This window comes from Amycolatopsis sp. A1MSW2902 (assembly GCF_017312175.1).
In the GTDB taxonomy this organism is placed as follows: domain Bacteria; phylum Actinomycetota; class Actinomycetes; order Mycobacteriales; family Pseudonocardiaceae; genus Amycolatopsis; species Amycolatopsis nivea.
This window is the reverse complement of sequence record NZ_QJPO01000001.1, coordinates 8,986,051-9,041,442: the sequence shown is the minus strand read 5'-3', so window position 1 is coordinate 9,041,442 and position 55,392 is coordinate 8,986,051. Positions and strand designations below refer to the sequence as shown.

Sequence of the window (55,392 nt, the reverse complement as noted above, 5' to 3'; positions counted from 1 at the left end):
GAACGGTCGTGGCGCTCCGGGCGCTCCTGCGCGGCGGGCTTGCCGTCCTGCGCGGTCTCCGCCTTCGGGGCCTCGGCCTTGGGAGCCTCCGCCTGGACCGGCTCCGCCTTGGGCGCCTCGGTCTTGGCAGCCGCGTCCGCCTTCGGCGCGTCGGCCTTGGCCCGGCGGGCGGGCTTCTCGGCCTTCTCCGCCTTGGCAGGCTCGCCGACGCCTTCGAGCGGCAGCGTGTCGGCCGCGGCGGTGCGCTTCTTGCTCTTGCCCTGGCGCTCGCGGATCGCGGCGATCAGGTCCCCCTTGCGCATGCCGGTGGTCTCGCCCACACCCAGTTCGCCCGCCAGCTGGCGGAGCTCGGCGATGACCATTCCGGACAGGCCCCCGGTGCGGCGCTTCGGAGCGGCCGCGGCCCCATTGGTCTCAGCGGCCGCGGCGGGGGTCTCCACGTCGCCGCTCAACAGATCGGTGTTGCTCACACATGTCCTTCCTGACCGATCCACGTTCCAGGTGGATCAGCGGACTGCCGCCGGTAGCGAGACGGCTTCTGCCTCCGATGCGGACGGCTCGCGCCCAGCCGTGCGAGACACAGCGAAGCGCCGCCAGCACAGGGTGTTTGCCCCCTCCGGACGGAGAAAGCGGAATTCGGCACCGCCGGAACCGGAAACCCGCCTGCGTCCCTCCGCCTCCCGCGTGCCGGGCGGTGCGGAATCGGCGGATCGACGAAGGATGCGGACCGGAGCCGCCGCTAGGGGCGAACAGGCCCGGCATCGGGTGCGGAAACGCACGGTGATCGAACGCCCCTGAGGGTAGACCGCGCCCTGTCCGGGTGCAACAACCACCCCCCGCGTGGCGCACGCTGCCGTCCAGCCTGTGACCAGGTCGTCACCTGGCCACAACCTGCACGCCATCGCGGTCCACGGGCAATTCGGCGACGTCGAAGCCTGTAACGTCCACGCCCGCCGGGAGTATTCCCGTCAGCGTGAGAGCGAGCACAGTGGGGCCGGCGCCGGAAATGGTCGCGGGAACGCCTTGCGCACGCAGCGTGCGCACCAATTCCGTGCTCGCCGGGTACGCCTCGGCGCGGTAATCCTGGTGCAGCCGGTCCTCGGTGGCGGCCAGCAGCAGTTCGGGCCGTTCGGTGACGGCCAGCACCGCGAGCGCCGCCCGTCCCGCGCTGTGCGCCGCGTCGGCGTGCGGCACCTGCGCCGGCAGCAGCCCGCGCGTCGTGTTGGTGGACGACTTCTCCCCCGGCACCGCGACTACCGGCCGGATCGCCGCGTTCGGCTCCACGCGTTCGGCACGGAACCGGCCGTCCTCCGCCCACGCCACCACGAGCCCGCCGAACAGGCTCGCCGCCGCGTTGTCCGCGTGGCCCTCGAACTCGGCCGCGAGCTGGAGCGCGTCGGCGTCGAGCGGACGCTCCGCCAGCGCGTAGCCCAGCGCCACGCCGGTCACCACCGCGGCGGCCGACGACCCGAGGCCGCGCGCGTGCGGAATGCTGTTGTGGCAACGGAGATGCAGGCCGGGCGGCCGCACGTCGAGGTGTTCGCAGGCTCGCCGCAGCGCGCGGACCACCAGATGGGATTCGTCGGTCGGCACGTCCTCGACGCCGCCCGCTCCCGCGTCGAGCACCTCGATCTTCAAGCCGCCCTCGGTGACCTGCAGGTCGACCACGTCGTAACGGGCGAGCGCGAGGCCGAGCGCGTCGAATCCCGGGCCGAGGTTCGCCGTCGACGCCGGGACCGTCGCGCGGAACGCGGGCAGCGCCGTCATCGCAGGTCCAGCGCCGCCGCGACGGCCGTCGGGTCGACCGCGAGCGGTTCCACCTCGACGTTGCCCTCCAACGCCGTCGCCGGGTCCTTCAGGCCGTGCCCGGTGACGGTGCAGACCACCTTCGAGCCCTTCGGCAGCCGTCCGTCCGCCGCGGTGGCCAGCAGGCCCGCCACGCTCGTCGCGGACGCCGGCTCCACGAAAACGCCCTCGCGACGGGCCAGCAGCCGGTACGCCTCAAGGATCTTCTCGTCGGTGATCGCGTCGAACAGCCCGTTCGATTCGGCGCGCGCGTGCACCGCGCCGTCCCACGAAGCCGGGCTGCCGATGCGGATCGCGGTCGCGATGGTGTCCGGGTCGGCGACCGGTTCGCCGTGTACCAGCGGCGCGGCGCCTGCGGCCTGGAAACCGAACATCCGCGGGGTGTTCTTGACCACACCGTCCGCCGCGTACTCCGAATAGCCCTTCCAGTACGCGGTGATGTTGCCCGCGTTGCCGACCGGGAGGCAGTGCACGTCCGGGGCCTCGCCGAGCACGTCGCAGATCTCGAACGCGGCGGTCTTCTGCCCCGCGATGCGCACCGGGTTGACCGAGTTGACCAGCGTGACCGGGTAGTCCGCCGCGGTCTTGCGGGCGAGTTCGAGGCAGTCGTCGAAGTTGCCGTCGACCTGGAGGATCCGCGCGCCGTGCAGCACCGCCTGGGCGAGCTTGCCCATCGCGATCTTGCCCTGGGGCACCAGCACCGCACAGGTGAGCCCGGCCCGCGCGGCGTACGCGGCGGCCGACGCGGAGGTGTTGCCGGTGGACGCGCAGATCACCGCTTTCAGGCCGCTCGCCAGCGCGTGCGTGATCGCCACGGTCATCCCGCGGTCCTTGAACGAGCCGGTCGGGTTCGCGCCCTCGACCTTCATGTACACCTCGGCGCCGGTCAGCTCCGACAGGTGCGCGGCGGGCAGCAGCGGCGTGTTTCCTTCGCCGAGCGTGACCACCCGCGCTCCGTCCGGGACCGGAATCCGGTCGCGATACGCCTCAATGATTCCCGGCCAACCACTCATGCTGCCGCCTCGATTCGGAGTTTCACCATGCTCATCGGGGAGGCGGAAGCATGAATATCCATGATTCGCTTGCAAGCTGCGCTCATGCGTCTTCGCCTTCCACCCGCATCACGCTGACAACCTCGTGCACCACATCGAGTTTCGCGATTTCGTCCACAGTGGACTGCAAAGCCGCGTCGGGTGCGAGATGAGTGACCACGACGAGGCTCGCCGTGTCGTTCGCGTCGCGCTGGCGCACCGCGGCGATGCTCACGCCGTGCGCGGCGAACGCTTGCGCCACCTGGGCGAGCACGCCCGCGCGGTCCGCGACGTCGAGGCTCACGTGGTAGCGCGTCGGCGTCTGGCCCATCGGCCGCACCGGCAGCGCGGCGTGCGCCGATTCGCGCGGGCCGCGGCCGCCGTGCACCTGATTGCGCGCCACCGCGACGAGGTCGCCGAGCACCGCGCTGGCGGTCGGCGCCCCGCCGGCGCCCTGGCCGTAGAACATCAACTCGCCGGCCGCGTCCGCCTCGACGTAGACCGCGTTGAACGCGCCGCCGACGCCGGCCAGCTGGTGGCTGCGCGGAATCATCACCGGATGCACGCGGGCGGACACCGATTCCGTGCCGTCGTCCGCGGTCACGCGTTCGCAGATCGCCAGCAGCTTCACCGTGCGGCCGAGCGTGCGCGCGGCGGCCAGATCGGAGGCCGTGACGTCCGCGATGCCTTCGCGGTGCACGTCTTTCGCGGTGACCCGCGAGTGGAACGCCAGCGAGGCAAGGATCGCGGCCTTCGACGCGGCGTCGTAGCCGTCGACGTCCGCCGTCGGGTCCGCTTCCGCGTACCCGAGCCGGCTCGCCTCGTCGAGCGTTTCGGCGTAGCCCGCGCCGGTGGCGTCCATCGCGGAGAGGATGTAGTTGGTGGTGCCGTTGACGATCCCCATCACGCGGGTGATCCGGTCGCCTGCCAGCGATTCGCGCAGCGGGCGCAGCAGCGGGATGGCCCCGGCGACGGCGGCCTCGAAGTAGAGGTCCGCACCGCTGGCGTCGGCCGCCTCGAACAGCTCGGCCGAACACTCGGCGAGCAGCGCCTTGTTGGCGGTGACCACGGACTTGCCCGCGTTCAGCGCGGTGAGCAGCCAGCTGCGCACCGGGTCGATCCCGCCGACCAGCTCGACCACGACGTCGACGTCGTCGCGGGCCACGAGCGCCGCAGCGTCGTCAGTCAGCAGTTCGGCGGGCAGTTCCGGGTGCTTGTCCGGACGCCGCACCGCGATGCCGACCAGTTCCACCGGCGCGCCCGCGCGGGCCGCCAGCTCGCCGGCCTGTTCGGTGAGCAGCCGCGCGACCTCGCTGCCGACCGTGCCGCAGCCGAGCATCGCTACCCGGATGGGTGACCGATCCGTGGGAGACAGGCCTTTCGGAGACACAGTGGACACTTCTCAAACCTCCAGGCGCAGCATGTCGTCCGTCGTCTCCCTGCGCAGCAGCAGCCGGGCGGCGCCGTTGCGCACGGCGACCACCGCGGGCCGCGGCAGCCGGTTGTAACCACTGGCCATCGCGTAGCAGTAGGCGCCGGTCGCCGCGACGGCCAGCAGGTCGCCGGGAGCCAGCGTGTCTGGCAGCCAGCAGTCTCGGACGACGATGTCGCCGGACTCACAGTGTTTTCCCACCACGCGAGACAACGCCGGGGTCACCGGCTCGTTTCCGTCGGAGGCGGAGCGCGAAACCACCCGGCAGTCGTACACCGCGTCGTAGAGCGCCGTGCGGATGTTGTCGCTCATCCCGCCGTCGACGCTGACGTACCGGCGGGCGGTCTCGTCGCCGAGCGCGACGTCCTTGATCGTGCCCACCTCGTACAGGGTGAACGTGCCCGGACCGGCGATCGCGCGGCCGGGTTCGCCCGCGATGCGCGGCACCGGAAGCTCCGCGTACGCGCATTCCTTGCGGACGATCTCGCGGATCTGCGTGATCATCTGCGAGGGCGGCGGCGGGTTGTCCTTTTCGGTGTAGGCGATGCCGAAACCGCCGCCGAGGTCGACGACGTTCATCTGCTCGAGCAGATCCCGGCCGTGCTCCTTGGCCAGGTCCGCGAGCAGCCCGACGACGCGGCGCGCGGCGACCTCGAAACCGTCGGCGTCGAAGATCTGCGAACCGATGTGGCTGTGCAGGCCGACCAGCTTGAGCGACGGCGCGTTCAGCACCCGGCGGACCGCCTCGGCGGCATCGCCGGAAGCCAGCGAGAAGCCGAATTTCTGGTCCTCGTGCGCGGTCGCGATGAATTCGTGCGTGTGCGCCTCGACGCCGACCGTCACCCGGACGAGCACCTTCTGCTCGATCCCGTGCGCGGCGGCGATTTCGGCGAGCCGGGCGATCTCGTAGTACGAGTCGACCACGACGGTGCCGACGCCTGCCTCGACCGCCGCGTCCAGTTCGGCGACCGATTTGTTGTTGCCGTGGAACGTGATCCGCTCCACCGGGAAGTTCGCGCGCTGCGCGACGGCCAGTTCGCCGCCGCTGCAGACGTCGAGGCTCAGTCCCTGTTCGGCCACCCACCGGGCGACCTCGACGGACAGGAACGCCTTCGACGCGTAGTGCACGAGCGCCGGGTCGTCGAACGCCTCGGCGTAGTCGGCGCAGCGGGACTTGAAGTCCGCCTCGTCGACCACGAACAGCGGCGTGCCGTAGGTCTGCGCGAGGTCGCGCACGTCGACGCCGGCGATCCGGACGACGCCGTCCGCGGCGCGGTAAACGTTGCGCGGCCACACTTTCGCGGGCAGCTGGTCGAGTTCGCCCGCACTCGCGGGCGGGAACCCGGAGGCGTCGGCATGGGGGTAGACGTCGGCGTGGCGGGGGCCCGCGGGGTGCGCCATGGTTTACATCCGTTCCGGAGCGGAGACACCGAGCAGCGACAAGCCGTTCGCCAGGACCTGGCGCGCGGCTTCGCACAGAGCGAGCCGGGCGTACGTGAGGGGAGTGGCCTCCTCGTCGCCCTGCGGGAGGACCCGGCCCACGGTGTAGAACTTGTGGTACGCGCCGGCCAGTTCCTCGAGGTAGCGGGCCACGCGATGCGGTTCGCGCATCTCCGCCGCCCGGCGCACCACGGCGGGGAATTCGCCGATGGTGCGGATCAGGTCGCCTTCAGCAGGCAGGGTGAGCAGTCCGAAATCGACGTCCTCGCCGGACTCGCCGACCTTCAGGCCGAGGTCCGCCGCGCCGCGCCGCAGCGACGACAGCCGGGCGTGCGCGTACTGCACGTAGTAGACCGGGTTGTCGTTGGAATGCTTGCGCAGCAAGTCCAAATCGATGTCCAAGGAGGAATCGACGGAGTAGCGGATCAGCTCGTAGCGGGCCGGGTCGACGCCGACCGCCTCCACGAGGTCCTCGAGCGTGATCACGGTGCCCGCGCGCTTGGACATCCGCACCGGCTTGCCGTCGCTGACCAGGTTCACCATCTGGCCGATCAGCACCTCGACCGTCGCCGGGTCGTCGCCGAACGCCGCCGCGGCGGCCTTGAGCCGGGCGATGTAGCCGTGGTGGTCCGCGCCGAGCATGTAGATGCACAGGTCGGCGCCGCGGTTGCGCTTGTCCTTGAAGTAGGCCAGGTCGCCCGCGATGTAGGCCGGGTTGCCGTCCTTCTTGAGGACGACCCGGTCCTTGTCGTCGCCGTACTCGCTGGAGCGGAGCCACCAGGCGCCGTCGGCGAGGTAGAGGTTGCCGGAGTCCTTGAGCTCCTGCACGGCCGCGCCGACCGCGCCGGACTCGTGCAGCGAGTTCTCGTGGAAGTAGACGTCGAAATCGGTGCCGAACTCGTGCAGGCTCTGCTTGATCTGGCTGAACATCAGGTCGATGCCGATGCGCCGGAACGTCTCGTTCCGCTCGTCCTCGGGCAGGCTCAGCGCGCTCGGCTCGGCCTTGAGCACCTCGGCCGCGATGTCGCTGATGTAGCCGCCCGCGTAGCCGTCCTCCGGCGCGGGCTCGCCCTTCGCGGCGGCGATCAGCGAACGCACGAAACGGTCGATCTGCGCGCCGGCGTCGTTGAAGTAGTACTCGCGGATCACGTCCGCGCCCTGCGCGTCCAGCACCCGGCCCAGCGCGTCGCCGACCGCGGCCCAGCGCGTCCCGCCGAGGTGAATCGGGCCGGTCGGGTTCGCGGAGACGAATTCCAGGTTGATCCGGCGCCCGGCCAGCGCGTCGCCGCGGCCGTACCCCGCGCCCGCGGCCAGCACCTGGCGCACGACCTCGCCCTGCGCGTCCGCGGCGAGCCGGAAGTTCAGGAAGCCCGGTCCGGCGACCTCGGCCGCGGCCACGCCGTCCGCCCCCGCGACGACCTCCGCGAGCGCGTCGGCGAACTCGCGCGGCTTCAGTCCCGCCTTCTTGGCCACCTGCAGCGCGAGGTTGGTCGCGTAGTCTCCGTGGTCCGGGTTGCGCGGGCGTTCGATGGTCACGGTCTCCGGCAGCACGGCGGCGTCGACGCCGCGTGCGGCGAGGACCTGCTCGGCGGAGCTGCGGACCAGATCGGCGAGAGCGGCGGGAGTCACTCGCCGAATTCTAGGTGCGCTCGCGCCGCGCGCCTCCGGCGGTACAGGCTGGCGAGACGGCGGGCACACCGGAGGCGGATGTTCCGCTCGCCGGGGCGCCTCGCGGGCGTTCACGGTGATCGAACGCCCGGTCTCTACACTGGGCTACCGGCAGGGTTCCGTCCGGCTCCCTCCCCCGCTCTCACGAGGAGATCTCGGCAATCATGGCCAACGGGACCACCAAGAAGAAGGGCTCCGGCGCGTCCGCGGTGAAGGCGGCGAAGAACCGCTCGGTCGTCGCGGGCAAGCGCACGCCCTGGGGCACCATCATCGGCGTCGTCGTGGTGGTCGCCCTGCTGGCCGGCGTCATCGTCTACTACCTGCAGGCCTCCGCGCCCAAGCGCGACCAGGCCGCCCGGGACGAGGCGGCCGCCTCCTTCGCGCCGACCGCGAGCAATCCGGACCCGTCGAAGAAGATCCCCGGCGTCGTCATCAAGCAATACACCGGATCGGTGCACATCCTGCCCACCGAACGGGTGGCCTACGACCAGAGCCCGCCGTTCGGCGGCCCGCACGACGGCTACTGGGCCACCTGCACCGGCGTCGTGTACCCGGAAGCGGTGCGCAACGAGAACATGGTGCACTCGCTCGAGCACGGCACGGTGTGGATCGCCTACAACCCGGACAAGGTGAAGGGCGACCAGATCCCGCTGCTCGAGGCGCGGGTCAAGGGCAAGCCGTACATGATGATGTCGCCGTACCCGGGCCTGGACAAGCCGATCTCGCTGCAGTCGTGGGGCCACCAGCTGAAGCTGGACAGCGCCGACGACCCGCGCATCGACCAGTTCATCGCCGCGCTGCGGACCAACCCGAACGGCGTGTACCCGGAGATCGGCGCCTCGTGCGACGCGCTCGGCAAGGGCATGTTCGACCCGAGCAACCCGCCGAAGTTCGACCCGAGCAAGCCGGGCAAGGACGCGAAGCCGATGGACTACAAGGGCAGCACCGGGGCCCAGACCGAGCAGCAGCCGGGCATGCCGGGGACGCCGCCGGCCGGGCAGTGACCGTGGGCTCCGAAAACCACGCTGACCAGGCCGAGACGGGCGGCGTCGAAACCGCCCGCTCCGCCTCCCCCTCCGCCGACTTCGCCGAGGAGTCCGCTCCGGCGGAACGGACGGGCTGGTCGCGGTGGGTGGTCATCGGCGGGACGCTGATCGCGGTGCTGCTGGTCGGGGCCGCGATCGGGGTCTTCGCGACGCGGCTCACCGACGGCAGCGACGCGGTGCCCGCGACGCCGGGCGCGGGTTCGGTCGAGGTCGGGTTCGCCCAGGACATGTCGGTGCACCACCTGCAGGCGGTCACCATGGCCGGCTGGGCGCGCGACCACTCGACCGACCCGGAGATCCGCCAGCTCGCGTTCGACATCGAGCGCACGCAGACCGAGCAGGTCGGGCGGATGAAGGGCTGGCTCATGCTGTGGGACCAGCCCGAGCAGGCGACCGGCGCGTACATGACGTGGATGACCGAGCCGATGGGCCACGCGGGCATGCAGATGCCGACCAGCAGCCCGGCCGGCGGCGCGCCGATGCCGGGCATGGCCACCGACGCGGACCTCGCGAAACTGCGCTCGCTGTCCGGCCGCGCGCTGGACGTCGAGTTCCTGCAGCTGATGCTGCGGCATCACCAGGGCGGCGTCGCGATGGCCGAGTACGCGCAGGACCACACGTCCAACGACGCGGTGAAGGCGTTGTGCCGCAGCATGCTGGTGTCGCAGGGCGCGGAAATGGACCAGATGAAGCTCATGCTGAAGGGGCGGGGCGCGCAGCCGCTGCCCTTCTCCTGACCTCCGCTCGTGAGCGCCTGTCGCGGTTCTGACCGGGACGGGCGCTCACGAGTTTTTGTAGGTGGGCCGCGCCAGTTCCTTGATGTCGCCCAGCGTTCCCCACTCGTCGCGCCCCAGCCGGGACAGCGGCCGCAGGCGCTCGATCAGCGGGTGGTCGCCGTCGAGGACGTCCTCGTTGACCGCGAGGTGCACGACCCGGCCGAACACCACCGTCGAGCGGCCGAAACCGACCGTGCTGTGCAGTTCGCATTCGAACGCCACCGGTGATTCCGCGACCCGCGGCGGGCGGACCTTGAGGCTCGGCTCGCGGGTCAGCCCGGCCTCGTCGAATTCGCTCAGCTCGGGCGGGAAATCCGCGCCGGTGGCGTTGATCTGCTCGAACAGCGGCTCGGGCGCGAGGTTGACCACGAACTGGCGGGTCGCCTCGACGTTGCGCAGGGTGTCTTTCCGGCCGACCGAGGTGAACTGCAGGACCGCGGGCGCGGCCGAGGCGACGGTGAAGAACGAATGCGGCGCGAGGTTGTCCACTCCGTCGCGGGAAACGCTCGAGACCCAGGCGATGGGCCGCGGCACGACGGTCGCGGTCATCAGGTGGTAGAACGCGTTCGGGGCCAGCTGTGCGGGGTCGAAGTCCTTGCGCATAGCCCCCGGTCTACCAGGACAGCTCCGTGCACCGGCGGGCGCATTGCGGTCCCTCGACTTGCAGCGTCGCGTGTTTGATCTCGTAGCGGACCGAGAGCAGGTCCTGCGCCTTGGTGAGCACAGTGGACTGTTCGGCGTCGGCCTTCACCGTCAGGTGCGCCGACGCGACCTCCATGCCCGAGGTCAGCGTCCACACGTGCAGGTCGTGCACGTCCGCGACACCCGGCAGCGCGGCGAGTTCGGTGCTGATCTCGCCGACGTCCACGCCGGCCGGCGCGTGCTGGAACAGGATCCGCAGCGCGCGGCGGGCAAGCGTCCAGGTGCGCGGCAGCACGAACAGGCCGATCGCGACACCGATGATCGGGTCGGCGTAACGCCAGCCGGTGGTGAGCGTGATCGCGCCGCTGAGCAGCACGCCGACCGAGCCGATGAGGTCAGCCAGCACCTCGAGGTACGCGCCGCGGACGTTCAGGCTCTCCTTCGCGCCCGAGCGCAGCACCAGGAACGACACGATGTTGGCGACCAGACCCGCGGCCGCGGCGAGCAGCACCGGCAGGCCAGGCACCTCCGGCGGGTCGGTGATCCGGCCGATCGCCTCGACCGCCACATACCCGGCGACACCGAACAACAGGACCGCATTCGCCAGGGCGGCAAGGACTTCCGCCCGGTACATGCCGAACGTGCGGCTGGGCGTCGGCCCGCTGCGCCGGGCGAGCACGATCGCGGCGAGCGCCATTCCGACGCCGAGAACGTCGGTGAACATGTGCGCGGCGTCGGAGATCAGCGCGAGGGAACCGGTGGCGAAGCCGACCGCGAACTCCAGCACCATGAACCCGGCACCGACCGCGAGAGCGATCAGCAGCGCGCGGACGTAGCGGCCGGACGCGCTCGCCGGAGCGGCGGTGTGCCCGTGGCCGTGCCCGTGTCCGTGTCCCATCGCTCGCCTCCCAAGATTCGGTGTCGAGAGGAATATATAGTGACATGCGCATATGTGCAATACAGGGTAGCCTAACTTCACTCTAACGCCTGGTGACGCGTTTCCCCCAGCCCTGTTCCGCGAGGTGGGAAAGATCAGCGCACGAGCCGGAAGAACCCGCGAATCTGCTCGACGAGCGACGCCGGTTGTTCCATGGCGGCGAAGTGCCCACCGCGCGGCAGTCGCTCGAACCAGCGCAAATCGGTGTACTTGAGCGCCGCCTGCCGCCGCGACGGGCGGATGATGTCGCGCGGGTAGACGGAGATGCCGGACGGCGCCGTGACGAGATCGCCGAAGCTGCGGTAGCTCTCCCAGTACAGCCGGGCGGACGACGTCGCCGACGCGGTGAACCAGTACGCCGAGATCGCGTCGAGAAGCTGCTGCCGGGTCACCGCGTCCTCCGGGTGGCCGTCGTTGTCGGTCCAGGCCCAGAACTTCTCGGCGATCCAGGCCGCCTGTCCGGCCGGCGAGTCGGTCAGTCCGTAGCCCAGCGTCTGCGGCCGCGTGCCCTGCTGCCCCGAATACCCCTGGCCGGTGCGCCGGAACTCCGCCGCGGCCTGCGCCCCTTCGCGTTCCTCGTCGGTCTCGTCCTCGAACTCGCCCCGGGGAGCCGCCGCCATGTTGACGTGCACCCCCACGACCCGCTCCCGCGCCACCTCGCCGAGCGCCCCCGAGACCGCCGAACCCCAGTCGCCGCCCTGCGCGCCATAACGGTCGTAGCCGAGCGAGACCATCAGCTGATCCCAAGCGGTCGCGATTTTCCGCACGCCCCAACCGGTTTCGCTCGGCTTGTCGCTCCAGCCGTACCCCGGCAACGAAGGCGCGACGACATGAAACGCGTCCGCCGGATCGCCACCGTGCGCCCGCGGGTCGGTCAGCGGCCCGAGGATGTCGAGGAATTCGAGCACCGACCCCGGCCAGCCGTGCGTGATCACCAGCGGAAACCCGTCCGGCTCCGGCGAACGGAGGTGCACGAAGTGAATCCCGAGGCCGTCGACCTCCTGACGGAACTGCGGGAAGACGTTGAGCCGGTCGGCGAACCCGAAGTCGTAATCCTCGGCCCAGCTGCGGCAGAGCTCCTTGGCGTAGCCGAGCGGCACTCCCTGCGCCCAGTCGCCGACGGTCTCCGCCTCCGGCCACCTCGTGCGCCGCAACCGCGCCCGCACGTCCTCGATGTCCTGCTCAGCCACCCTGACCTGGAACGGCTCGGCGCCCACCGCCGCCTCCCTCCGCGTCGATGATCCGACGCTACCGCGTTAAGCCCCTCCTGTGCACAGCCGGAAAGGGGCATGCGCTAGGCTCTGTCCAGTCGCGCAAGCGAGCCCTCGTAGCTCAGGGGATAGAGCACTGCCCTCCGGAGGCAGGTGTCGCAGGTTCGAATCCTGCCGAGGGCACATCTTCTTCACTTCTTTTCCGGTTTCTGACGCCAGGCCTCTCTCGGCCGATGTCAGGCGGCACCTGAACCGCAGGGACTCCCCTCACCATGGTGTCCGGCCGCTATTTCGCTAGCTCGGCCGTCCAGGTTTCCCGCTTTCGGCGACCCGCAGCAGCGCCTTCCCGATCACCGCGGCTTCCTCATCGCTGAGGTGCGCCGAGAAATGCCGCTCGATGCTCTGCAGGTAGACCGGCGCGGTCTTGCGCAGCGCGCGGACGCCTTCGTCGGTGATCACCGCCCAGCTGACCCGGCGGTCGTCCGGTTCCGGGCGCTTCGTCACCAACTCGGCGCGGACCATCTCGTCGACCAGCCTGCTCACCCGCGTCCGGCTCAGCACCACGCGTTCGGCGACCTCCGCCATCCGCAGCCCCTTCTTTCCCGCCGCGTTCAGTTCCAGCAGGACGTCGTACCAGGCCAGGGGCACGGTCCCGCCCCGTTGCACGTCGGTTTCGATGGCTCGCACCGCGGCGCTGTGCGCGAGCAGCATCGCCCGCCACGCGTCCAGGCCGATCTTCGGGTCGCTCACGCCTCCCAGTGTAGGTCATTGCGTGCGGGCGCACTTAATGAGTAAGGTGCGTGCGTACGCACTTAAATCCTGAGGAGGCACCGATGGTCGAACCCATCACGCGCGACGAGGTCAAGAAGCACATCGACGCCGGATCGGCGATCGTCGTCGAGGCGCTGCCCGCCGACTACTACGCGAAGGCGCATCTGCCCGGCGCGCTCAACCTGCCGGTCGACGACGTCGAGCAACTCGCGCCGACCTTGTTGCCGCACAAGGACTCCGCGGTGATCGTCTACTGCGCCGACTCCCCTTGCCAGAACTCCGCCACCGTCGCGAAGCACTTGGCGGAACTCGGATACACCCAGGTCTTCGACTACGACGAGGGCAAAGCCGACTGGATCGCGGCCGGGCTGCCGACCGAATCCGGCCGTTGAGAGCAAAGGACGGAACGACATGACAGACGCAACCCGTGTGGTCGCCGGAACGGAACTTCCCGCCGCGGGGGCCTGGAAGGTCGACCCCGGGCACGCCGAGGTCGGTTTCGTGGGCAGACATTTCCTGCTGACCAAGGTCCGCGGCCGGTTCACCGGGGTGGACGCCACGGTGGAAATCGGCGAGAAGATCGAGGACACCACGGTGCGCGCGGTCATCGAAATGGCCACTGTGGACAGTGGAGATCAGACCCGGGACGACCATCTGCGTTCCGGCGATTTCTTTGACGTGGAACAGTATCCGCGGGCCACGTTCGCATCGACCTCGGTCACCGTGACCGGCGCCGAGGCGACCATGGTCGGGGACCTGACCATCAAGGGCGTCTCGCGTCCGGTCACCCTCGCCGTCGAGTATCTCGGCCACGCGCGCGATCCGTGGGGGAACGATCGCGCGGTGTTCTCCGCTCGCGGCAAAATCAACCGCGAGGATTGGGGGCTGGTCTGGAACATGGTGCTGGAATCGGGAGGCCTGCTGGTCTCGAAGGAAATCGAACTCGTCCTTGAGATCGAGGCGATTCGCGCTTCCTGAGTGGACAGTGGACCGGCCGGGTTGGCCGCCGCGCCAACCCGGCCGCTCAGTTCGCCTCAGTGAGGACCGCGGCGCGAGCAAACTGCTCCCGCGCCGCCTCGTCCTCGCCCCTCGCCTGGTGACAAGCCCCCAGCCGGTTTCGGACCTCGATCTCTGCCCACGGGGACATCTGGTCGGTCAACGCGCTCAGTGCCCGCAGATGATACGAGAGTGCGAGATCCAGGCTCCCCCATTCCTGTTCCGCAGAACCGAGCCGCGAAAGCGAACTCACCAGCAACAACCGGTCGTCGAGCCGCTCAGCCAATTCGACTGCCTCGCGCAAGGGTTCCGCCGCGTCCGGGCGGCCCATATGCAGGCGGACGCTGCCGATGTGGCTGGACGCCCGGCCCAGCATCGCCGGATTTCCCGTTGCGACCGCGACTTCTCGCGATTCGGCGAAACGGACGAGCGAGCGTTCGTATTCGCCATGCTTGAAATGCACGTACCCTAGGCCCGAGACCGCTCGTTCGACTAACCAGCTGTCCGCCACTTCTTCGGCCAGCCTCCGGGCGTCGGTCAGCACTTGTTCCGCTTCGTCCAGCGGTCCGGCGAACATCGTGACCATTCCCAGTCCGCACAAGCCCCGTGCGGTTTCTCGCCGGTCGCCGTTTTCCCGGCTGATCCGCAGGCCTTCCTCGCACCATTGCCTCGCCTGGACGGGATCGCCCAGCCCGAGGTATGCCCAGCCGAGTCCGAATCGCAGTGCTGTCCTCATCCGCTGGTCCGCCACGTTGTCTACTTCGGACAGAGCAACTTCCAGCAGGGCAACACATTCCCGGTACCGGATGCGGCGCACGAGGTAGTCGACGGCTCCCTCGGCAATCCAGCACGCGTAGTCCGGATGGCCCGCGGCGACTGCGGACGAGACGACTTCCACCAGGTCGCCTGCTTGGTCCAGCCACGCCGACGCGTCGACGAGTCCTGCGAAAGGCGGGTCAGTGGGTGCCGGGCCGCTGGGGAAACCAGGTTCGCCCCATTCGCTCGCGGCGCGGCAGGCGTGCAGGTAGACACCTAGTCCGCTCGCGACGTCGGGTTCGTCCGCGGCGAGGCGGCGCGCGTAGACGGCGACCAGGTCGTGCATCCGGTACCGGCCCGCGGCGGGCGCTTGCACCAGGTTCGCGTCGACCAAGTCTTCGAGCACGCTTTCCGCCTCGCGCCGGGGACAGCCGAGCATCGCGGCGAGGACGAGTTCGTCGAATTCAGGTGCGGGCGCGCGGCCCAGAGTGCGGAAGGCACGTTGAGTTTTAGGCGGAAGCTGGTCATAGGAAAGCCGGAACGCGGCCTCGACGCTGCGTTCTTCAGCGGTCAGTTCGCCGAGCCGGTCAGTGTCGTCGGCAAGCCGGTCCGCCAGGTCGCGGAAGGTCCACATCGGACGGTTTTGCAGCCGGGCGCCAGCGATGCGCAGGGCGAGCGGAAGGCGTCCGCACAGGCTGGCCAGTTCGCGCACGGCCGCGCGTTCCTGGCTCGCCCGCGCCGGGCCGACGATCCGGCCTAGCAAGCCCGCGGCGGCGTCGGAAGTCAAGGGGCCCAGGGAAATCCGGCGTTCAACGTCCAAACCGGGCAGTCGGCGACGGCTGGTGATCAGCACCCGGTTTCCGGTTCCGCCGGGCAGCAGCGGGCGAACCTGCTCGGCGCTGATCGCGTCGTCCAGCACCAGAACCAGGCGCAGCGGAGCGGTGGCGGCTCGCCAGTTCGCGGACAATTCGTCCAGGTCGTCCGGAATGTTCTGCTCGTTGACACCCGCCGAACGCAGCAATCGGCGCACCACCCGCACCGGCGTGAGCGGAGCGCGGCTGGTGCTGTGCCCGTGCAGTGCGACGAACAGGCAGCCGTCGGGATGTTCCTCGCGCAGCAGTTGGGCCGCGCGCACCGCCAGCGCCGTTTTCCCAGACCCGGGCACTCCGTCCACTGCGGACACTGCGCTTCCGGGCGCGACGAGCCGGGCGAGTTCGTCGTCGCGGCCGGACAGTTCCCCGACGTCGTGCGGAAGCTCGTCCCGGATCCTGGGCGCCGTGGCTGGCCGCGCCGCGACGCCGAGCGCTCCGTCATCGCCGCGCAGCACCGCCTCGTGCACGCGACGCAGATCTTCGCTGGGTTCCAGCCCCAGCTCGTCGCGCATCCGGACGCGGAACTCGCGCCAGGTGTCGAGCGCGTCGCTCTGCCGGCCGGCCCCGTAAAGGGCCCGCATGAGCAGGCCGGTCAGCGGTTCGCGGTCCGGATGCTCGGCGAGCAGCGCCGTCACCTCGCCGATCGCCGACGCGTAGTCACCGAGCCGGATCAACGCGTCCGTCCGGTCCTCGACCAGCCCGACTCGGCGTTCGACAAACCGCCTTCGCTCCCGTTCGGCGAACGGGCCGGGCAGTCCGGCCAGCGGAACGCCCTCGTAGAACGCCAGCGCCTGCCCGTACCCGTCGGCGGCCGCGGCGAGCGAGCCCGCCGTGGCGGCTTTCTTGGCCCCGGCGGCGATCTCGTCGACCCGCACTGCGTCCACTACGACGCCTGCCCCGGCAAACCGGTACCCGCCTGGATCGGTCCGGAGCACGGATTTCGCGTCCGCGCCGGCCGCGGCCAGGGATTTCCGCAGCTGGTAGATGTAGCCGGGCACGCCGTCGCTCTCCGGCGGATGCTCGCCCCACACCCGGTCGACCAGTTCGGCGCGGCTGACCGTGACGTCCGGCCGCAGCAGGAGCGCGACCAGCATCGTCGTTCGCAGCACCGGCCCGAGTTCCAGCGGCTGCCCGCCGTACCAGCCGCGGACCGGCCCGAGCACCGCGAACTCCAGCCGGGACCCGGGCTCGCGCTCCGCCCCTCCCCGGCCGGTCCGCACGGCGCCCGACGACATACCGGGAGTTTAAAGCAGCTCTCCGGTGTCCCCCAGGAGAGCTACCCGCAGGTGTCCACCGCGCGGGGACGTTTTAGCCCGACCGGATCAGTAGCGTTTTCCGCCATGAAGGGGTATTCGATGCACAAGGCCGGGGGAACCGCGGCGGTGATCGCGGCCTGTCTGCTTCTGGCGGGATGCGACGAGGAAACAGAAGCGGATCCGGCACCGAACAGCGCACCGGTCAGCCAAGCCGCGTTCACCGGCGCGAAGAAAATCACCGTGGACGGCAAATCGGTGAACGTATCGTGTTCGGGGACGCTCGAGAAAGGCAAGCCGGTCGTCGTTCTGCTGCACGGAGGCGGCGACGCGCTGGACAAATTCGCCAGTCTGCAGGAAACGCTCGGCAAGAAGAACCGGGTGTGTTCCTACGACCGGCTCGGCGCGGGCGGCAGCGACCAGCCCGCCGACCGGCAGACGTTCGAGACCACCGGAAAGGTGCTGACCGGCGTCCTCGGCCAGCTCGCCGCGGATTCGCCGGTCGTGCTGGCCGGGCATTCGCTCGGCGGGCTGATCGCCGCCCGCTACGCCCCGGACCACCAGGACAAGGTCAAGGGCCTGGTGCTGATGGACGCCACCTCGCCGACCCAGGGCGCGGACCTGACCAGGGAAATCCCCGCCGACGCCACTGGGGACGCGGCCGATCTCCGCGCGCAGACCCTGGCGGTCTTCAACGGCGAAAGCCCGGAAAAACTGGTCGTCTCCGACGCGGACGTGAAATCCGCCGGGGACATTCCGGTCGAGGTGATCAAGCACGGGAAGGAATATCTCGCGCAACTGCCGCAGTACGGTCCGGGATTGGAACGGGCGTGGACCGAGGGCCAGGTGAAGTGGCTCGCGCTTTCCAGCCGCAGCGAACTGACCGTCGCGAAAAACAGCGGGCATTACATTTACCAGGATCAGCCGGACGTCGCCGTGCGGGAAATCGAGGACGTCGCCGCGCGAGTCGCGGGTTAATCGACCAGTCCGTGCCGATAAGCGTAAACGACGGCCTGCACCCGGTCGCGGACGCCGAGTTTGGCGAGCATGCGCGAAACGTAAGTCTTCACGGTCTCCTGGCTGAGCACGAGCGCCGCGGCGATTTCGCTGTTGGAAAGGCCTTCCGCGACCAGACGGAGGACTTCCAGCTCGCGCGGGCCAGCGGGAGGTCGCCCGGATCCGCGGCAGCGGGGCGGATCCGGGTGGCGTACCGGCCGACGAGCTGGCGCGTCACCTCTGGGTCGAGCAGCGCCGCGCCGGACGCGACGGTCCGGATCCCGTGCAGCAGCTGGTCCGGCGGAGCGTCCTTGAGCAAGAACCCGGAAGCCCCGGCGCGCAACGCCTGGTAGACGTTCTCGTCGAGGTTGAAGTTGGTCACCACCAGCACTTTCACCGGTGCCGCGACGTCGGAGCCAGCCAGCAGACGGGTCGCGGCGAGGCCGTCGAGCACCGGCATCCGCACGTCCATCACGACGACGTCCGGGGTCAGCTCGCGAGCCAGCTCGACCGCGGCCTGCCCGTCGCCGCATTCGCCCGCGACCTCCAGGTCCGGCTGCGCGTCGATGATCGTCACCAGGCCGGTGCGGACCAGCACCTGGTCGTCGGCGACGAGGACCCGCAACGGCGCGTTCACGCCGGAATCCGGGCCCGGACGCAGAACCCGCCGCTTTCGCCGCGCCCCGCGACGAAGTCGCCCCCGACGTCGCCGACCCGATCGCGGAGTCCCGCCAGCCCGCGCCCGCTGCCGCCGACCGCCAGGTCGACCTCGCTCTCGGTGCGGACTTCCACGGTGATGTCCGCCTCGCCGTGCCGGACCTCGACCGAAGTCGGGCTGCCGGGCGCGTGTTTGAGGGCGTTGGTCAGCGCTTCCTGCACCACCCGGTACGCCACCTCCGATTTCGCGGGCGTGCCTACCTCGGTGAACTCCACCGGCTGCCCGGCTCGCCGCGTCTGCTCGACCAGCGTGTCGAGTCCGAGGGCGGGCTGGACGCCGGGGTTGAGCACGTCGAGCAGATTCCGCAGCTCAGCGATGGCTTGGCGGCCGGTGCCGCTGACCGTGGCGAGGGTCTGGTCGAGCCGCTCGCCGGTGAGATACCGCGCGGATTCGGTCTGCACGACCATCGCGGTCACGTGATGAGTCACGACGTCGTGCAACTCGCGAGCGATCCGCGCCCGCTCCGCCGCGCGCGTTTCCTCGGCGACCCGGCGGCGCCGTTCGGCCTCCGCGGCGCGGGTGGAGCGCAGCCACGCCCCGATCCCCCACACGACGACCAGCGACAGGTAGAACGCGGCCACTCCCGCCGCCGATTCCCCGCCGCCACGCAGCGGAAACGCGGCCACGAACAGCAGATACGCCACGGTGAAGCCGATCGCCGCCGCGCGCCGTCCCCGATCCGCCCGCCAGCCGGCGTTGAGCACCGCGACAGGCAACGCCGAGCCCGCGAATGAGTGGTAACCGCACAGCTGGTCGATCGCGAACCCGGCCGACACCAGCGCGAGCACGGCGATCGGCCATCGGCGGCACCCGGCGAGCGACAACGACTGCAACGCGACTGCTCCGACGGCCAGCGCGTCGAACGGCCGCGACGGCAGCCCGCCGAACTGCGTGCCGAACGTCTGCAGGGACGGCAGCAGCGATCCGGCGAACAACACCAGCCCGAGCAGGGGAAACCACACCGCGTGCCGAGCCCGCGAGACCCGCAGGAGGTTGATCACCCGGCGAGTGTATTCCGGACGAAAAGGATGCCGTACGCGCTCGCCCGGCGGTATGGACGGCAGGGCACGAGTGTTGCCCCCGCACCGCGCTCAGCCCCGGCCGTTGGCCACCCATTCTTCGCGGGTCAACGCGTACTCGACCTCACCGTGTTCCGTGCCTGGCAACGGATCGTCGAAGTGCAGGTGGAAGGTGCGGACGTACCTCAGTCCGGACCGCTCCATCACCCGCCGCGACGGAGTGTTCACCGCCATCGTCTGCGCCCACACCCGCCGCGTGCCGAGCTCGGTGAATCCTTTGTGGATCGCCGCCCGGGAGCCTTCCGTCGCATACCCGCGACCCCAGGCCTTCGCCAGCAGCCGGTAGCCGAGTTCCAGCTCCGTCGTACTGCCGTCTTCCGGCGGCTGCAAGGAAATCCAGCCGATGAACTCGTCGGTCGCCTTTTCGATCGCCGCCCATTGCCCGGCTGGCCCGCGTTCGTAATCGGCGAGAATTCCGGGCAGCACCTTTTGTTCGATCTCGGCGCGAGGCGTCGGCTCGCCGGTGAGAAACCGCATCACTAGCGGGTCGCTGTCGAGCTGCACCAGATTGTCCAAGTCGGCTTCGGTGAACCGCCGCAACAGCAACCGATCCGTCTCCAGAACTATCACCCGATCACCAATCCGGCCGCCGCCGCGATCCGGTCGCGAGATTCCAGCAGCCTGGTCCTGAGCTTCGGCACATCCACTCCCAGCAACCGGCCGTCCCGCTTGACCGCCTTGCCCCCGACGAAGACGCTGTCGACCACGCCTGGATGCGCAGCGGTGACCACTGTGGACACCGCGTCGTTGACCGGGAACACCGACAGATCCTCCGCGTCGATGAGCACCAGGTCCGCGTCCTTTCCGACACAGATACTGCCGGCCCGGTCACTGCGTCCGCAGGTACGGGCACCGTCCACAGTGGCGAATTCGAGCAGGTCGCGCGCGACGAGACCGCCGTCGAGACCGCGCTGCGCGGCAAACGCCGTACGCATAGCCGAAAACATGTCACCCCCAGCAGACGGACAGTCGTCAATGGACAGCGACGGCCGGATCCCAGCCGCCAGCAACCGTCCGGTGTCCGGCCATCCCATCCCCATTTTCAGCTCGACGTCCGGGCTGACCGTCACCGAACAGCCCGCGTCCGCGAGGATCGCCAGCTGTGCGTCGGTGAGACCGTTGCCGTGAACTATCGTCGTCCGGTCGTCAAGGAGTTTTCGTTCGCGCATTTCGGGAATCGAGTCACCGGCCGCGCGGTGGATGTGCACGCTCACCCTGAGGCCGAGTTCCCGCGCCAACGCGACGTCGGCGGCCGTCGTGTCCATTGTGGTCAGCATCGGCCCACGCAACCCGAACGCCATTTCGTCGCCGGTTAGCCGCTTCCGCACGCGGACGGTGTCGGCCGGTTCCATCGCGCTGTAGCAAAAAATGGATCTCCCAGAAGCCTCCTGGAGCGCGTCGATCGCCGCGTCGGCGTGCTCTGGCCGGTCGGAGCAGTGGAACCAGTCGAGCATCGTCGTCACGCCCGAGTTCAGCGCTTCGAGCCGCCCCAGCAGGTTGCCGAGATACACGTCCTCCGGCAGGTAGTGCGGCCGGAGCCGCTCGTGCATGACTTCGCGGTATTCGGCGAACGTCCAGTCCGCGCCGAGCCCGCGGAACGCCGTCTGCCAGGTGTGCCGATGGGTGTCCACGAATCCCGGCAGGACGATCTTGCCCGAGGCGTCGACGACCTCGGCGTCGGCCTGGATCGAAGGCCCGACCGCCGCGATCCGCCCGTCCTCGATGAGCACGTCCCCGCGCGAGAGATCCCCGACCGCCGGGTCAAGACTGACCACAGTCCCGTTCTGGAGCAATGTCCGCATGAACCCTCCCCAAAGTTGATACATCAACTCTAGAGTCGCTGGAGTTGATGAGTCAACTCCCCGGGTACGCTTCCGCTTCATGACCCCCGACGACTGGGAGCTGTGGAACGCCTGGGTGCACGCGCAACGCCTGCTCACCCGCGAACTGGATCGCGGACTGCAGCGGGACTGCGGCATCTCGAAGGCCGAGTTCAGCGTCTTGGTGACCCTCTGGCGTATCCCCGGCCACGAAACGCGCATCGCCGACCTGGTCGAGGCGCTCGGCTGGGAGAAGAGCCGGGTCTCGCACCAGCTGACGCGGATGGAGTCGCGCGACCTGGTCGCCCCGACCCGCAGCGGCCCCAGCGGACGGCGCACCGGAATCGCCCTCACCGCACACGGCCGTTCGGTGATCCAGGAGGCGTTGGTGGTGCACGGCAGCAACATTCGCCGTCACTTCCTCGATGAATTGACCCCCGCCCAGGTCGACGCCATCCGATCATGGGCCGAAGAGACCATCGCGCGAATCGAGCCAGCCGGCCGACCGGACGCTACCGTGTTCCGAAGATGACTACAGGTATCCGAAAGGTTGATGCCGGATGAGCGACGCATCGGGCAAAGCAGCGTCGCCGGCCGCGGACCGGACGCTGACCGTGCTGGAAGCCCTAGTGCGGGCTGAGGAGCCACTGACGCTGACCGCCCTCGCGAAGGCCGCCGGGGTGCCGCTCGCCACCTGCGCGTCGATCGCGTACACGCTGGAGCAGCGGGGGTATGCCGTGCGGCGGGTCGTCGGGCGGAGTCACTTCTGGCGTCCCACCCTGCGCCTCTATGGCCTGGCCATCGAGTTGGTCCGGAAGGTCGACCTGCCTTCGCTCGTCCAAGCCGACCTGCGACGTCTTGCGGAGAGCCTGGGGATGCCCGCGCATGTGGGGATCTTGGAGGACGCTTCGGTGGTTTATGTCGCCAAGGCCTCCACGCCTGGGTTCGTCCAGTTCGACACTTATCGAGGGAAGGTCGCGCCGTTCGACCTGACTGCCCTGGGTCGGGCTATCGCGGCGCATCTTCCGGAGGCTGAGCTGAAGCCGTTGCTGTCCCGCCTTTCGCGCGGGATTGGGCCCAAGGCTGCGACTCCGGATGCGGGTCAGTTTCTGGCGTTGCTGGCGAAGGTGCGGGCGGATGGGTATGCGATTGAGAGCGAGGAGGAGCAGGCCGAGATCGCTTGCCTCGCTGCGCCGTTCTTCGACGCCGAGGGGACTGTGGCGGGGGCCGTTGGGGTGACGGGGTTTGCGCGGCAGTTGGTTGGAGAGAAGAGGAAGGCCGCGGTGCGTGGGGTGGTGCAGGTTGGGCAGGAGGTCTCGCGACGGTTGGGGTTTGCGGTGTGACGGCACCCGTTAGCGTTGACCGCACAGTCCAGTCGCTTGCACCGAGCTAGCTGTCATCACAGCTCTCGCATGAACTTATTCTCGGTGACCAAGCGATCGATGCACGTCAAAACGTCCCCGCCGAGCTCGCCGAACGCATCATCGAACCCGCCAAACCAGTGGCCATCCATTCCGAGCAAAAGGACCAGATATCCATTACTGGCCTCCCCGACCGGAACCAGGGCTGTTTTCGCGCGATCAGCGTAGCTCGCAACCCACCTTGGGTCGAAGCTCTCGAGCACACGGGCCGCAGAGAACCGCATCTCATCCGGAAATCCGCTGCTCCTCTTCCATTGCATGCTAATACCCGAATACTCCCGAAGAAAACTAGCGGCAGCAGGGAACACCTCCACGCCAGCCTCGGCCAAGGAACGCAAATCCTCCGAGTTGTCCACATCGCGACCGGGGGCCCAGCCAGCTTGTCGCAATAATGTGATCGACGGTCGCTCGTTCATTTGTCTCCATACAGCCAACGTGCGCAATTTTCACAAGGCGGTCTCAGTATTCCATTGTTCGTCTGGACGGATACAACTTCCAGATTCTCAAGCTTAGCACCATGCGAAATTGCAGCCGAGCATGCCGCCACCTCTCCGCAGTTCCGCACCTGCCACGGTTCGCGACTCTCTCCCGGCAGCCGTTCAGCGAGTTCACGAGGAACGAACACCTTGGGGTTTCCACTTGTACCAATCCATACCTGACCAGTCGTCCGATCCACTGCCGCTGTTGTCACCCGGGGCGTCGCACTCCTGGAGAGCTCTAATCCCACTAGCTCCGACGCAGCGGCCCGCCGATTCCAGTGCGCCTGGCAACTCAGCCACTGCTTTTCCAAGCTTGCCAATTCCGCCCAAGCTGACTATGGGTGCGAGGGTCGGCGATGGCGGTCCGCTCGTCGCGGGGCAAGCGGAACTCAGCCAATCGTCGGTCTACGTTTATGCCGTAGCCGCGGGCAAACTCGAATCCCGCGCGTCAGGCGCGGTCGTCGGCAGCGATCTGGCCGACCTCACGCTCTCCCCCGACGGCAAGACCATCTACACCGCCTCCGGATCGCGCGACGCGGTCGAAGCCTTCAACACCAAGGACCTCACCCGCGCCGGCGCTTATCACACCGGGCAGTACCCGAATTCCGTCGCCGCGTCGCCGGACGGCAAGTATCTCGCGGGCGGTGTCCGCAATCCGCGCGACGATGTTTACGTTTACAAGGTGGGCGGCAGCGCGCCGCTGGGGACCTTTGATGCGACAAGCGACGGCGTCCTCGCCCCACGAGGACTCGCCTGGACCTCGGACAGCGAGCGGCTGTTCGCCATCACTCGCCCCGCCAACGGAACGGAGCCTGCGTTGCGCGTGCTGCGGGATCCGGCTGACCGGTAAGTCCGCGCCACCACGGCCCGGCCGCATCTGCGGCCGGGCCTCTTCTTGTCGCCACGCCAACGGCATTGCGTCTCCCTCCCCGATCGACTATCTTCCTGAATCAGGAAGACTTCTACGAAATACCGGAAGATAGGCCAACCGGAGTATCGGGGAGACGTCGTGGGCGCACTGTTGCGCTGGGCGGAGGCCGATCGCGCCGTGGTGCGCGGGGTGCTGTCCGAGGCGCTCGTTCTGGTGTCCATCGGCGCGACTGAGCAGCATGGGCCGCACTTGCCTACTGGGACCGATGGCTTTCTCGCGGCTGCGGTGTGCGAGCGGGCGGCCGAGTTGGCGGCACCGAGGGCTCGGCGGGCGTTGTTGCTCGCGCCGACCATTCCATACGGGGCTTCCGATCATCATTTGCCGTTCAACGGGACGCTTTCGCTTTCGGCGCAGACCTTGTTGCAGGTGCTCGACGACCTCGCCCGGTCGATCGCGGTGCAGGGTGGGCGGCGGCTGGTCGTCGTCAACGGGCACGGGGGCAACGTCGGCGTCTGTCATGCGTTCGCTGGTGCGGCGTCGACTCGACACGGGCTTGCGGTGGCGCACACTGATTACTGGCGGGTCCTTGAGCCGGAGGACATCGTGCCTGGGCATGCTGGCGAGTTCGAAACTTCGATGATGATGGCGGTTCGCGGGGAGCTGGTGCAAGAACCGGCGGCGAGGGAGTTGCCCGCAACAATCAGGGTGTCTGATGTGGACATTCATTCCGAGCGGGTTTGGCTGAGCATCGACGGGTATACCGACCGGCCTGAGTTGGCTGCCTTGGATCGGGGCAGGCGGTGGTTCGAGAGGATCGCCAGCGGGCTCGCGGATCGGTTCGTCGAGCTGGCGGAGGTGTTGTGAAGCCATGATCGTGGACGTGCACACTCACACTCCCACCCACCAGGCCGCGGTGCCGGAGGATGAGCGGCGCGTCTACGAGGGGTGGCGGACCGACCGGGCCGTGGTCACTACGAATTCTTGGGCGGATTACGACAAAGCTACCGAGGTCGCCGATCTGTCCATTGTGTTCAACATTGCGGTCGAGAAGCCGGAAGAGGCGACTGGGCTGCCGTATCGGGCGGAGGATACTAATACTGCTACGGCGGCGTTTGTGACGGCTGACCCCGGGCGGCGGATCGGGTTTATGTCGGTCAATCCCACTGCGGCCGACGTGTTCGACGAGGCTGATCGGTGCCGGGAGCTCGGGCTGGTCGGGGTGAAGCTCGGGCCCAATTATCAGAATTTCGATCCGCTGGGTCCGAAAGCGTTGGAGTTCTACGGTTACTGCGAGCGGCATGGGTTGCCGATCTTGTTTCATCAGGGTGCGTCGCCGATCCGGCAGGCGCCGTTGCGGTACACGTATCCGCTGGTCACCGACGAGGTTGCGCTGCAATTCCCGGAGCTTCGGATCGTCATGGCGCACATGGGCCATCCCTGGGGACGCGAGACTGTGGTGACCATCCGCAAGCATCCGCACGTGTATGCGGACGTGTCTTCGATTTACCTCCGGCCTTGGGTCTGTTACGAATCACTGCTCGCGGCGCAGGAGTGGGGCGTGCCGCACAAGCTGTTGCTTGGTTCGGATTTTCCGATCGCCACCACCGCGGAGGCGATCGCCGGGATCCGGCGGGTCAACGACATCGTCGCGGGCACCGCGTTGCCGAAGATCTCGCCCGAACTGATCGAGGGAATCATTCACGCGGACGCGGTCGCCGCGCTCGGCCTTCAGAAGGGGATTCGATGACGCCTATTCGCGGAGTGTCTCCCGTTCTCGAGGTGCCTTTCACCGACGACGGCGACATCGATGTTTCCGGCTTCCGGCGGGTCATCCGGCAGGTGCTCGGGACCGGGGTCGGCAGTGTGATGTTTCCTGGCTTCGCCTCGGAGTTCTACAAGTTGGCCGAGGACGAGCGGCACACGCTGACTGAGGTGTTGCTGGCGGAGACTAACCCGCGAGCTGATGTTCTGGCCATTATCGCGGTTCAAGACCATGCAACGCGGCTGGCGGTGCAGCGGGCCAAGGAAGTCGTGGCCGCGGGGGCGGACTTGATCAATCTTCTGCCGCCGCATTATCTGCAACCGTCCCGGAAAGCGCTGGTCAAGCACATCCGGGAGGTGCTCGACGCGGTCGCGCCGACTCCGGTGGTGTTGCAGTACGCGCCCGAGGAGACCGGGACCAGTCTTGACGCGGATGTGCTGCGCAAGATCGCCGCCAAGCATGCCAATCTGCAGCTGGTCAAGGTCGAATCCAGCCCGCCCGGGCCGTTGATCGCCGAACTGGCCGCTGGGGATCCGCCGATACCGGCGGTCGAGGGGTATGCGGGCGTGCAGTTGCCGGACGCGATCCGGCGCGGGGCGGTCGGGACGCAGCCGGGGTGTTCGTTCACCGAGATCTACGTCGAGATCTGGCGGCGGTTCGAGGACGGCGACGAAGCGGGCGGCGACGAGTTGCATCGACGGCTGCTGCCCTACATTTCCTACTGGATGCTGGACACTGAGCGGATTATCGCGGCGGAGAAACTGATTTCCGTACGCCGTGGGTTCTTCGGCAGTCCGTACTGTCGCGCGCCCGCGCATCGGCTCGACGCTGAGGACATCCGGATGATCGACCGGTTTCTCGCCGAGTTCCGCGAGTTTCTGTGAACACCGTCGACGACCTCGAGGTCATCGCGATCAGCCCGGTCGTCCGGCCGGAACTGGTCGTGGCCGGGGCTCGCGGGACGCATGACCATTCCGACTTCCTGCTGGTCCGGGTGACCACTTCGGACGGTGCGACCGGGCTGGGCGAGGTCAGCGCGACGCTCCAGTGGAGTGGCGAGGACGCTGGCACGGCAGAGTATCTCATCAAGAAGGCGCTTGCCCCGGCGGTCCTCGGGCGGCCGCTCGTTCCGGTCGCCGATCTTGAGCGGCGTATGGACGAGGCGGTGGCCGGCGCGCCGTTCACCAAAGCCGGGATTTCGACGGCGTTGTGGGACGCGTACGCGCGCACGCTCGGAGTCCCGCTCGCGGTGGCGCTCGGAGGTCCATTAAGGACCGAGGTGCCGGTGAAGTGTTCGCTCAGCGGCAGTGGGCAACAGCTCCATGACGTCTACCACGCAGCGTTCGCGGCCGGATTTCGCAGTTATAAGCTCAAGATTGGCTTCGATCCTGTAGACGACGCGCGTCGGCTCGTAGAGACACGGAAGCTCGTCGGAGCAGACACGTTCCTCGGGCTGGACGCGAACGGCGGTTACCGGCTCGGAGACGCTGCCCGGGCGATTGAGTTGATGCGCGACCAGGATCCGGCGTTTCTCGAACAGCCGGTGGCACCTGGCGATCTGGCCGGGATGCGGGAGTTGCGCGGACGCGGGTTGTCCATTGTGGCCGATGAAAGCGTGTTCGGCACTGACGACCTCGTGTCGGTGATCCGGGCCGAAGCGGCGGACGCGGTCAGCCTGTACATCGGCAAGGCGGGCGGGCCGGGCCGCGTGGTGGCGATGGCACAGCTCGCGAACGCGTTCGGGCTCGACGTTGTGCTCGGTTCCAATGGGGAGCTTGGCATTGGCGCGGCGGCCCAGTTGCACGCGGCGTGTGCCGCGCCTGGGCTGTCGGCGCGGATTCCGTCTGACATCATCGGCGCGCATTACTACGAGCGCGACATCCTCAAGACGCCGTTGAACAGCGACGGTCAGACCGTGCGGCTCGGCGACGCGCCCGGACTCGGCGTCGAGGTGGCCGACGATATCGCCGCCGGATTCAGGAGCGTCCGGTGAACCGGTCGAGGACGTTCGCCGTGACCGCGGAGACGCCGTCGTCTACCAGCACGGCGGACGTCCAGGCGATCGATCCGACGGAGAACACCTCGCCGCCGCTGGCCGTGGTGTAGCAAGCGATTTCACCACCGCCGTCGCCGGGGTTCAGGCCGCGGGCGAGTACGTGAGTCCCTTGTGGACTGTGCGGGCCGGTCTTGTCGGTCTCGTGTCCGGAAGCGCCGCCGGGACACCGTTCGTGCAGGCTTCGGACGCCGAACAGGTCTCCTTTGTCCAAGCCGGTGCCGCGGAAAGCCCAGTGGCTGGGGTCGACGACCTCGTATGGTGCTCCGGTCATCGCGCCTGCGCTGGTGAACACGACGCCGAACAGCTCCGACGTCGGCCGGAACGTGCGGTGCATCCGGCTCTCATACGCACTGGACTCGACGGCCTGGGTGCGGAAGCGCAGTGCGTCCGAAGAGAACACCACTTCGCAGTCCGCGACATTGCCGCCGAAGTTGGCCAGTTTTCCGCCGCGGTCATGCACCCAGGAATAGACCGCGGAGTACATCTCGCGGGACCAATATTCCGGATGCGTGCTCAGGACCAATACGCGGTAGCTGTCCAACGGCAGAGTGCCGTCGTGCAGGTGCGCGTCGGAGTAGAGATCGTACTCGTAGCCGTTGCGTTCCAGCCAGCTGAGCAGCCGCCATTCCGCGGCGGCCAGGTGGCACGGTTGCCTGCCGCGGATCGGGTCCTCCGGCTGGGCGTCGGCGCTGAACTGGTTCAGCGGTTCCGGGCGTTCGAAGGAGAGCGGCGGGTACGCGTCGTCGGGCAGGGCGTGTTCGCTGAAGCTTGATTCCAGGTAGCGGGGCATTTCCAAGCGGGGCACCAAAACTGGCGCGGAAGGGAGACCGGAGGCGTTGATGTAATTGCTGCGGCCGCCGAAATTGTTGTAGGCGTTCCAGGTGTTCGTGGACGCGACGACGGCGATCGGCGCGGTCGGCTGGCGTGGCGCGACTACCCAGGGAAACGAAAACCGGGCCCCGGATTCGCCTTCGACGTGGAAGTAGTACAGGCCGCTGCGTTCCGGAGCCGTGACGTACTGATGGTGGGACGGATCGACGTATCCTTTTTCGTTGAACCGCACGCCGGTTTGCGTGTAGTCGCCATCGGGAGTGACCTGGACGGTGGCGCGCGGCGCGTGTTCGTCGAACCAGCCGATCAGCGCGGTCTCCTCGGCCACCGCGCCGTATCGCCACAGGCTCAGGCGGTACGGCTCGGGGCTGTGGATCCGGAATTCGCCTTCGTCGCCGCTGCGGGCCCATTTCGGCCACAGGTAACCGAAAATCTGGTCGGACAGCAGCCGGAACTGGTGCGGTTCGGCTCCGAGTGCGAGGTCGACGTGTTTGGCGCCGTAGCCGTCCTTGGCGAGGGTGACGCGGTAGTTGCCGGGCGGAACGTCGGCGTGGATCGCTCCGGTCGCGGTGGAGCGGGCGGTCCAGTGCGCATCGCCGGTGTTGATCTCAACCGCGACATCGGGCAGCGCGAGATAGCGTTCGTCGCTGACGTATCCCAGCAAGGTCATACTGTCGCGGCTTTCGGTTCAACGGCCGGTTCCGGCAACGGTTGCCCGGCGCGTTCGGGCAACAGCAGCATCGCGATCGCGCTGAGCACGCAGCCGGCGATGACGTAGATGCCGACGCCCCACACCGCGCCGGTCGCGCCGACCAGCAACGCGCTGAGGTACGGCGCGAATCCGCCGCCGAGCACCGCAGTCAGCTGATATCCCAGGTTGACGCCGGTGACACGCGAGCGAGTGTCGAACAGTTCGGACAGAATCGTCTGGGACAGCGCGGACATCGCCATCACGAACACCGAGAAGCCCAGCACCATCGCGACCGCCACGAGGACCGGGTTCTTCGTCTCGAACAACCAGAACACCGGGAAGATCACCACGGCGAGCCCGATACAGCCGCCGAGGAAGACCGGTTTCCGGCCGATCCGGTCGGACAGCGCGCCCCACGTCGGCGCGAGAACGATCTGCGCGCCGGCGGCGACCATGGTCGCGGTGAGCGCCACGGACGCGGGCATTCCGAGATTCTTTTTGACATACGACGCGCCGTAGGTGGTGATGACGTAGCCGCCGATGCTGTTGGCGAAACCGAACAGAACGCCGTAGATCAAATTGCGTGGCCGGCGCAGCACAGCGACCAGCGGAATGCGCGCGCCGGCGTCCTTCTTGCGCGCGCGTTCGAACTCCGGCGTTTCGCCTACGCGCATCCGGATGATCAAGCCCGCGACCAGCAGCACGAAGCTGAGCAGGAACGGGATCCGCCAGCCCCAGGCCAGGAAATCCCGGTCGGGAAGCGTCGCGAACAACGCCATCAGCCCGGAGGAAATGAGCAGCGCGACACCTGCCCCGGAAAGGAGCAGGGCCCCGTAGAGACCGCGTTTGCGCGGCGGGGCGTGCTCGACGGCCAGCGAGATCGCGCCGCCCATTTCGCCGCCGGTCGAAAAGCCCTGCAGCAGCCGCAGGATCACCAGCAGAATCGGGGCCGCGACGCCGATCTGGCGGTATCCGGGAAGCGCCCCGATGAGAATCGTGGCGATCCCCATCAGCACGATGGTGAGGATCAAGGCCTTCTTGCGGCCGAACCGGTCCGCGATGTGCCCGATCACGATGCCGCCGACCGGGCGCAGCACGAACCCGACGGCGAAGGTGGCGAACGACGACAGCTGCCCGGTGAGCGGGTCCTCGGACGGGAAGAACACGGCCGGGAACACGACGGCGGCAGCTAGGCCAAACAGGTAATAGTCGTAGTACTCGAGCAGCGTGCCGATGCTGGAAGCCAGCACCGCGGACCGGCGCGCCGAGCGTGCCGGGGCCGAGCCTGCCGAGCCGGAGCGGTCTGCGCCCATGTCGCCCGCACCTCCTGATCCGATGGTGGATCAAGGCCGGTCGACCTCGACCCCAGCGCCCCCGAATCCCGCATTTTCGAAATACCGTAGATGCGTCTTCTATTTCGGAAAGATTAGTCTATGCTGGCGGCGTCGGACAAGGGGAATCTCGGGGCGGGCCGGCGGGTTTCTTCTCGTGCGCGCGGGCCGCTGAGCCGTGGAGGGGTCGTCCATGACGTTGAGCCGTCGTCGTCTTTTGCAGTTGTCCGCGGTCGCGGCGGGCGCGGCCGTCGCCGGGACCGGAACCGTTGCCCACGCCGGGGAAAAGGAGCCGGACTGGGCCAGGTTGCGCAGGCGACTGCGGGGCGCGCTGCTGCAGCGGACTGACGCCGGCTACGCGGAAATCCGCCCGCCGTTCAACCTGCTCTACGACGATCGCTATCCGCCGGCGATCGCCCGGTGCGCCGACGCCGACGACGTCCGGAAGTGCCTCGAGTTCGCCGCGGAAAACACCGTCAAGTTCGCGGCCCGCAGCGGCGGGCACAGTTACGTCGCCTATTCCACTCCGGGCAACGGATTGGTCGCGGACCTCAAGCTGATGAACCGCGTCGAGGTCCGCCGGAACGGCACCGCCGTCGTGGGTGCGGGCACCCGGTTGCTCGACGTCTATCACGCGCTCGCCGCCGAAGGACGCGCGTTGCCGGGCGGCACATGCGGCTCGGTCGGCATCGCCGGGCTCGCGCTCGGCGGCGGGATCGGCGTCCTGATGCGGAAGTACGGACTCACCTGCGACCACCTGGACGGCGCGAAAGTCGTGACGCCGCGCGACTTCCGGGTGCATTCGGTCGACCGGGGCTCGGACCTCGGCTGGGCGCTCACCGGCGGGGGCGGCGGGAATTTCGGGGTCACCACGGAGTTCACCTTCCGCACGGTTCCCGCGCCGCCGCGGGTCACGGTGTTCGTGGTGAACTTCCCCGAGGGCTCCGGCACCGACGTCTACGGAGCCTGGCAGGACTGGATCACCGCCGCGCCAAGGGAATTCTGGTCGAACATCTCGGTGCTCGGCGGCCCGAACCCGGCGGCGGGCGTCCCGGGCTGCCTCCTCGGCGGCGAACAGCAGGCCCGCGAACTCATCGCCGATCTGGAGCGCCGGGCCGGAGTCAAGGGCACGGTCAGCGGTTTCCAGGAGACGGACTACCTGGGCGCGATGGATTTCTGGTCCGGAAGCCTGGAGCGCCGCCGATTCATGGCTGCTTCCCGGGTTCTGGCGAAGAAAGCCGACCCGGCGCGGCTGAGCGCGCTCGTCACCGGCGAGACCAAGGTCGCGCTGGAGATCAACCCGCTCGACGCGGCGGTCTCCGACGTCCGGCCCACCGACACCGCGTTCGCCCACCGCGGGGTTTTCGGCGACGTGCAGGTCTACCTCAGCGCCGCCCCGGACGTCGACCGGGAGACCGCGAAGCACGAGGTGAACGACGTTCAGGCACAGCTGGCGGAGATCGCCACCGGCGGCGCGTACGTCAACTACATCAACGACGACCAGCAGGACTGGGCCACCGCGTACTACGGGGTGAACCTTCCGGCGCTCCGGGCGGCAGCGGCGAAGTACGACCCGAGCGGGGTGCTCGCGTTCGAGCAGGGTCTCTCGCCGCGCCCGGTGTGAAAGCCGGTCTGCGGCCGGCGCAGGACTCCGGCCGCAGACCGGCGGGCTACGCGGCGACCTGCAGAATCCAGGTGACGCCGAAGCGGTCCCGGAGCATTCCGAACGCCGGGGCCCACTGCGACGGGCCGAACGCCTCGACGACCGTCGCGTCTTCGGACAGCTTCTTCCAGAATCCGCCGACCTCGTCGACGGAATCACCGCTGACGGACAGGAAGAACTTCTCCGTGGTGATGGTCATCCCGTTCTCGCGAGTGGTCTCGCCGACCGGGGCGGCGGTCGCGACGCCCGGCACGTCGTAAGCCATCACCTGGAACCCGTTCTCGCCCGTCACCTGACCGAACACCACGCGGTCCGCGCCGGGTGCCTCCTGGGGCATGCCGAAGTCGCCGTACGTGGCGATCCGGAGTTCCCCGCCGAACACCGACCGGTAAAACTCGAGCGCCTCCCTGGCCTCGCCCCGGAAGTTCAAGTGGGCGACGGCGTGCACTGCCATGATTTCGACTCCTCGATTCCCGCGCCGGACTCGTTCCCGCGCTGGAACCGAGACTCGCAGCAGTAGCGGTCAGGCAGTGACCGCTACTTCCGGCATGATCGAAACCATGCGAAAGGTGACCGACGCCGAGCGGCGTGACCGGATCGGGCTGCGGCACGCGTTGGCGACCGCCGCGTCCGGAGTGGAGGCCGCCGTCCGCGCGGTCACGTGCTTGCACGCGACTGAGGCCAGCAGCATCTATCTGTCCGCGTACGCCCGGTCCCGCGCCGACCGCGAGTCCATTTCGGACGCTCTGTTCGGCAAGCGGACCGTGGTGCGGCAGTTGGCGATGCGCCGGACCGTCTTCGCGTTTCCGGTCGATTTGCTCGCCGCGGCAAGGGGAAGTGCGTCGGCCCGAGTTGCGAAGCAGATGACCGCACGGCTGGCCAAAGACGCCGAACTCGCCGGAATAGACGACGGTCCTGCGTGGGTCGCCGACCGGTGCGCCGAGGCATTGCAGGCGATCCGCGAAGAACCCGGCACTACCGCACAGCTGCGTGATCGCATTCCCGAGTTGAACGCGCGGATCGCCGCCGAGGGACGGCCTGCGGTGCTCGCCCCGGTCGGCTCCCGGGTGCTTTCCGTGCTGGCGTCGAGCGGTTCGGTAGTCCGCGGGGACAACGCCGGACGCTGGCAGGTCTCCCGTCCAGTGTGGACGGCGGTCGAGCAGTGGCTCGGCGAGGATCCAGGCGTCCTGGACGAACGCGAGGGCTACCAGGAACTGGTGCGGCGCTGGCTGTGGTCGTTCGGGCCGGGGGCCGAGGACGACCTGGTGTGGTGGCTCGGCGCGACGAAAACCGCGGTCCGCCGGGCGCTGGACGACGTCGGCGCGACGCCCGCCCTGCTGGAGGACGGCACCCCGGCGTGGCTGCACCCCGACGATGCCGAAGAGGTCCGCCTCGACCAGGACTGGGCGGCGCTTCTCCCGACCCTCGACCCGACGACGATGGGCTGGCGCCGCCGCGACTTCTACCTCGGCGACCACGGCCCGCACCTTTTCGACGGTGCGGGCAACGCCGGTCCGACCGCGTGGTGGAACGGGCGGATCGTCGGGACCTGGACGCAGCAGCCGGACGGGACGGTGGCGGTCGTCCCGATCGAACCGTTGTCTCTCGCTGCCGCGGCGACGTTGGAAGAGGAGGCCGCGAAACTCACTGCCTGGTTCGACGGTGAGGTGGTCGCGACCGGTTACGTGCCGCCGATGGTTCAGGGACGGATCAGCCGCGGCGGCGGAGCTTCGGGTCGGTAAGCGACGGCGGAACGTACGACACGTCGATCGGACCCACGTCGGCACCCGGCGCGACGATCTCGTCGATCCGGTCCAGGACATCGTCGTCCAGCCGGGTCTCGGCGCCCGCCAGCAGGTCGTCGAGCTGCGGCAACGTCCGGGGGCCGAGGATCGCGGACGTCACGGCGGGATGGTTGACCGCGAACGCCAGCGCCAGATGCGGCAGCGAAAGCCCGGCGTCGTCGGCCACCTGAGCGAACTGCTCGACCGCCGCGTGCTTGCGCTCGTCGCTCATGTGCCGCGGCACGAACCGCAGCTGCGCTTCCCGGAGCCGCTCGCCGCCGGGCCGATAGCGGCCGGTCAGCAGTCCCATCGCGAGCGGACTCCACACCAGGACCCCCATGCCGTACCGGTCGCACACCGGCAGGATTTCGCTCTCGATCCCCCGGTTGAGCAGTGAATACGTCGGCTGCTCGGTCCGCAGCCGGGCCAGCCCCGCGCGTTGCGCCACCCACTGGGCTTCGACGATCTCGGACGCCGGGAAGTTCGAGGACCCGACGGCGCGCACCTTGCCGCTGCGCACCAGATCGGTGAGCGCGGAGAGGGTTTCTTCCAGATCGGTGTCCGGGTCAGGGTGATGGAGCTGGTACAGGTCGAGATGGTCGGTTCGCAAGCGCCGCAACGACTGTTCCACCTCCGCGACGATCCAGCGCCGCGAGCTCCCGCCGCGGCCTGGGCCCATCGAGCCGTTGACTTTCGTGGCCACGACAACGTCGTCGCGGCGGCCCTTCAACGCCGCGCCGAGGATTTCTTCGGACTCCCCACCTGGCCCGTAAACGTCAGCGGTGTCCACGAAGTTGATCCCCGCGTCGAGCGCCCGGTGCACCATCCGGACGCACTCGCCGTGATCGGGATTGCCGATCTGCCCGAACTTCATCGTGCCGAGGCAGTAGGCACTGACCTTGATCCCGGTCCGCCCCAAAAGCCGCATTTGCATGTGCCGGTTTCCTTTCCTGAGCAGGTCACCGTGGCAGGGGAAGCGGCCAGGCGGTGTCCGCTACTGCGGGAAGTCTGGGAAAGTGCTCGGGTGACCGACGCCGTGCGGCCGCCCCGGCTCCGACGCGGAGACCGGGTCCGGCTCGTCTCCCCCGCCAGCTGGCCCACCGAAGAACTGCTCGCGGAATCCGTGCGGACGCTGGAAAGCTGGGGCCTCATCGTCGAGGTCGGCGAGCACGCCCTCGACCGGCACGGTTACCTCGCCGGACTCGACGAGGACCGGCTCGCCGATCTCAACGCCGCCTACCGCGATCCCGCCGTGCGCGCGGTCATCGCGACCCGCGGCGGGGCCGGGGCGTACCGGATCGCCGACGGGATCGATTTCGCCGCCGTCCGGGCGGATCCCAAGCCGCTCATGGGGTTCAGCGACATCACCAACCTGCACCTCGCGCTCTGGCGGCACTGCCGGATCGCCGGGATCCACGGTTTCCTCGCCGGTGCGCGCTCCGCCGAATCGACCCGGCGGCTGCTGTTCGAAACCGAGCCCACGACACTGCACCGGGACCCCGCCGCGCTCACCGCCGCGGTCTCGTTCCCCGGCACCGCCACCGGGAACCTGGTCGGCGGGCATCTCGGCACCGTCATCGGGTTCATCGGAGCCGGACTGCCCAGTCTCGACGGCGCGATCCTGTTCCTCGAAGCCCCGCGCGCGATCGGGCTCGGCCAGGTCGACCGGCAGCTGACGCACCTCATGCGGTCCGGTTCGCTGCGCGGTCTGCGCGGGGTCGCGCTCGGCCGGTTCCCCGGGTTCGAGGACTACACCGACCGCGGCTGGACCGTGCTGGACGTGCTGCGCGACCGGCTCGGCGCGCTGGGCGTCCCGGTACTCGGCGGCATCGACGTCGGCCACGGTGACGACCCGTTGTCGATCCCGCTCGGACCGGTCGCGAAGATCGACGGGGACACGCTCACCGTCGGGCCCGCTGTCGGCTAGGCACCCCAGCTGAGGTGCCGGTAGTGCAGCCCGTTCTTCGACTCCTGCCACTCGCCGACCGTGTCCGGTTCCCGGCCGATCTCCGGCGCGTAGACGTCGCCCTCGAAGGACTCCCGGAGTTCGGTCACCTCGATCCGGTCGGCGAACGGCAGCGACTCCTGGTAAATCCGCGCGCCGCCCATCACCCAGACGTCACCTTCAGCGGCCGCAAACGCTTGCTCCAGGTCAGGGAACGTCTCCGCGCCCTCCTGCGGCGTGCGGGAGACCACCAGGTTCCGTCGCCCGGGCAACGGCCGGACGCGTTCCGGCAGCGACTCCCACGTGCGGCGTCCCATGAGCACCGTCGCGCCCGCGGTCACCGTGCGGAAGTGCTTCATGTCCTCCGGGATGTGCCACGGCAACGCGTTGTCGCGCCCGATGACGCGGTTCGCCGCCTGCGCCCAGATGAGCCCGATCATCAGACGGCCACCGGAGCCTTGATGCCGGGGTGCGGGTCGTAGCCCTCGAGCGAGATGTCCTCGTAGCGGTAGTCGAACAGGCTCTCCGCCGGCTTCAGGCTCAGCGTCGGGAACGGCCGCGCGTCCCGGGAAAGCTGCTTGCGCACCTGGTCCACGTGGTTGTCGTAGATGTGGCAGTCGCCGCCGGTCCAGATGAAATCGCCGACGCGCAGGCCGACCTGGTCGGCGATCATGTGCGTCAGCAGGGCGTAGCTCGCGATGTTGAACGGGACGCCGAGGAACAGGTCCGCGCTGCGCTGGTACAGCTGGCAGGACAGTTCGCCGTTGGCGACGTAGAACTGGAAGAACGCGTGGCACGGCGGCAGCGCCATCTGCGGGATGTCGCCGACGTTCCAGGCCGACACGATGATCCGCCGGGAGTCCGGGTTCTCGCGCAGCGTCCGCAGCACGTCGCTGATCTGGTCGACGTGCCCGCCGTCGGGGGTCGGCCAGGACCGCCATTGCACGCCGTACACCGGGCCGAGGTCGCCGTCCGGGGCCGCCCATTCGTCCCAGATCGTGACGCCGTGGTCACGCAGCCAAGTGACGTTCGAGTCGCCGCGCAGGAACCACAGCAGTTCGTACGCGATGGACCGGAAGTGCACCTTTTTGGTGGTGATCAGCGGGAATCCGTCGGCCAGCCGGTAGCGCAGCTGGTGCCCGAAAATCGACCGCGTGCCCGTACCGGTGCGATCGCCCTTCGCGGCTCCGGTGTCGAGCACGTGCTGAAGCAGGTCTTCGTACTGCGTGTCCGGCATGTCTGCGGATGGTAGTCGAGCCAGCGCCGTGTCAGCGGGATATCAGCCGCCGCGGTGACGCTGGTCGCACCACCACCGAGAGGGGATCCGAAGATGACCCGCCCGCCCGGCCTGCCGCTCGAACGCGACGCAGGCCCGTTCGCCCCGCCGTCCGCCATCACCCGGCTGCGGGAGACCCGGCCGGTGAGCCCGCTGAAGTTCCCGGACGGGCACGACGGCTGGCTGGTCACCGGCTACGACGCGGTCCGCCAGGCGCTCGCCGACCCGCGGTTCAGCTCGCGCCAGGACCTCGGCGCGGTGCACGTGCCCTACGAAACGCCGAGCATGCCCGAGGCGCAGCAGGAGTTCGATCCGTCGCCGCAGGTGCCTGGCCTGTTCATCACGATGGACCCGCCGGACCACACCCGGCTGCGCCGGAAGCTCACCGGCGCGTTCACCGTCAACCGGATGAAACAGCTCGAGGAGCACATCACCGAAATCGCGCAGCGGCAGCTCGATCACCTCGCCGAGTGTCCGCGGCCCGCCGATCTGGTGCAGGAATTCGCGCTTCCGGTTCCTTCGCTGGTGATTTGCGAAATGCTGGGCGTCCCGTATTCCGACCGGGAGACGTTCCAGAAGAACTCCACTCAGATGATGCTCCGGGACCAGAGCATCGAGGACAAAATGGCCGCCTGGACGGCGCTCACTTCGTACCTCGGAAAGCTGGCGGCCGACAAGCGCGCGGACCCCGGGGCCGACATCCTGTCCGACCTGGCCCGCGACGACGACCTGAGCATCGAGGAACTGGTCGGCATCGGCTTCCTGCTGCTGCTCGCCGGGCACGAAACCACGGCGAACATGCTGGCGCTCGGCACTTTCGCGCTGCTGGAAAATCCCGGGCAAATGGCCGCACTGCGCGCCGACCCGGATCTGATTCCGGGCGCGGTCGAGGAACTGCTGCGCTATCTGGCGGTGGTCGACGTTCTGTTCCGTTACGCGTCCGAAGACCTCGAACTCGGCGGCGAAAAGATCAGCAAGGGATCGACCGTCCTCATTTCGATGCTGGCCGCCAACCGCGATCCTTCGCGTTTTCCCGAAGGCGACGAGCTCGACGTCAAACGGAATGCGCGCACGCATGTGTCGTTCGGCCACGGCGTGCACCAATGCCTCGGACAGCAGCTCGCCCGGATCGAAATGCGCGCGGGATTCGCCGGGCTGCTGCAGCGCTTCCCGACGCTCGCCCTCGCCGTCCCGCCGGAGGAGGTGCCGCTGCGGACCGGCATGAACATCTACGGCGTCCACGAGCTGCCCGTGACCTGGTGACACCTGTCGTCAACGTATCGGTTGACGCACGCCTGCGTCAACCGATACGTTGACGACCATGACGGACTCCGTGCAGGCAATGGCCACCCGGTACTTCCGGCAACGCGAGAACCCCTTCCTCACCGAACTGGTCCGCGCGGCGAGATCCGGCCGCCCGCCCGGCGAGGACCTGAGCGCCGAGGACGCGGCGGGAGCGTTGCGCCTGGTCCCCGACGTCCGGCAAGACCTGGACCGCGCTGAGGTCACGCTGATCGAATCGGTCCTCGACCGCGGCTGGACCTGGGAACAGCTCGGAGCGGAGTACGGCAACCGCTCCAAACAGGCGATGCAGCAGCACTACCGGCGGCGCGGCGGGACGCGTTCCTGGCCGGCCAAGGAACGCCCGCCGCGCACCGAATCACCGCATCGGCTGACCGACGAGGATCTGGACCCGGCCGATGTGGCGAAGGTGCGCGAGGCGATCAGCGCGTTGCTCGCCACCGCGCACGACGTCGCCGAAACCCACACGGTCGACGGGGTGTGGACCGCGGGCGAACCGATCCTGGAGGAGATCTCGGCAGTCGGGCTGGATCCGTTGCCCCGCCTGGAAGTCGCGTGCCGCACCGCCGCCGCGGCGATCGAGGACATGGTCGTCGCGGGCTGGGAACGCCGCGATCCGGGCCGGACGGAACGACAACGGCAGTCGTGGACGGTGCGACTGGAGGACGAGATGCGGGACATGGCGTCCTGGCTCGATCGGGAACCGCAAGGGCGGCTTCTTCCGCGAGCCGACCGTCCGTTGACCGTTGGGACGACTACTGCTGAGCGAGCGGACCACGTGGAGATCGCCGCCGAGGACGTGCCAGAAGTGCAGGAATCGATCAGCCTGACGCTCTCGCGCCTGGAAGCCCATCGCGCCGTGTTTGACCAGGTCATTGCCGAGTTGAAGCGACGCCAGGCCGAACTGTCCTAAGCGGATTCATCGGGACGGAAGCCATCGCCGTTCTTTGTCCCTCGCGAATGGCACCTCCGAGGCCAGCCCGCGCGGGATGAGCACCAGCGCTTCCCCGGCGAAGCTGACCCCGATCGCCAACTGGTAGGGCCTCGCCTGTTCGTGCATGCCGCATTTCACTGCCAGCACAGTGAATCCGATCGAGACGGCAACGCCGAGCACGAACAGCGCGAGGCTCGATTTCCGGTAGCGCTGCCACAGTTCGCCCTTCTTCGCATACAGCCGGATCGTCGCGCCGCGCGCCGCTCCGAAGGCGAGACCGACCGCGCAACTGCCGACGATCCACCACACGTCAGCGCTGGTCAGCCCCTTGAATCCGACAACCCCCGCGACGCCGATCGCGATCAGCACGATCGGCGGCGCGACGGTGTCACGCCAGTTCAACGGCTCCCCGAGCATCCGGAACACCAGCATCACTACGACACCGACTACCAAGCTCACGAGTACCCATCCGCTCATCACGGACCCTCCCTCAGGATACATTTTAGCACTTTCATGCTAAATCCATCGTGGCACCACCGTGCTATAAACGCAACCATGCCCAAGATCGTGGTGCCGGAAGACCGCCGCAAAGCTGTCAGCGAAGCCGTGGTCCGGGTAGTGCGCCGCTCCGGGGTCGAAGGCGCGACGCTCGGCAACGTGGCCAAGGAAGCGGGCCTCGCGATCGGGTCGATCCGGCATTACTTCGCCGACCACGAAGCGATGATGATCTTCACCATGGACCAGCTCGGCCGCCGGATCGGCGAGCGGGTCGCGGTTCGCGCGGACCGGCTGCTCGCCGCCGAAACCGGCCGCCGGACGCTGGTCGAAGACCTGCTCGCCGAGTTCCTCCCGCTCGACGACGAACGCCGGGACGAGGCGATGGCCTGGCTGGCGTTCACCGTCGCCGCGCGCACCCGTCCGGCGTTTCGCGCGAGCGCCGACGCGCAGCACCAGAACCTGCGCGACCTGATCACGCGAATCCTGCGCGAGGCCGTCGCGCTCGGCCGGCTTCCCGAGGAACTGGACCTGGACGTCGAAGCGGTCCGCCTGTCCGCACTGCTCGACGGACTGACCATGCAGGCGGTGCTGCACCCGGAATCGACGCCGCCGGAACTGCTCGTCACCGCGCTGCGGCGAAGCCTGCCGTAACCCCGGGTCCCTTGTGGACAAACCCCCGCAAACGCGATTCATCGCTTGTGAACGCACTGTGAATATTGCGAATTCCCTGTCGCCGCGGTGAGCGAAACCGCGGCGGTGCCAGTCATTTCCCCGCAGAACCGGCTGTGAACACTCACACCGCGTGCCGGAGCCGTTGCTCTGCGGGAGTGGGCGAGCACACAGTGATGCTCGGCCGGGGCCTCCCGGCGAGCTCCCTTCCCCGTCTGGCACAAGGAGATTCGATGGATTACCGACCCACCCGGAGGACAGTCCGGATCACGGCGGCGACCGGGGCAGCCGCGCTTGCCGTGGCGTTGCTGCCGGGCACCGCGCTGGCCCAGTCGACCAACGACGCGCACCAGCCGAACGGCCTCATCAAGACCGCCACGCACACCCAGGTGCGCGAGGTCCAGCCGGTCGGCGGCGGCCTGCGCGCCGCGGCGCTGCCCGTGTCGAAGCAGCTCGAATACAACCAGCAGGTGCAGGAAAACGACCAGTGGTGCTGGGCGGCGGACGGCTCCAGCATCGAGCAGTCGCAGGGCGGCACCGCGTCGCAGGCCGAGTTCTGCGCGGCGGGCAAGGGCACCCAGGCCGGGTACTGCCCGAACGAGGGCGGCCAGATCTACGAGATCGTGCAGGGCTTCCAGGGCACCGGGTTCTCCGCGCAGGACGCGAACGGGCCGATCAGCTACTCGTCGATCCAGAACCAGGTCAACTCCGGGATCCTGAACCTGACCGGCATCTACTGGACCTCCGGCGGCGGGCACGCCGAGGTGATCTACGGCTACGACAGCTCGAACCAGTCGCTGATGGTCGGCGACCCGTGGCCGAGCTACGAGCGGTACCAGACCTGGGACTACAACCAGTACCGCAGCAACGCCCAGTTCACCTGGAACGACACCATCGTCAACATCAAGAAGGGCTGACGAGCCGCCATGGGTGAGATCTGCCGGAAGTTCGCCGCCGGCGCGGCGATCGCGGTCGCGGTGCTCCTGTCCGCCGGTCCCGCCGAGGCCGCCGGGGCCTCGTGGGTCGCGCCGCCGTCGGAGCAGGACGTCGCGGCCGCGGTCAAAGCCGCGGAAACGACGCGCGCGATCAGTTTCGCCAAGTCGAACTTCCGGCAGGTCGGGCACGCCGATCCGGGCCGGATCACCCTGGAGCACAAGGGTTTCCCGGTCTACACGCTCAACCCGGACTTCGTCGCCGACAAGCCGGGAGCGCCGGCCGGGGTGCTGCGGGCGATCGCGGTGACGGCCACCGCGGCAACCGGCGCGAAAGCCACCCTCCGCGCCGCGCCCGACCACGCCGCGCCGACCGGCTGGTCGGTCGGGAACGTGTTGTCCGGCAACGACGAGGAGGCGCTGAGCGCCCGGCTGCGCCCGGGTTCGGTGCTGCTGAACGAACCGCAGATCAACGGGTGGTACGACCTCGGCCGCGACGGCGTCGTGCTGCTCCAGGCCAGCCTTCCGCAATCACCGGTCGGCCAGTTCATGCCGATCGCCGAGTACCAGCAGCAGGTGCACTCCCGGTACGCCGACAAGCAGCCCGGCTCGGATTACCAGCGCGGCGGCGGGCTCGGGTTCAAGCAGACCCTTCAGCGCGACACCGGACCGGCCGGTTCGCTGGTCGTCGGGCTGATCGTGCTCGGCTCCGCGGTGGTGCTCGGCGGCGCGTTCCTGGGGTGGCGCTGGAGGAAGCGGCGGATCAGTCCCAAATGAGGTCGACCCCGGCGATGCCCACGCCGAGTTCCTCGAAGTAGGCGCTGACCGTGTTCCCCGGTCCGCAGAACAGCGGCTCGCGAACTAGCAGTTCCAGGTCCTCCCTCGGCCGGACGGTCCGCAGGCAGCGCGCGGGCAGCGCGGCCGGGTCGAAGCGCAGCCGCAGCAGGTAGGCCGACATGCGGGAGCGCACGACCCGGTGGAAATTCCCCGGCCGGACCGAGGCGGCGGGACGCAGGGTGAACCCGAACGTGTGCGTCTCCCCCTCGGCGAGGCCGCGGTCGAAGAGCAATTCGAACACCATTCCGGCCGACCGCGCGCTGCGCCGCACCCGCCCGACCCGGCAGCCGTCGACCGCGATGATCTCGGTCGCCGTGACGTCGCTGCCGTCCTCGTCCTGGTGTGTCACCAGGAAGCTGTCCGGACCGGATCTTCGCGCGCGCACCACCATGGTCGACGAGATCTCCTCGGTCCGGCCTTGCGCGCCGAGCGTCAGCACGTCGACCACCGTCGCGACGTCCAGGTCCGCGTTCTCCTCGACGCCGGGCGTTCCGCTCAACTCGTCGCGCAGCGCGAACGTCTCCGCCCAGCTCTGCTGGAGTTCCGGCAGCGACGGCCTGCGGTCGGCGTCCGCGCTCCGGTGCGGTCCGATCAGCACCACCAGACTGTCCGGCGGCAGGTTCAGCACCGACTCCAGAGCGCGCACGACGTCGAGCGACCGGGGCGCGGACGGGCTGCGCAGCCCGCGCTGCCAGTAACTCAGCGTGGACTCGGCGACCGACACCCCGTGCGCGGCGAGATGCGCGCGGAGCCGCGACAGGGACAACCCTCGCCGGTCGACAGCCTCGGACAACGCACGGTGAAACGGGCCGGACCGGACTGTTCGCGCCGACCACCGGACCGCCAAGCTCTGCTGCTGCATCTGGCTTCCCCTGCTCGTGCCGAATAGCTGTTCAGCATGAGCAGTTCGTGAGCGAGCAACAACCGTCCATGGTCGAGAATCGGACAAATCACCCCGCTTGCGCGGGCTTAGCGGTCCTCGAGATCGCGCCAGACAGCCGCCAGAAGGCGCAACTGCTCGTCGTCCAGCCGGTCGAACAGACCGCGGCGATCTACCGGCAGGCGGCGCGGGAAGCCAGGTATCCCTGCTTCGCACAGGGCATGCTGGAGAACAATCGTCAGCGCGGCAAATGCCTGCTGCTCTCCCGGCCCGCCTTCGAAGCGCAGGTGCCGCCCGGGCCGGCGCTGGAGGTGGGCAGTCCGGCGGAGCTGATCAAGAAACTGCCTGCCTGCCCCGAGTTCCAGGGACTGAACCGGGCGTTGATCCAGCTCGAGTTCGGCGGCATGCCGGAGCAGGAGCGCCTCGCCGCGATCGAACGGCTCGGCGCCGAGGTCGCCCCGGTCTGCGGCGGGAGATCGCGTCGTGAACGAGCTGCGGGCGGTGGTCGGCAACGGGAGCCCGAGCCGGCCGACCACGACGATGGGCTGGCGGACGTCATCCTGGAAACGCTCGGCAAGCTGCTCCCCTTCCAGGCGCTCACACTGCCGGTCGCGATCTTCGCGTCCAGCGGGGATTTCGACGGAACGGTGCTGTTGAATCCGCGCGTGCACGGGAGGATTCAGATCGCTTTCGAGTCCGCGGGCCGGTACCTTCCCGTGCCGAAGTAGTCCATCGCGAACTCTGTCAACCGTTGTGCCGCAGCGGAAAGGTACGCGTCCGCACGCTGCACCACGGTCAAGGTCCGATAGCAATCCGGAGCGTCCAGCTCCAGCCCGACGGCCGCCTCGTCCTTGGCGGCCTGTCGGGCGACCTCCGGCACCAGCCCGATCCCCAGCCCGCTCGCGATCAGCTGGCCGGTCGCGCCGGGTTCGTCGCTCTCGCAGGAGTAGTTCGGTTCCAGCCCGGCTTCGGCGAAGAGGCGGTCGGAGAGGGTGCGCGGCCAGTAGCCGGGGCGGGTGGTCACCATGGGCTCGTTCGCGAGGTCCGCCATCCGCACGCGTTTGCGCCGCGCGAGCCGGTGCGTGCTTGGCACGGCGAGAATCACCTCCTCGCGCAACAGTTCCCGCGCTTGGAGGCAGGGCTGCTGCAGCGGCTGCGAGGCGAAGCACAGATCGACCTCGCCCGCGCACAACTGCTGCGCCATGGTTTCCGCCGAGGATTGGTACAGCCGCAGTTCGACGCCGGGGTACTCCGCGCGGAAGGCGCTCATCAGGCCGGTGACGGTGAGCAGGGTTTCCGACGCGACGGCGACCCGGCCGTGGTCCAGACTGGCCAGATCGACGAGTTCCTGGCGGGCGTCGTCGAGTTCGCGCAGGGCCCGGTCGACGCGGCGCAGGAACGTGGTGCCGAAGTGGTTGAGCCGCAGCCCCCGTCCGGCGCGCTCGAACAGCGGCACGCCGAGATCCGCCTCCAGCCGTGCGATCGCCCGGCTCAACGACGGCTGCGCGATGTGCAGCTCGGCCGCTGCCTGGCTGAGGTGGCCGCGGTAGGCGACCGCCTGGAAGTAGCGCAGCTGCAGCAGGTCCATCTCATAGCTCCGAGGTCATGAGTACATGGCGATTTTGGTCTTGGACGGCATGAGAAGTTCAGCTTAGCGTCTGAACGGGGGAATTCTTACGCGCACTAGGGGGAACGGTGGCCGAAGCGGCCCGGACACGCGGGCGGACGTTGCTGGTGGTGATGCGGGTTGTCGTGACGGTGCACGCCGTCGCGATCCTGGGTCAGCCGGTGTTCGCCGGACGGTATTTGATCGGCGACTACAGCATGCTGGCAATGCACGAACTCGGCGCGAACATCGTGTCGACGGTCGCGCTCGTGCAGCTCGTGCCCGCCGCGCTGTACTGGTGGCGCGGCGGCGTCCAGTGGCCGTTCTGGGCGAGCCTGCTGCTGGCCGGCGGCGAGACCGCGCAGTACTTCGCCGGGCAGGCCGGTGCTCTTGACCTGCACATTCCGCTCGGCGTCGCACTGGTCGCGATCGCGCTCGGGACGCTGTTCGGCATCTGGCGGACTGGAGCACGGCGATGAGCGGGATGTCGCGCCGCCGGTTTCTGGGGCTGGCGGGCGGTGCCGGAGTAGCGCTCACAGCCGGGTTCGTCACCCCGCGGTTGTTGCGGCCGGCCGCAGCCACCGGCGAACTGCTGACCAGCGAAGTACCGCTGCCGCAACCGTTTCAGGTTCCGTTGCCGCTGCCGCCGGTGCTGAACCCGGTCTCCCGCGACGGCGGCGTCGACCGGTACGAGATCGTGCAGCGGGCCAGCACCGCGGAGATTCTGCCCGGACTGCGCACGCCGATCTGGGGTTACCAAGGCATTTTCCCCGGCCCGACGATCGAGTCTCGCAGCGGCCGGACCACGATTGTCCGGCACCGCAACGAACTTCCGGTCCCGACCTTCGTGCATCTCCACGGCGGGCGCACGCCACCGGAGTCCGACGGCTACGCCACTGATCTCGTCCTGCCCGCCGACGGCCGGTATCTCGGCGGTGCCGGGCACGGGCATTCGGGGATGGCCGACCCGGACGCCGTCGTCACCACCGGCACCCGCGAGTACACGTATCCGTTGCAGCAAAAGGCCGCGATGCTCTGGTATCACGACCACCGGATGGATTTCACCGGACCGGCCGTGTACCGCGGACTCGCCGGACTGCACCTCGTCCGCGACGCCGAGGAAGACGCGCTCCCACTGCCGCACGGCGAGCGAGAGATCCCGCTCATGATCACCGACCGCGCGTTCGCCGAAGACGGATCGATGCGATACCCGTCGTTGGACCCTTCGTTGCGAACCGTGCCGGGAGTGGAAGACGCTTACGCAGCAGGCGTTCTCGGCGACGTACTGCTGGTGAACGGCGCGCCGTGGCCGGTCGCGGAAGTGTCGGCGACCCGGTATCGCCTGCGATTCCTCAACGGTTCCAACGCTCGCCGGTACGATCTCGCCCTCAACCCGCCGCCGCCGAGCGGACCCGCGTTCACGCAGATCGGGTCGGATCAAGGCTTGCTCGACGCACCGCGCGGCCACGACCATCTGCCGATCGCGCCTGCCGAACGGTACGACATGGTGGTCGACTTCGGCGCTTATCCGGTGGGTACCGAGGTCACGCTGGTCAACCGTCTCGGAAACGGGTCCACCGCACAGGTAATGCGGTTCCGCGTCACCCGCCGGGCGAAAGACGACAGCCGCATTCCGGCGAAACTGTCCGAAGTGGAGCGACTCGACCGGGCACAAGCGACGGTGACCCGCGAGTTCGCGTTCCGAAGTGGACAGTTCAACGGCAGGCACGGCTGGACCATCGGCGGCGAGACCTTCACCCCGACGAAGATCGCGGCTCAGCCGAAACTCGGGGACGTCGAGATCTGGCGGTTCGTCGCGGATCTGCACCATCCGATCCACCTGCATCTGGTGCACTTCCAGGTGCTTTCCCGCGGCGGCAAGGATCCCGCGCCGCACGACGCGGGCCGGAAGGACACTGTGGACCTTCGGCCCGGCGAGGCGGTCGAGGTGATCGCGCGGTTCGACGGGTACCGCGGGCGGTACATGTTCCATTGCCACAACGCCGAGCACGAGGACATGGGGATGATGGCCACGTTCAAGACCGTTTAGCCCGGTCGCAACCAGGTTTTCACGCGTCGGCCGGTCGCGAACGCGCACACCAGCAGCGGCAGCACCCAGTCCGCGTCGATCAGGAAGAACGAGACCAGAGACGCGCCGCCCGGGTCGAGCACCCGGCTGCCGTCGATCGGCACGAACGCGACGACCATGGCGACCGCGACCACCAGCAGTCTGCTGCCCGCGCCGAGCAGCACGAGCGTCCGGCCGAGCGGGTTGCGCAGCGCCAGCAGCATCGCGCCGGCCAGGCAGCACACTCCGCAGAGGACCTGGCTGACGAGTCCGCCGAGCATGCTGACCGAAAGGGTGCCGTCGTCGGCGGGCACGTACATCGCGATCAACGACAGCGCGTCGACCGGGTCCCAGCGGCCGCTCGGCTGGACGGAGTCCACTGTGGCGGACGGCCAGATCAGGAACACCGTTTCGCGGACGGCGACCAGTACCGCGAATGCGATCGCGAGTGCCGCGCCCGCCGGTAACCGCCTTGTCCGCTCGACCGTTCGCTCCGCCACCAGGCCCCTCCTTCGCCGCCGAGGCGGCAAACCTAGCCCGGCGTGGAGGGGACCGGTCCCGGAACGTCCGTGAAGGACCGGCGGCGGGCTAGGCGGGCGTGGCGGCCAGCCGGTATCCGGCTCCGGCGACCGTCTCGATCACCGGCGGCGAGCCCAGTTTCCGCCGCAACGTCATCACGGTGACCCGCACCGTGTTGGTGAACGGGTCGGCGTGCTCGTCCCACGCCTTTTCCAGCAGCTGCTCCGCGCTCACCACCGTCCCGTCGGCCCGCATCAGCACCTCCAGCACTGCGAACTCTTTCGGCGACAACGGCAGGAAGCGACCGTCGCGGGAGGCCTGGTGCCGGGGCAGATCCAGGACCAGACCGGCCGCCTCCAGCACCGGCGGCAGCGCCGGACGCGCCCGGCGGGCCAATGCGTGCACCCGGGCGACCAGCTCCGCGAAGACGAACGGTTTGGTCAGGTAGTCGTCCGCGCCGAGGTTCAGTCCTTCGATGCGGTCGGTGACGTCGGCGGCCGAGGTCAGCATGAGGACCCGGGTCTCGCCGCCCGCGTCGACGATCGCCGCGCAGACCTCGTCGCCGTGCACGGTCGGCAGGTCCCGGTCCAGGACGACGACGTCGTAGGAGTGCACGGCGACGCGTTCGAGGGCCTCGCCGCCGTCGTAGCAGACGTCCACCGCGATGGAATAGCGGCGCAGCCCCTCGGCGATCGAATCCGCGAGGAGCGGCTCGTCCTCGACAATCAGTACCCGCATTCGATCATCATGCCCTGAACGGCGATAAAGGCGAGATAAGGATCAAGCAGGCAGCCGCACCTCGACCGTCAAACCGCCGTTCGGATTCGCCCGCGCCGACACGTCCCCGTCGTGCGCGCGGGCGACCGAACGCACAATCGACAGCCCCAGTCCGGAATGGTCCGCCGCGCCGGTGCGATCCGGTTTTCCTCGTCGGAAGGGCTCGAACAAGCCCGCGACCTGGCTTTCATCCACATTGGACCCGGAATTGCGGACGCTCAGCGCGGGTGTCGCGCCGATGGTGATCGAGACCCAGCCGTCCGGGATGTTGTAGCTGATCGCGTTGCTCACCAGGTTCAGCACCAGGCGTTCGAGCAGCACGGCATCGCCGATCACCGTACGCGCGCGCAGCCGGGTCTCCACGGTCACGCTAGCCTCTTTGGCTTGCGCGGCAGTGAGTTTCACTACGGAACGGACCACTTTGTCCAGTCGCACCGGAGCCCGGGCACTCAGGCCGCGATCACTGCGCGCGAGCACCAACAATCCCTCGATCAGCCGTTCGCTGCGTTCGTTGGTCTGCAGCAAATGCGCGCCCAGTTTGGTCAGCACCGGTCCGGCGTCGGGGTTTTCCAACGCGACTTCGATCAGCGTCCGCTGCACCGCGAGCGGAGTGCGCAGCTCGTGGGAAGCGTTGGCTACAAACCGTTTCTGGCTGTCGAACGAACCGGCGAGACGGTCCAGCATGCTGTCGAAGGTGTCGGCGAGTTCCTTCAATTCGTCACGCGGACCGTCGAGGTTGATCCGCTGATCGAGCTTCCCGGCTTCGAGCCGCCGCGCGGTCGAGGTGATCGTGTGCAACGGCCGCAGTGCGCGTCCGGCCATGAACCAGCCGAACAGCAAGGCCAGCGCCGCGGTGACCACCAGCGCGATCGCCGACGCGAGGACCAAAGTGGACATTGTCGAGCTGCGGTAATCGGTAAGAACGGCAGTCGCCACTTTCTCCGCGGAAGCGGGGACGGTCTGCATCGGGATCGTCGTCGCCTCCATCGGGACCGATTCGACGTCGGCGGCGACCTGGCTCAGTCTCAGCGAGGCTCCGTCGCCGAGATACTGCGCGGGCGCGGGCAGTTCGTTGCTGACGACGGTGTAGGTCACCACCACCAGCACGAGCCCGGCCAGCAGGAAGAACCCGCCGTACAGCGCGGTGAGCCGGGTCCGCACGGACAGCCGCAGCGGCCCCCGGCGCGGGCCTGCGCTCTTCTCGGCCAAGGGGTCCTCCCAGGTCGTGGCTGCCGACAGTCTGTCCTATCCAGGCATAAGGAGAGGATAAACAAGATCGCTTAACGAGCCTGTATCGCCGCGTCGGTACTACTGGGCCACCGGCGGGAACGACCCGCCCGAGCGAAGGAGAATCCCGATGCGGAAAGCACGTCTGGCGGCTGTCGGAGCCGGATTGGCGCTCGCGCTGCTCACCGGGTGTTCGTCCGGGGAAACCGCGCCGCAGGTGCCGTCGATCTCCAGCCCGAAGGCAAGCCCGCAGCAGGACGCCGCCGCCGGAAAAGCCGATCCCGCGGCGGACCGGGACGCGATGCGCGCCTACGCGAAATGCATGCGCGAACACGGCGTCGACACACCGGATCCGGGCGAAAACGAAGCCCCGACCATCAACTTCTCCAACGATCCCAAGACCATGGCGGCGCTCGACGCCTGCAAGAAGTTGCTGCCGGGCGGCGGAATGCCGAAGAAGCTGACGCCGGAGGAACTGGACAAGGCCCGGAAGGACGCCAAATGCATGCGCGAGCACGGCGTCGACATGCCGGATCCGGACGCGAACGGCGGCGCACAGGCGCTGCCGATGAAGGACGACGGGACCAAATTCGAGGAAGCGCTCAAGGCGTGCGGAATGGGAATGGCCGGAAAGTGACCGGGAAACGAGGACGCTGGTTCATCGCCGCGGGAGCGACGGTCGTCGTGCTCGGCACGACCTCGGCGGTCGTGCTGACCCACGTCGCCTCCGGCGGCGAACCGGCCGCGGCGGCGAAGCCGGTGGCGACCGCCGAAGTGACCAAATCGGACTTGAAGGAAGAGGAGAACGCGACCGGGAAACTCGGCTACGGCAAGGAATCTGCCCTGAGCGGCAAGAAGAACGGCACGGTGACCTGGCTGCCCGGCCGAGGCGACGTGCTCGGCCGCGGCAAGACGGCGTACACAGTGGACGCCAAGCCGGTGCCGCTGTTCTACGGAACTCTGCCGTTCTATCGCGTGCTGAACGACGGCGTGGACAAAGGACCGGACGTCAAAGAGCTTGAAGAGAACCTGAAAGCGCTGGGATACGGCGGTTTCGGCACTCCGGACGAGAAGTTCACCTCCGCGACCGCGACCGCGCTCAAACGCTGGCAGAAATCGCTCGGGTTGGCGCAGACCGGGACGTTCGATCCGGCCGACGTCGTGCTGGCCCCCGGCGAGATCCGGGTGTCGTCGGTGACCGGCCAGCTCGGCGGCCCCGGCGCGGGCGAGGTTTTCAAGTACACCGGCACGGCCCGCGTCGTGGAGGCCGAACTGGACGCGACCAAGCAGAGCGTCGCGGTCAAGGGCGCGAAAGTGTCCGTCTCGCTCAACGGCCGCACGCTGACCGGCACGATTACCGATCTCGGGAACACCGCTGCGGAGGACAAGGAAACCGGCAAGGCGAAGGTCACTGTCCAGATCCAGGTGGACGACCCGGCTGCTGCCGGAGACGTCGTCGATGTCCCGGTATCGGTGCGGTTCACCAAGGAGGTCCACCAGGACGTGCTGGTGGTCCCGGTCGGCGCGCTGGTCGCGCTCGCCGAGGGCGGATACGCGGTCGAGATCGACGAGCAGGGCAAGCGGCGGCTGGTCGGCGTCGAGACTGGGTTGTTTTCGGGCGGGCAGGTTGAGGTCAAGGCCGCCGGTCTGCACGCGGGCCAGCGGGTGGTGACCACGTCATGATCCCCGTGCTGGCCGCGTATCGGGTGTCGCGCACCTACGGCGGAAACGTGCCTGCATTGCGGAATGTCTCACTGTCCTTTTCGGACGGCGAGATGGCGGCGATCGTCGGACCGTCCGGTTCGGGCAAATCCACGCTGTTGCAACTGATGGGCACGCTCGACCGTCCGACGGAAGGCCGGATCGAGATCCGCGGACACGACGTCGCTCAGCTGTCCGACCGCAAACTCGCCGCACTGCGCTCGCGGTGGATCGGGTTCGTGTTCCAGCAGTTCTTCCTGGACGACGGCGAGACCGCGGTGAACAACGTGTGCGGCGGCCTGCTGTACAGCGGAGTCCCGAAACGAAAACGCCGGACGCGAGCGCTGGAGGCCCTCGACCGGGTCGGGCTCGGACATCGCGCCGGACATCTGCCAGGCGAACTGTCCGGCGGCGAACGGCAGCGAGTCGCGATCGCCCGGGCGGTCGTGAACACGCCGCCGATCCTGCTCGCCGACGAACCAACCGGAAACCTCGACACCGGCAATGGCGCGGCGGTGCTGTCCTTGCTCGCGGAACTCAATGCTGGCGGCACCACGGTCGTGCTGATCACGCACGACCGGGAGATCGCGGCCGGAATGCCGCGGCGAATCGAGATCCTCGACGGGGAACTACGCCTCGACACTGGTGCGGCCGACCTGGCGGTGCCGCAATGACCGCGCCCGGGCCGGGTCGGCTCGGTGCTGCCGACCTGCCGCACGTCGCTGCCGACCGCAAACTCCACCCCACCACCGCACCCGGCAAGGGCATCCCAATGACCGCACCCAACCCGAAACAGCCCCACCCCGCCAACCCGCCGCACACCCGCCGACACCACCACCGCCCCGGCCGGAGCACCGCAATAACCGCACCCAGACCGACGCAGGCGGACCCCGCCGACCCGCCGCACACCCGCCGACACCACCACCGCCCCAGCCGGAACGCCGCAATAACCGCACCCAACCCGAAACAGCCCCACCCCGCCAACCCGCCGCACACCCGCCGACACCACCACCGCCCCGGCCGGAGCACCGCAATAACCGCACCCAGTCCGAACCAGCCCGACCCGCCCCGCACCAAAGCCCCGCACACCCCTGCCGACAGCAGACCCCGCCCCAGCACAACCCACCCGGCAGGAGCACCCCAATGACCGCACCAGCCCCACCCAGCCCAACCCGGCTCGGTCCTGCCGATCTGCTTTCCCTCGGCGCGCACGGAATGCGCACCCGCCCGCTGCGCGCGATGCTGTCCGCGCTCGGCATCGCCATCGGGGTCGCGGCGATGGTCGCCGTGCTGGCCATTCCGGCGTCGGCGGACCAGGCACTCCAGGACAAGCTCGCCGCGATGGGCACCAATCTGCTCCGCGCCGAGGCCGGGCAGACGCTCATGGGCGGTTCGGCGAAGCTGCCCGACTCGGCGGTCCCGATGGTGCGGCGGATCGCGCCGGTCGAGGGGGCGGTGGAGGTCGGCAAGGTCAACGCCAAGGTGTACCGCAACGACCGGGTCGGCAAGGACGATTCGGCGGGCGTTTCGGTGTTCGCCGCGCGGCCGGATCTGCTGCCGGTGCTCGGCGGGAAGGTCCGGACCGGGACGTTCCTCGGTCCGGCGAACCAGCGCTTCCCGGCGGTCGTGCTCGGCTCGGAGGCGGCGTCGAGGCTCGGCATCGACCACCTCGATCCGGCGCGGCCGCCGCAGGTCCTGATCGGTTCGGCGTGGTTCAGCGTCGTCGGGATTCTCGCGCCGATGCCGCTCGCGCCGGAGGTCGAACGGTCGGTGCTGATCGGCTGGGACGTCGCCAAGCAGGTCTTCGGCTTCGACGGCCATCCGAGCACGGTGTACCTGCGCGCGCGGGAATCGCAGGTCAACGCGGTCCGCTCGGTGCTCGCCGCGACGATCAACCCGGCCGCGCCGAACGAGGTGGCGGTCGAGCGGCCGTCCGACGCGCTCGCCGCGCAGCAGCTGACCAAGAACACCTACGGCGCGCTGTTCCTCGGCCTCGGCGGGGTGGCGCTGCTGGTCGGCGGCGTCGGCGTGGCGAACACGATGGTGATCTCGGTGCTGGAGCGCAGACGCGAGATCGGATTGCGCCGCGCGCTCGGGGCGACCAGGGGCCAGGTCCGCGGGCAGTTCCTCGCCGAATCGGTGCTGCTGTCCGGGTTGGGCGGGCTCGTCGGGGTGGTGCTCGGGGTCGGCGCGACCGCCGGGTACGCGCTCAGCCAGGGCTGGCCCGCGGTGCTGCCGCCGGTCGCGCTCGCCGGCGGGGTGGCGGTTTCGGCCGCGGTCGGCGCGATCGCCGGGGCGTATCCGGCGATGCGGGCCGCGCGGCTTCCCCCTGCTCAGGCGCTCGCCTGACCCGTGGTCGGCCCGCAGGACCGGATCGCGTGAACGCCACCCGGTCGTGCGGGCAATTACCACCGCTGGACTCCCGTCTAGTGCTATCGTGCAACTAAGGTTACAAGCACTAACGTTCGATTAAGTCCTTAACTGCTGCTGAGGTACCGCAGGCACTACCGCGCCCGGGCAGCGCGGGGGATCGACCTCGCGCGCTGGATCGCGGATCCTCGGCTCAGCGGAGGATGCGGCGCGGAACGACTGGTCTGTGAGCTGACATGAGCGCATTGCCCGAGCGAGTGGCGATCATCGCCAACGACCCGATCAGCGGCGAAGGAGCCGCCGCCTACCTGCGCGGCACGCCCCGGTACGCCGTGATGGCTCCCAGCGAGGTCCCGCGCGCGGACGTCCTGCTCGTGATCGTGCCGGAGGTCCGCGAGAAAACCCTGGCCGACCTGGCGCGGATCCGCCGGACCGCGCTCGTCGCGGACGTGCGCGCGGTGCTGGTCGCGGACCGGATCGAGAAGGCCGAACTGGGCAGGCTCGGCGGATTCGGCCTGTCCGCGGTGCTGTACCGCGGTTCCGCAACGCGCGAGAAGATCCTCGAAGCGCTGGCCGCCCGCGCGCCGGCGGCCGAGCCGGAAGACGTCCGCGCGACCCGGCTGACGAACGAGTTCCACACCAGCGAGGGCGAGGCCAGGTACCCGCGCGGCTTCCTCGACCGGCACCGGCTGCAGAGCCGCGAGGTAGAAATCCTCGGCCTGCTCGCGGACGGTTTCGGCACGGTCGAAATCGCCGACCGGATGGCGTATTCGGAGCGGACGATCAAGAACATCATCAGCACGCTGCTGGTGCGGTTCGATCTGCGGAACCGCTCGCACGCGGTCGCGTACGCCCTGCGGACGGGCATCATCTGAACACCCCTCAGATCGCACCGTTCCGGAGCGCGTAGGCGACCGCGTGCGTCCGGTTGCGCAATTCGAGACGCTGCGACAGATCGTGGATCACCTTCTTCACCGCGCGCTCGGAGAAGTTGATTTTCTCCGCGGTTTCCGCCGTGTCGAGGCCTTCGGCCAGCAGCCGCAGCACGTCGATTTCCCGTTGCGTCAGGCCGGAACTGTGCTTCGGCCGCGGTTCGATCGGCCGGCGGAAATGGCTGAGCAGCGTGCCCAGCGCCGCCGGGGGCAGGATCCCGCCGCCGCGCGAAGCGGTCAGCACCGCGGCGGCCAGCTGCTCGCTCGACGTGCGCTCGCGATTCAGCAGGGCGACCACGTTGCACTCCACCGCGGTCAGCACCGCCGAACCAGCCGCCTGCTCGTCGACTAGCAGCACCACCGGAGCGTCCACAGTGGCCTTGAGCCCGCGCAACGCCGACGTCACCTCCACCGACAGCAGCTCGGCCGCGACGATGATCACGTCCACCTCGTCAGTCACGACGGAAAACTCCGGCCGCGCCTGCAGCCAGCTCCGGATCCCGTTGTCGGTAAGGGGATCCGAGGCTCGAATGAGCACCCGGACCGCTGTCTCGTGCACCGCCGTCCCGTTCATCCCCGCTCCCCCCTGCCCTCCCGGTCGCCCGAACCTAAGGCCCCGGCGGGACGACCGGCGATCCCGCGCGGGGTACAGATCAGGTACAGCCAGCTGTACCGCCCATGGTCCCGCGATACTGGAGCGGACGAAAGGACGCCGATGGCACGGACGGGACGCCGCCCCGGGCAGACCGAGACGCGGGAGGCCATTCTGGCCGCCGCGCG

General features: G+C 68.8%; 57 protein-coding genes, 1 tRNA gene and 1 pseudogene (2 of these 59 cut by a window edge). 30 read left to right on the top strand and 29 right to left on the bottom strand.

From position 1 onward, the window contains the following. The 6 genes from rho to argS all read right to left on the bottom strand — a co-directional run. A protein-coding gene (gene rho, locus DMP23_RS42370) for a transcription termination factor Rho (RefSeq protein ID WP_337824303.1) crosses the window boundary here: on the bottom strand, positions 1-470 show its beginning. 1,546 nt of this gene lie to the left of the window's left edge; only the first 470 of its 2,016 coding nucleotides appear in the window; the start codon lies at positions 468-470; its stop codon lies beyond the left edge, outside the window. A 406-nt stretch (positions 471-876) separates the two neighbouring features. Further along, complete coding sequence (thrB, locus tag DMP23_RS42365) at positions 877-1,767, bottom strand: homoserine kinase (RefSeq protein WP_167754044.1); 891 nt, start codon at positions 1,765-1,767, stop codon at positions 877-879. Next, on the bottom strand, positions 1,764-2,819 hold the full coding sequence (gene thrC / locus DMP23_RS42360; RefSeq protein WP_337824302.1) for a threonine synthase: 1,056 nt from the start codon (positions 2,817-2,819) through the stop codon (positions 1,764-1,766). The genes thrB and thrC overlap by 4 nt, the downstream gene beginning before the upstream one ends. 82 nt (positions 2,820-2,901) lie before the next feature. Further along, complete coding sequence (locus DMP23_RS42355) at positions 2,902-4,227, bottom strand: homoserine dehydrogenase (RefSeq protein ID WP_275293018.1); 1,326 nt, start codon at positions 4,225-4,227, stop codon at positions 2,902-2,904. A gap of 12 nt (positions 4,228-4,239) precedes the next feature. Beyond that, the gene (gene lysA, locus DMP23_RS42350; RefSeq protein WP_134667318.1) at positions 4,240-5,670 is read right to left on the bottom strand and encodes a diaminopimelate decarboxylase; all 1,431 of its coding nucleotides are present in this window, start codon (positions 5,668-5,670) and stop codon (positions 4,240-4,242) included. 3 nt (positions 5,671-5,673) lie between these two features. Then, entirely contained in the window at positions 5,674-7,338 is a 1,665-nt protein-coding gene (gene argS, locus DMP23_RS42345; RefSeq protein ID WP_134728208.1) for an arginine--tRNA ligase, read from the bottom strand. A 203-nt stretch (positions 7,339-7,541) separates the two neighbouring features. Between argS and DMP23_RS42340 the strand changes: the two genes are divergently transcribed. Beyond that, positions 7,542-8,381, top strand: coding sequence for a DUF3105 domain-containing protein (locus tag DMP23_RS42340; protein WP_037817394.1), 840 nt, complete (start codon positions 7,542-7,544; stop codon positions 8,379-8,381). A gap of 128 nt (positions 8,382-8,509) precedes the next feature. Next, on the top strand, positions 8,510-9,160 hold the full coding sequence (locus DMP23_RS42335; protein ID WP_238608256.1) for a DUF305 domain-containing protein: 651 nt from the start codon (positions 8,510-8,512) through the stop codon (positions 9,158-9,160). Between the two features lie 45 nt (positions 9,161-9,205). On the opposite strand, the gene DMP23_RS42330 is transcribed toward DMP23_RS42335, so the two are convergent. The 3 genes from DMP23_RS42330 to DMP23_RS42320 form a co-directional block, all read right to left on the bottom strand. Further along, the gene (locus DMP23_RS42330; RefSeq protein WP_037817393.1) at positions 9,206-9,802 is read right to left on the bottom strand and encodes a flavin reductase family protein; all 597 of its coding nucleotides are present in this window, start codon (positions 9,800-9,802) and stop codon (positions 9,206-9,208) included. Between the two features lie 10 nt (positions 9,803-9,812). Then, positions 9,813-10,739 carry a cation diffusion facilitator family transporter gene (locus tag DMP23_RS42325; RefSeq protein WP_337824301.1) on the bottom strand — a complete coding sequence of 309 codons (927 nt, stop codon included), beginning with the start codon at positions 10,737-10,739 and terminating at the stop codon, positions 9,813-9,815. Positions 10,740-10,873: 134 nt separating this feature from the next. Beyond that, on the bottom strand, positions 10,874-11,995 hold the full coding sequence (locus tag DMP23_RS42320) for an epoxide hydrolase family protein (protein ID WP_337824300.1): 1,122 nt from the start codon (positions 11,993-11,995) through the stop codon (positions 10,874-10,876). 104 nt (positions 11,996-12,099) lie between these two features. Here DMP23_RS42320 and DMP23_RS42315 point away from each other — a divergent pair. Beyond that, a tRNA-Arg gene (locus tag DMP23_RS42315) sits at positions 12,100-12,172 on the top strand. Positions 12,173-12,283: 111 nt separating this feature from the next. Here DMP23_RS42315 and DMP23_RS42310 read toward each other — a convergent pair. Next, positions 12,284-12,739 (bottom strand): MarR family winged helix-turn-helix transcriptional regulator, encoded by a 456-nt coding sequence (locus tag DMP23_RS42310; protein ID WP_275291600.1) that lies wholly within the window; start codon positions 12,737-12,739, stop codon positions 12,284-12,286. 83 nt (positions 12,740-12,822) lie between these two features. Here DMP23_RS42310 and DMP23_RS42305 point away from each other — a divergent pair, with 83 nt between their 5' ends. Continuing rightward, positions 12,823-13,152, top strand: coding sequence for a rhodanese-like domain-containing protein (locus tag DMP23_RS42305; protein ID WP_037816916.1), 330 nt, complete (start codon positions 12,823-12,825; stop codon positions 13,150-13,152). Between the two features lie 19 nt (positions 13,153-13,171). Next, positions 13,172-13,738 (top strand): YceI family protein, encoded by a 567-nt coding sequence (locus DMP23_RS42300; protein WP_337824299.1) that lies wholly within the window; start codon positions 13,172-13,174, stop codon positions 13,736-13,738. Positions 13,739-13,784: 46 nt separating this feature from the next. Here DMP23_RS42300 and DMP23_RS42295 read toward each other — a convergent pair whose 3' ends face one another. After that, entirely contained in the window at positions 13,785-16,619 is a 2,835-nt protein-coding gene (locus DMP23_RS42295; protein ID WP_337824298.1) for an AfsR/SARP family transcriptional regulator, read from the bottom strand. Between the two features lie 105 nt (positions 16,620-16,724). On the opposite strand from DMP23_RS42295, the gene DMP23_RS42290 reads away from it, so the two are divergent. After that, a complete protein-coding gene (locus DMP23_RS42290; RefSeq protein ID WP_337824297.1) occupies positions 16,725-17,615 on the top strand; it encodes an alpha/beta fold hydrolase in 891 nt (296 codons plus the stop codon). Here the strand turns inward: DMP23_RS42290 and DMP23_RS42285 are convergent. The 4 genes and pseudogenes from DMP23_RS42285 to DMP23_RS42270 form a co-directional block, all read right to left on the bottom strand. Continuing rightward, positions 17,612-18,270: pseudogene (locus tag DMP23_RS42285) on the bottom strand (response regulator). The gene DMP23_RS42290 and the pseudogene DMP23_RS42285 sit on opposite strands and share 4 nt — an antisense overlap. Further along, positions 18,267-19,352, bottom strand: a complete 1,086-nt coding sequence (locus tag DMP23_RS42280; RefSeq protein WP_337824296.1) for a sensor histidine kinase — start codon at positions 19,350-19,352, stop codon at positions 18,267-18,269. The pseudogene DMP23_RS42285 and the gene DMP23_RS42280 overlap by 4 nt, the downstream one beginning before the upstream one ends. A 90-nt stretch (positions 19,353-19,442) precedes the next feature. Then, positions 19,443-20,000, bottom strand: coding sequence for a GNAT family N-acetyltransferase (locus DMP23_RS42275; RefSeq protein ID WP_337824295.1), 558 nt, complete (start codon positions 19,998-20,000; stop codon positions 19,443-19,445). Beyond that, positions 19,997-21,232, bottom strand: coding sequence for an amidohydrolase family protein (locus DMP23_RS42270; RefSeq protein WP_337824294.1), 1,236 nt, complete (start codon positions 21,230-21,232; stop codon positions 19,997-19,999). Before DMP23_RS42270 ends, DMP23_RS42275 begins: the two co-directional genes overlap by 4 nt. Before the next feature lie 79 nt (positions 21,233-21,311). On the opposite strand from DMP23_RS42270, the gene DMP23_RS42265 reads away from it, so the two are divergent. Both DMP23_RS42265 and DMP23_RS42260 read left to right on the top strand, forming a co-directional pair. Next, the gene (locus DMP23_RS42265; protein WP_337824293.1) at positions 21,312-21,782 is read left to right on the top strand and encodes a MarR family winged helix-turn-helix transcriptional regulator; all 471 of its coding nucleotides are present in this window, start codon (positions 21,312-21,314) and stop codon (positions 21,780-21,782) included. Between the two features lie 28 nt (positions 21,783-21,810). Beyond that, on the top strand, positions 21,811-22,593 hold the full coding sequence (locus DMP23_RS42260) for an IclR family transcriptional regulator (RefSeq protein ID WP_337824292.1): 783 nt from the start codon (positions 21,811-21,813) through the stop codon (positions 22,591-22,593). A gap of 56 nt (positions 22,594-22,649) precedes the next feature. Here DMP23_RS42260 and DMP23_RS42255 read toward each other — a convergent pair whose 3' ends face one another. Beyond that, on the bottom strand, positions 22,650-23,087 hold the full coding sequence (locus DMP23_RS42255; protein WP_337824291.1) for an SUKH-3 domain-containing protein: 438 nt from the start codon (positions 23,085-23,087) through the stop codon (positions 22,650-22,652). A 400-nt stretch (positions 23,088-23,487) separates the two neighbouring features. Here DMP23_RS42255 and DMP23_RS42250 point away from each other — a divergent pair, with 400 nt between their 5' ends. From DMP23_RS42250 to DMP23_RS42230, 5 genes are all read left to right on the top strand, one after another. Further along, entirely contained in the window at positions 23,488-24,000 is a 513-nt protein-coding gene (locus tag DMP23_RS42250) for a YncE family protein (protein WP_337824290.1), read from the top strand. 159 nt (positions 24,001-24,159) lie between these two features. After that, positions 24,160-24,885: a creatininase family protein gene (locus tag DMP23_RS42245; protein ID WP_337824289.1), complete on the top strand. Its 726-nt coding sequence runs from the start codon at positions 24,160-24,162 to the stop codon at positions 24,883-24,885. A 4-nt stretch (positions 24,886-24,889) separates the two neighbouring features. Beyond that, positions 24,890-25,768 (top strand): amidohydrolase family protein, encoded by an 879-nt coding sequence (locus DMP23_RS42240; protein ID WP_337824288.1) that lies wholly within the window; start codon positions 24,890-24,892, stop codon positions 25,766-25,768. After that, positions 25,765-26,667 carry a dihydrodipicolinate synthase family protein gene (locus DMP23_RS42235; protein ID WP_337824287.1) on the top strand — a complete coding sequence of 301 codons (903 nt, stop codon included), beginning with the start codon at positions 25,765-25,767 and terminating at the stop codon, positions 26,665-26,667. Before DMP23_RS42240 ends, DMP23_RS42235 begins: the two co-directional genes overlap by 4 nt. Next, on the top strand, positions 26,664-27,776 hold the full coding sequence (locus DMP23_RS42230) for a mandelate racemase/muconate lactonizing enzyme family protein (RefSeq protein ID WP_337824286.1): 1,113 nt from the start codon (positions 26,664-26,666) through the stop codon (positions 27,774-27,776). The genes DMP23_RS42235 and DMP23_RS42230 overlap by 4 nt, the downstream gene beginning before the upstream one ends. Here the strand turns inward: DMP23_RS42230 and DMP23_RS42225 are convergent. Both DMP23_RS42225 and DMP23_RS42220 read right to left on the bottom strand, forming a co-directional pair. Beyond that, positions 27,760-29,340 carry a carboxypeptidase-like regulatory domain-containing protein gene (locus DMP23_RS42225; protein ID WP_337824285.1) on the bottom strand — a complete coding sequence of 527 codons (1,581 nt, stop codon included), beginning with the start codon at positions 29,338-29,340 and terminating at the stop codon, positions 27,760-27,762. The two genes, DMP23_RS42230 and DMP23_RS42225, sit on opposite strands and share 17 nt — an antisense overlap. Next, positions 29,337-30,674 carry an MFS transporter gene (locus DMP23_RS42220; protein WP_337824284.1) on the bottom strand — a complete coding sequence of 446 codons (1,338 nt, stop codon included), beginning with the start codon at positions 30,672-30,674 and terminating at the stop codon, positions 29,337-29,339. The genes DMP23_RS42225 and DMP23_RS42220 overlap by 4 nt, the downstream gene beginning before the upstream one ends. Positions 30,675-30,885: 211 nt before the next feature. Between DMP23_RS42220 and DMP23_RS42215 the strand changes: the two genes are divergently transcribed. Further along, positions 30,886-32,316 (top strand): FAD-binding oxidoreductase, encoded by a 1,431-nt coding sequence (locus DMP23_RS42215; RefSeq protein ID WP_337824283.1) that lies wholly within the window; start codon positions 30,886-30,888, stop codon positions 32,314-32,316. A 46-nt stretch (positions 32,317-32,362) separates the two neighbouring features. On the opposite strand, the gene DMP23_RS42210 is transcribed toward DMP23_RS42215, so the two are convergent. After that, on the bottom strand, positions 32,363-32,809 hold the full coding sequence (locus DMP23_RS42210; protein WP_337824282.1) for a VOC family protein: 447 nt from the start codon (positions 32,807-32,809) through the stop codon (positions 32,363-32,365). Positions 32,810-32,915: 106 nt separating this feature from the next. Between DMP23_RS42210 and DMP23_RS42205 the strand changes: the two genes are divergently transcribed. Continuing rightward, positions 32,916-34,097: a winged helix DNA-binding domain-containing protein gene (locus DMP23_RS42205; protein ID WP_337824281.1), complete on the top strand. Its 1,182-nt coding sequence runs from the start codon at positions 32,916-32,918 to the stop codon at positions 34,095-34,097. Here DMP23_RS42205 and DMP23_RS42200 read toward each other — a convergent pair. Continuing rightward, on the bottom strand, positions 34,066-35,073 hold the full coding sequence (locus tag DMP23_RS42200) for an aldo/keto reductase (protein WP_337824280.1): 1,008 nt from the start codon (positions 35,071-35,073) through the stop codon (positions 34,066-34,068). The genes DMP23_RS42205 and DMP23_RS42200 overlap by 32 nt on opposite strands. A gap of 90 nt (positions 35,074-35,163) precedes the next feature. Between DMP23_RS42200 and DMP23_RS42195 the strand changes: the two genes are divergently transcribed. Beyond that, positions 35,164-36,066, top strand: coding sequence for a S66 peptidase family protein (locus DMP23_RS42195; protein WP_337824279.1), 903 nt, complete (start codon positions 35,164-35,166; stop codon positions 36,064-36,066). Here the strand turns inward: DMP23_RS42195 and DMP23_RS42190 are convergent. After that, positions 36,063-36,524, bottom strand: a complete 462-nt coding sequence (locus DMP23_RS42190) for a dihydrofolate reductase (RefSeq protein WP_134728189.1) — start codon at positions 36,522-36,524, stop codon at positions 36,063-36,065. The two genes, DMP23_RS42195 and DMP23_RS42190, sit on opposite strands and share 4 nt — an antisense overlap. Next, positions 36,524-37,321 (bottom strand): thymidylate synthase, encoded by a 798-nt coding sequence (locus tag DMP23_RS42185; RefSeq protein WP_238604438.1) that lies wholly within the window; start codon positions 37,319-37,321, stop codon positions 36,524-36,526. Before DMP23_RS42185 ends, DMP23_RS42190 begins: the two co-directional genes overlap by 1 nt. Positions 37,322-37,414: 93 nt before the next feature. Here DMP23_RS42185 and DMP23_RS42180 point away from each other — a divergent pair, with 93 nt between their 5' ends. Then, positions 37,415-38,623: a cytochrome P450 gene (locus tag DMP23_RS42180; RefSeq protein ID WP_337824278.1), complete on the top strand. Its 1,209-nt coding sequence runs from the start codon at positions 37,415-37,417 to the stop codon at positions 38,621-38,623. A 58-nt stretch (positions 38,624-38,681) separates the two neighbouring features. Next, positions 38,682-39,575, top strand: coding sequence for a hypothetical protein (locus tag DMP23_RS42175; RefSeq protein WP_337824277.1), 894 nt, complete (start codon positions 38,682-38,684; stop codon positions 39,573-39,575). Positions 39,576-39,581: 6 nt separating this feature from the next. Here DMP23_RS42175 and DMP23_RS42170 read toward each other — a convergent pair whose 3' ends face one another. Next, entirely contained in the window at positions 39,582-40,073 is a 492-nt protein-coding gene (locus tag DMP23_RS42170) for a DUF1453 domain-containing protein (protein ID WP_336157546.1), read from the bottom strand. Positions 40,074-40,151: 78 nt separating this feature from the next. Here DMP23_RS42170 and DMP23_RS42165 point away from each other — a divergent pair, with 78 nt between their 5' ends. The 3 genes from DMP23_RS42165 to DMP23_RS42155 all read left to right on the top strand — a co-directional run bounded on the left by DMP23_RS42165 (position 40,152) and on the right by DMP23_RS42155 (position 42,472). Further along, the gene (locus DMP23_RS42165; protein WP_337824276.1) at positions 40,152-40,745 is read left to right on the top strand and encodes a TetR/AcrR family transcriptional regulator; all 594 of its coding nucleotides are present in this window, start codon (positions 40,152-40,154) and stop codon (positions 40,743-40,745) included. Between the two features lie 251 nt (positions 40,746-40,996). Continuing rightward, on the top strand, positions 40,997-41,680 hold the full coding sequence (locus DMP23_RS42160; protein WP_337824275.1) for a papain-like cysteine protease family protein: 684 nt from the start codon (positions 40,997-40,999) through the stop codon (positions 41,678-41,680). A 9-nt stretch (positions 41,681-41,689) separates the two neighbouring features. After that, positions 41,690-42,472 (top strand): hypothetical protein, encoded by a 783-nt coding sequence (locus tag DMP23_RS42155; RefSeq protein ID WP_337824274.1) that lies wholly within the window; start codon positions 41,690-41,692, stop codon positions 42,470-42,472. Here the strand turns inward: DMP23_RS42155 and DMP23_RS42150 are convergent. After that, positions 42,459-43,394, bottom strand: a complete 936-nt coding sequence (locus DMP23_RS42150; RefSeq protein WP_337824273.1) for a helix-turn-helix transcriptional regulator — start codon at positions 43,392-43,394, stop codon at positions 42,459-42,461. The two genes, DMP23_RS42155 and DMP23_RS42150, sit on opposite strands and share 14 nt — an antisense overlap. Before the next feature lie 47 nt (positions 43,395-43,441). On the opposite strand from DMP23_RS42150, the gene DMP23_RS42145 reads away from it, so the two are divergent. Beyond that, the gene (locus tag DMP23_RS42145; protein ID WP_337824272.1) at positions 43,442-44,140 is read left to right on the top strand and encodes a hypothetical protein; all 699 of its coding nucleotides are present in this window, start codon (positions 43,442-43,444) and stop codon (positions 44,138-44,140) included. Here DMP23_RS42145 and DMP23_RS42140 read toward each other — a convergent pair. Beyond that, on the bottom strand, positions 44,092-45,000 hold the full coding sequence (locus DMP23_RS42140) for a LysR family transcriptional regulator (RefSeq protein WP_337824271.1): 909 nt from the start codon (positions 44,998-45,000) through the stop codon (positions 44,092-44,094). The genes DMP23_RS42145 and DMP23_RS42140 overlap by 49 nt on opposite strands. Before the next feature lie 107 nt (positions 45,001-45,107). Here DMP23_RS42140 and DMP23_RS42135 point away from each other — a divergent pair, with 107 nt between their 5' ends. Next, positions 45,108-45,497 carry a hypothetical protein gene (locus DMP23_RS42135; protein ID WP_205670168.1) on the top strand — a complete coding sequence of 130 codons (390 nt, stop codon included), beginning with the start codon at positions 45,108-45,110 and terminating at the stop codon, positions 45,495-45,497. Further along, the gene (locus DMP23_RS42130) at positions 45,494-47,068 is read left to right on the top strand and encodes a multicopper oxidase family protein (protein WP_337824270.1); all 1,575 of its coding nucleotides are present in this window, start codon (positions 45,494-45,496) and stop codon (positions 47,066-47,068) included. Before DMP23_RS42135 ends, DMP23_RS42130 begins: the two co-directional genes overlap by 4 nt. Here DMP23_RS42130 and DMP23_RS42125 read toward each other — a convergent pair. From DMP23_RS42125 to DMP23_RS42115, 3 genes are all read right to left on the bottom strand, one after another. After that, positions 47,065-47,586, bottom strand: coding sequence for a hypothetical protein (locus DMP23_RS42125; RefSeq protein WP_337824269.1), 522 nt, complete (start codon positions 47,584-47,586; stop codon positions 47,065-47,067). The genes DMP23_RS42130 and DMP23_RS42125 overlap by 4 nt on opposite strands. A gap of 88 nt (positions 47,587-47,674) precedes the next feature. Continuing rightward, positions 47,675-48,343 (bottom strand): response regulator transcription factor, encoded by a 669-nt coding sequence (locus DMP23_RS42120; protein ID WP_337824268.1) that lies wholly within the window; start codon positions 48,341-48,343, stop codon positions 47,675-47,677. A 42-nt stretch (positions 48,344-48,385) separates the two neighbouring features. Continuing rightward, positions 48,386-49,591: a sensor histidine kinase gene (locus DMP23_RS42115; protein ID WP_337824267.1), complete on the bottom strand. Its 1,206-nt coding sequence runs from the start codon at positions 49,589-49,591 to the stop codon at positions 48,386-48,388. A 148-nt stretch (positions 49,592-49,739) separates the two neighbouring features. Between DMP23_RS42115 and DMP23_RS42110 the strand changes: the two genes are divergently transcribed. The 5 genes from DMP23_RS42110 to DMP23_RS42090 all read left to right on the top strand — a co-directional run bounded on the left by DMP23_RS42110 (position 49,740) and on the right by DMP23_RS42090 (position 54,555). Beyond that, positions 49,740-50,246, top strand: coding sequence for a hypothetical protein (locus DMP23_RS42110; protein ID WP_037816974.1), 507 nt, complete (start codon positions 49,740-49,742; stop codon positions 50,244-50,246). Then, positions 50,243-51,292, top strand: coding sequence for a peptidoglycan-binding protein (locus tag DMP23_RS42105; protein WP_337824266.1), 1,050 nt, complete (start codon positions 50,243-50,245; stop codon positions 51,290-51,292). The genes DMP23_RS42110 and DMP23_RS42105 overlap by 4 nt, the downstream gene beginning before the upstream one ends. Continuing rightward, complete coding sequence (locus DMP23_RS42100) at positions 51,289-51,984, top strand: ABC transporter ATP-binding protein (protein ID WP_337824265.1); 696 nt, start codon at positions 51,289-51,291, stop codon at positions 51,982-51,984. Before DMP23_RS42105 ends, DMP23_RS42100 begins: the two co-directional genes overlap by 4 nt. Positions 51,985-52,453: 469 nt before the next feature. Further along, positions 52,454-53,659 (top strand): ABC transporter permease, encoded by a 1,206-nt coding sequence (locus DMP23_RS42095; protein ID WP_134667265.1) that lies wholly within the window; start codon positions 52,454-52,456, stop codon positions 53,657-53,659. 257 nt (positions 53,660-53,916) lie between these two features. After that, on the top strand, positions 53,917-54,555 hold the full coding sequence (locus DMP23_RS42090; RefSeq protein WP_337824264.1) for a helix-turn-helix transcriptional regulator: 639 nt from the start codon (positions 53,917-53,919) through the stop codon (positions 54,553-54,555). Positions 54,556-54,562: 7 nt separating this feature from the next. Here DMP23_RS42090 and DMP23_RS42085 read toward each other — a convergent pair whose 3' ends face one another. Beyond that, on the bottom strand, positions 54,563-55,186 hold the full coding sequence (locus DMP23_RS42085; RefSeq protein ID WP_337824263.1) for a response regulator transcription factor: 624 nt from the start codon (positions 55,184-55,186) through the stop codon (positions 54,563-54,565). Between the two features lie 141 nt (positions 55,187-55,327). Here DMP23_RS42085 and DMP23_RS42080 point away from each other — a divergent pair, with 141 nt between their 5' ends. Next, positions 55,328-55,392, top strand: the start of a protein-coding gene (locus DMP23_RS42080) for a TetR/AcrR family transcriptional regulator (RefSeq protein WP_037816986.1). 511 nt of this gene lie beyond the right edge of the window; only the first 65 of its 576 coding nucleotides appear in the window; its start codon is at positions 55,328-55,330; its stop codon lies off the right edge, out of view.

Coding starts and splice junctions, on each gene's coding strand:
- DMP23_RS42250 (WP_337824290.1), top strand. CDS start 23,488: ATGGGTGCGAGGGTCGGCGATGGCGGTCCGCTCGTCGCGGGGCAAGCG.
- DMP23_RS42340 (WP_037817394.1), top strand. CDS start 7,542: ATGGCCAACGGGACCACCAAGAAGAAGGGCTCCGGCGCGTCCGCGGTG.
- DMP23_RS42095 (WP_134667265.1), top strand. CDS start 52,454: ATGACCGCACCAGCCCCACCCAGCCCAACCCGGCTCGGTCCTGCCGAT.
- DMP23_RS42270 (WP_337824294.1), bottom strand. CDS start 21,232: ATGCGGACATTGCTCCAGAACGGGACTGTGGTCAGTCTTGACCCGGCG.
- DMP23_RS42225 (WP_337824285.1), bottom strand. CDS start 29,340: ATGACCTTGCTGGGATACGTCAGCGACGAACGCTATCTCGCGCTGCCC.
- DMP23_RS42215 (WP_337824283.1), top strand. CDS start 30,886: ATGACGTTGAGCCGTCGTCGTCTTTTGCAGTTGTCCGCGGTCGCGGCG.
- DMP23_RS42130 (WP_337824270.1), top strand. CDS start 45,494: ATGAGCGGGATGTCGCGCCGCCGGTTTCTGGGGCTGGCGGGCGGTGCC.
- lysA (WP_134667318.1), bottom strand. CDS start 5,670: ATGGCGCACCCCGCGGGCCCCCGCCACGCCGACGTCTACCCCCATGCC.
- DMP23_RS42175 (WP_337824277.1), top strand. CDS start 38,682: ATGACGGACTCCGTGCAGGCAATGGCCACCCGGTACTTCCGGCAACGC.
- DMP23_RS42295 (WP_337824298.1), bottom strand. CDS start 16,619: ATGTCGTCGGGCGCCGTGCGGACCGGCCGGGGAGGGGCGGAGCGCGAG.
- DMP23_RS42210 (WP_337824282.1), bottom strand. CDS start 32,809: ATGGCAGTGCACGCCGTCGCCCACTTGAACTTCCGGGGCGAGGCCAGG.
- DMP23_RS42235 (WP_337824287.1), top strand. CDS start 25,765: ATGACGCCTATTCGCGGAGTGTCTCCCGTTCTCGAGGTGCCTTTCACC.
- DMP23_RS42200 (WP_337824280.1), bottom strand. CDS start 35,073: ATGCAAATGCGGCTTTTGGGGCGGACCGGGATCAAGGTCAGTGCCTAC.
- DMP23_RS42100 (WP_337824265.1), top strand. CDS start 51,289: ATGATCCCCGTGCTGGCCGCGTATCGGGTGTCGCGCACCTACGGCGGA.
- DMP23_RS42155 (WP_337824274.1), top strand. CDS start 41,690: ATGGGTGAGATCTGCCGGAAGTTCGCCGCCGGCGCGGCGATCGCGGTC.
- DMP23_RS42240 (WP_337824288.1), top strand. CDS start 24,890: ATGATCGTGGACGTGCACACTCACACTCCCACCCACCAGGCCGCGGTG.
- DMP23_RS42190 (WP_134728189.1), bottom strand. CDS start 36,524: ATGATCGGGCTCATCTGGGCGCAGGCGGCGAACCGCGTCATCGGGCGC.
- DMP23_RS42220 (WP_337824284.1), bottom strand. CDS start 30,674: ATGGGCGCAGACCGCTCCGGCTCGGCAGGCTCGGCCCCGGCACGCTCG.
- DMP23_RS42180 (WP_337824278.1), top strand. CDS start 37,415: ATGACCCGCCCGCCCGGCCTGCCGCTCGAACGCGACGCAGGCCCGTTC.
- DMP23_RS42260 (WP_337824292.1), top strand. CDS start 21,811: ATGAGCGACGCATCGGGCAAAGCAGCGTCGCCGGCCGCGGACCGGACG.
- DMP23_RS42150 (WP_337824273.1), bottom strand. CDS start 43,394: ATGCAGCAGCAGAGCTTGGCGGTCCGGTGGTCGGCGCGAACAGTCCGG.
- DMP23_RS42140 (WP_337824271.1), bottom strand. CDS start 45,000: ATGGACCTGCTGCAGCTGCGCTACTTCCAGGCGGTCGCCTACCGCGGC.
- thrB (WP_167754044.1), bottom strand. CDS start 1,767: ATGACGGCGCTGCCCGCGTTCCGCGCGACGGTCCCGGCGTCGACGGCG.
- DMP23_RS42330 (WP_037817393.1), bottom strand. CDS start 9,802: ATGCGCAAGGACTTCGACCCCGCACAGCTGGCCCCGAACGCGTTCTAC.
- DMP23_RS42325 (WP_337824301.1), bottom strand. CDS start 10,739: ATGGGACACGGACACGGGCACGGCCACGGGCACACCGCCGCTCCGGCG.
- DMP23_RS42290 (WP_337824297.1), top strand. CDS start 16,725: ATGAAGGGGTATTCGATGCACAAGGCCGGGGGAACCGCGGCGGTGATC.
- DMP23_RS42085 (WP_337824263.1), bottom strand. CDS start 55,186: ATGAACGGGACGGCGGTGCACGAGACAGCGGTCCGGGTGCTCATTCGA.
- DMP23_RS42110 (WP_037816974.1), top strand. CDS start 49,740: ATGCGGAAAGCACGTCTGGCGGCTGTCGGAGCCGGATTGGCGCTCGCG.
- DMP23_RS42255 (WP_337824291.1), bottom strand. CDS start 23,087: ATGAACGAGCGACCGTCGATCACATTATTGCGACAAGCTGGCTGGGCC.
- DMP23_RS42300 (WP_337824299.1), top strand. CDS start 13,172: ATGACAGACGCAACCCGTGTGGTCGCCGGAACGGAACTTCCCGCCGCG.
- DMP23_RS42305 (WP_037816916.1), top strand. CDS start 12,823: ATGGTCGAACCCATCACGCGCGACGAGGTCAAGAAGCACATCGACGCC.
- DMP23_RS42160 (WP_337824275.1), top strand. CDS start 40,997: ATGGATTACCGACCCACCCGGAGGACAGTCCGGATCACGGCGGCGACC.
- DMP23_RS42120 (WP_337824268.1), bottom strand. CDS start 48,343: ATGCGGGTACTGATTGTCGAGGACGAGCCGCTCCTCGCGGATTCGATC.
- thrC (WP_337824302.1), bottom strand. CDS start 2,819: ATGAGTGGTTGGCCGGGAATCATTGAGGCGTATCGCGACCGGATTCCG.
- DMP23_RS42165 (WP_337824276.1), top strand. CDS start 40,152: ATGCCCAAGATCGTGGTGCCGGAAGACCGCCGCAAAGCTGTCAGCGAA.
- DMP23_RS42170 (WP_336157546.1), bottom strand. CDS start 40,073: ATGAGCGGATGGGTACTCGTGAGCTTGGTAGTCGGTGTCGTAGTGATG.
- DMP23_RS42090 (WP_337824264.1), top strand. CDS start 53,917: ATGAGCGCATTGCCCGAGCGAGTGGCGATCATCGCCAACGACCCGATC.
- DMP23_RS42265 (WP_337824293.1), top strand. CDS start 21,312: ATGACCCCCGACGACTGGGAGCTGTGGAACGCCTGGGTGCACGCGCAA.
- DMP23_RS42185 (WP_238604438.1), bottom strand. CDS start 37,321: ATGCCGGACACGCAGTACGAAGACCTGCTTCAGCACGTGCTCGACACC.
- DMP23_RS42205 (WP_337824281.1), top strand. CDS start 32,916: ATGCGAAAGGTGACCGACGCCGAGCGGCGTGACCGGATCGGGCTGCGG.